The sequence below is a fragment of the Propionispora hippei DSM 15287 genome (genome assembly GCF_900141835.1).
Classification (GTDB): domain Bacteria; phylum Bacillota; class Negativicutes; order Propionisporales; family Propionisporaceae; genus Propionispora; species Propionispora hippei.
In genome coordinates this window covers 1-57,671 of sequence record NZ_FQZD01000024.1, presented here as the reverse complement: position 1 = coordinate 57,671, position 57,671 = coordinate 1, and the positions used below count along the sequence as shown (strand labels likewise).

The window sequence follows — 57,671 nt, the reverse complement described above, 5'->3', positions numbered from 1 at the left end:
AACGTCTGCGAAATGCAAGGCCAACGGTTTAAGATTTTTACGCTCAATGCCGGTATCATATTCAGTGCCTTCCAAGGTGGCAATCATACTTTCCGTACAAGGCTGGGACGTACCAAGAGCAAACGGAGACAAAGCACAGTCAATAATGTCTACGCCTGCCTCAATAGCTTTTAAATAAGCCATGGAGCCGAAGCCGCTGGTATAGTGGGTGTGCAATTCGATGGGAACCTTGATTTCCGATTTGAGAGCTTTTACCAGGTCATAAGCCACGTAAGGCTTCAATAAACCGGACATGTCTTTAATACAAATGGAGTTTACACCGCGATCAACCAATTCATGGGCTAACTTGATGTAACTTTCGTTTGTGTGGTAAGGGCTGATGGTGTACACACATACACCCTGCACATGAGCGCCTGACTCAATACCGGCTTTGATGGCCACTTCCAGGTTGCGGACGTCATTAAGGGCATCGAAAACGCGAATCACGCCAACGCCATATTCAACCATTTTCTTAACGAACAATTCAACCACATCATCGGCATAATGATTATAGCCTAAAATGTTTTGACCTCTGAGCAACATGGAAATAGGAGTTTTCTTCACGTGCTTCTTTAAAGTTTTCAGTCTTTCCCAGGGATCTTCATTCAAAAAGCGCAGGCAGCTGTCAAAGGTTGCGCCACCCCAAGCTTCCAAAGCGAAATAACCGACATTATCAAGTTGCTCTAATGAAGGCAGCATATCAGTGATACGCATGCGAGTAGCAGCTAGTGATTGATGTCCATCACGCAAAACTGTTTCCGTAATTTTTACAGGTCTTTTTGCAGACATATTTTTCCCCTCCGTTCAATGTTTATCAGAATAACTTCGATGATAGTAAAGAAAGTTATTTACTGAACAATCTTTTACACCCTTATTTTACCTCATTGCCTTTGGTTTTGCAAACCTATTGTGTCTTGTAGACTGTATACATTATAGTTTTTCTGAAAAGTTCATTTTTTATTTCATTTAAGTAACTGTCCATATCCAGGAAACAAAGTTATTTGTAATTGCCGGTATATTGATTGGGCACAATAAGATCAGTATGTATCTTGTTGTGTGAGGAATTTTGCCGGAAAAATGGGATCAAGGGAGAGAGAAGGCGTTTGGGTAATAAGCAACAACTGAAAAAAGAGCTTAATCTCGCTGCTGCTTTGGCGTTAGTCGTTGGCATGGTGATTGGCTCAGGGATTTTTATTAAAGCCGGCAAAGTGATGGAACTGGCAGGCAATTCTAATATGGCGCTTTTAGCCTGGGCGGCGGGAGGCATCATCACATTATGCGCTGGACTGACAATAGCCGAATTGGGGGCATGTATTCCCAAAACCGGCGGCGTGTATGCTTATTTGGAAAATATATATGGTAAATTTCCGGCATTTCTGTTTGGTTGGGTGCAAAGCGTTATATACGGACCGGCAACCATTGCGGCACTGGCCTTATATTTCGCCGCATTGTTCCTGCCGTTTTTTTCGCTTCCCGATACCTGGCAGAAGGGCGTGGCCATGGGTGTGGTTTTACTGTTGGGCAGCATAAATTGTCTGGGGGCAAAATATGGTGGTTATATTCAGTCGGCGGCTACGGTAGCTAAATTTGTTCCGATTTTGCTGATTGTTACCTTCGGCCTTCTGCAGGGGAAAAATCAGGTTTTAGGTGTGCCGGTCAGTGAAAAAGGCAGTATGGGGGCGGCGATTTTAGCTACATTATGGGCATACGATGGTTGGGTGGGGGTTAGTTATGTGGCCGGAGAAATGAAAGATCCCGGCAAGCAGCTTCCCAGGTCTATTTTTGTGGGGCTAAGCATTGTCATAACCGCCTATCTTGCCATGAATATCGCTCTTTTGCACATATTACCTGCCCAGGACATGGTGGCACTGGGCACGCAGGCGGCAGGAACAGCAGCCGGGTTGTTGTTTGGAGCTTTTGGGGGAAAACTGATTAACATCGGCATATTGATTTCCATTTTTGGAACATTAAATGGTTATATACTGACCAACTCCCGTGTTCCTTTCGCTATGGCTGAACGAGGTGTGATACCTTTGGCTGCAGTGTTCTCAAGAGTCCAACGTTCATGGGGGACTCCGGTATATGCAACCTTGCTGGAATTAGGCTTGGCCACTATACTGATTTTATTCTGGAAACCCGATAGCTTGACGGATATTGCCATGTTTATCATATGGGCTTTCTATATTCTGGCCTTTACAGCCGTTTTTATTTTGCGCCGGCGACAGCAGCCAGGAACGGCTCATTCTTACCGTGTTCCGCTATACCCCATCGTGCCGCTTATCGCGATAGGTGGTGCAGGCTATATTGTCATCAGTATGTTTTTTGATAAACCGTTGGATGCCTGTTGGGCGGTACTTTGGCTTGCTGCCGGGATACCATTGTTCTTTTTTAGAAAAGTGTGAAGAAACAACTGGAAAGGGATCAGGCGAAATTTGATAAGGTGTGGGTGAGGTTTATGGAAATCGTTTGCCCGGTATGCAACGGATTGACCCCGGTTGAAGCTTTTTGCCCGCAATGTGGAGAACCAATGCTGGACGGTGGCCCGGTAGAAGATTACCTGGGCTCATATAGTCCATATATGGAAAAAGGCACGTGCCAGGAACAGAACTATTGTATACATTTGCTATATTGCCCGGACTGCCACTATGATGTCCGGGCTGCCTGGGAAATGATTATTGTTTAGCCGGATAAAAAGAATGGGAAAGGCCATACTAATAAAAATAATAGGAGGTGTTCAGTATGGCTAATCCTACGGTAAAATGCACGGTTGATCAATGCACGCATTATATGCCGGGAGATCAGTGCATGGCTGCCAAAATCAGCGTATATAATAATGAGCAGGCGGGCTACTCTTCGGAAAACGGGGATACAGAGTGCAAATCATTTCATCAACGTAAAACAGTGGGCGATATGGTCGGCGCAGTTCATAACTCGAACATTGGCGGAATGATAACAGGCGCTTTCATGGATGGGAAACAAGTCACTCCGGAAGTGGAATGCTTTGTCAATCACTGTGCATATTGGCACCAAAGTAATGTTTGTCAGGCTTCTTCCATTGAAGTTGCAGGCTATAACGCGGCAAATTCGCAGGATACCGATTGTAAGACTTTTAAGAAAAAATAGACAGATAAAATATATGGCGAAAGTCCGCAAACTTATGCGGACTTTCGCCAGGTTTAGAGACTAGTACTTTGTCAATTCTAAAACTGTGGGAATAATGGCGAGGCTATTTTTTGCAAGACGAGGCGAAGGAAGGAGGCATACCGGAAGTATGCTGACTGACGACAACGAAGGCTTGCAGAAAATAGACCGTCAGTATTCACAGGATTAGGGTTGACAATGTACTAGTGTTTTGTGTGACAGCCGCAGCCGCAAGTCTCACTGTGGGGTACGACGGTTACGGAATCAAGCTGTGCTTTAACTTGTTTTTTTATATTGTCGATATAAAGACGTCGTAATTGGGCCTGCTCCGTTTTTTCTGAATCGTTAAGAACGCCGCTCTTTTGTTTTTGTGCCAGTTCGTTAATCCTGGCAATAACTTCCGGAGTTATCAATTAGGTCACTCCAATCTAAGAAATACTAAAATATTATCAAATCTTCATTAAAGTGTCAACTTTTCTCATAGCCGTTGAAGGATGTAACAAAGGATGATAAACTAAAAGTAAAAAATTGGCGATTTTTATTTAAAAAAATAATTTGTAAGGAATTGTTTGACGGTTCCTTCTATCCAAGATCGGTATAATCTAAAGTGATACTTTCTATGCCGGTATTGGTATTTGAATAGCATACAAAGGAGGATGGAGTACTCATATGTATGAGTTACTGATCATAGGTGGGGGACCGGCCGGGATGACGGCGGCCGTCTATGCCGCCAGGAAAAAAATGAATGCCTTGCTGATTACGAAAGAGTTTGGCGGTCAGCCCATGTGGACGATGGAAATTGAAAACTATATGGGGTATCAATTTATTACAGGCCCTGAGCTTATGGCAAAGTTTGAGGAACAGGTGCAACGGTTTGCCACTCCGATAAAATATGAGGAAATTGTGCAGCTCCGGCGCAATGACGATGGGTCTTTTACGCTGGTAAGTGACGAAGGAAATGAATATCAGGCAAAGTCAGTTATCATTGCATCCGGTAAACGCCCCAGGCGGCTGGAGGTTCCGGGGGAAGAGGAATTTACGGGAAAAGGGGTCAGCTATTGTGCGACTTGTGACGGTCCTCTGTTCGCCGGTAAAACCGTAGCCGTTATCGGCAGCGGCAATTCAGCGGTGCAGGCTGCTATTGAACTAGGCGGTGTGGCGGACAAGGTCTATTTGGTAGTACGTAAAAAGTATAGAGCTGATGCTATTTTGATGGATAAATTAAGAGTGTTGGACAATGTGGTTGAACTAGTAGGATATGTTGTCAAGGAAATTGTCGGTGAACAGGTAGTTGAAAAATTTATTATCAGTCAGACCGAAGGTAATGAAACTAAAGAACTTGCGGTTCAGGGAGTGTTTGTTGAAATTGGGCTAAAGCCTAATTCAGAGTTTGCTGAAAGCCTGGTGAATTTAAATGGTGAACGTGAAATCGCAGTGGACTGTGCAACCGGTACAGGAATTCCGGGGTTGTTCGCGGCTGGCGATGTGAATGACGGTCCGGACAAACAGATTGTTATTGCTGCCGGTGACGGTGCCAAGGCTGCGTTGATGGCTTATAACTATGTGCTTCGCCAAGCATAACCGAATCCCGGAAGGTTCTGGTTGTTTTGCTGCTCCTTAGTTCATGTTTACTTTTCAATGAGCCGTCAGTTTAAGTACTACTGTATGGCTCATATTGTTTTTTTATGCATAATAGTAGATTTTTTATTATAAATACTTGGCTTTTCTCAGAAATTGCGTATAATAAATATAATTCAATATCTATTACATATGTGTGAAATTATGAAATTAGTGAAAGCAAAAAAAATGTGGAGTGTGATACATGATGAAAGTAGTAGTAACAATAGTGGGAGAAGATCGTGTTGGAATCATCGCCATGGTGAGTGATATTTTAGCCAAAAGCCAAGTTAACATTTTGAATATCAACCAAAATATAGTAGATGGCTTTTTTAACATGGTCATGATTGTTGACATGGCCAATAGTACGATCCGTCTGACCGAATTGCAACAAGTATTGAAGAAAAAAGGGGAAGAAATCAACCTGGAAATCAAGGCGCAGCATGAAGATATTTTTAGAATTATGCATCGTGTATAAGGCGATTAGGGGGGAGCATTCATTGTGTTAACTATACAGGATATTTTCGAAACAAATCGCATGATTGAAGAAAACAATCTGGACGTCAGGACCATAACCATGGGAATTAGTCTTCGGGACTGTGCCCATCCGGATGTAAAGGTATTTTGCCGTAATGTTTATGATAAGGTAACCCGGCTGGCTGAAAATCTAGTCCGCACGGGCGAGGCTATTGAAGCTGAATATGGGATTCCTATTATTAATAAACGGATATCCGTAACGCCAATTGCTATTGCTGCAGAAAGCTGCCATACCGACAGTTTTGTACCTGTGGCTCAGGCGTTGGACGAAGCGGCAAAAATCGTCGGCGTTAACTTCATTGGCGGATTTTCCGCTTTAGTCGAAAAAGGCTATACCAAAGGAGACCGGATTCTTATTCAATCCATTCCCGAAGCGCTGGCATATACGGAACGGGTCTGTTCGTCGGTTAATGTGGCGTCTACCAAGGCGGGTATTAATATGGATGCGGTGCGTGAAATGGGGGAAGTTATCAAGCGGGCAGCCGAACTTACCAAGGATCGGGACGCTGTTGCGTGTTCTAAACTGGTTGTATTTGCTAATGTGCCTGAGGACAACCCTTTTATGGCCGGCGCCTTTCATGGTGTAGGGGAAGCGGAAAATATCATTAACGTAGGTGTAAGCGGCCCCGGCGTGGTAAAAAGGGCTTTGGAAGATGTAAAAGGAGAAGACTTTAGCGTAGTTGCCGAAACTATAAAACGGACAGCCTTTAAAATCACCAGGGTCGGCCAGCTTGTAGCCCAGGAAGCCTCTCGCCGTCTTAAAGTTCCTTTTGGGATTATTGATCTTTCGTTGGCACCGACTCCTGCCGTTGGTGACAGCGTTGCCCATATTCTTGAGGAAATGGGTTTGGAAAGCTGTGGCGCTCCCGGAACTACTGCCGCCTTAGCGTTGTTAAATGATGCAGTGAAGAAGGGGGGCCTTATGGCCTCATCGCATGTGGGTGGTTTGAGCGGCGCCTTTATTCCGGTCAGTGAAGATGCCGGTATGATTGCAGCGGCTGAGCGTGGCAGCTTAAGTCTGGAAAAGCTGGAAGCCATGACCTGCGTCTGCTCGGTCGGCCTGGATATGATTGCGATACCTGGTGATACATCGGCGTCTACTATTTCGGCTATTATTGCCGATGAATCGGCTATCGGCATGATTAATAATAAAACCACGGCTGTGCGTATTATTCCGGCACCGGGGAAAAAAGCCGGCGATAAAGTCGAGTATGGCGGTTTGTTTGGGTATTGTCCTATATTTCCGGTTAGTGCGTTTAAGTCGGATGATTTTATTGCGCGCGGTGGCAGGATTCCGGCTCCTGTCAGAAGTTTGACCAATTAAATTATGCGGGTTACCAAAGCCATAAAACAGCAGATGCTGGCACTGCTGGAAGAAACATACCAGGATACGACAACAGCCCTTACCTATACAACGCCCTTTGAATTATTAATTGCTGTTATTTTGTCAGCTCAATGTACCGATGTTCGGGTCAATATCATTACCGGAAGGATGTTCCCGAAATACAGTACCCCGGAAAAGATACTGGAATTAGGTCAGAGCGGTTTGGAAGAACAAATTCGTGACTGTGGATTATATCATAGCAAAGCTAAGAATATTATTGCTACCTGTACGATGTTGTGTGAGCAATATCAGGGGCAGGTTCCCGATAGCATAGAGGAATTAGTCAAATTGCCGGGGGTTGGCCGCAAAACTGCCAATGTGGTGGTCAGCCAGTTATTTCATATTCCGGCCATCGCTGTAGACACCCATGTGTTTAGAGTGGCAAATCGGTTACAGTTAGCTAAAGGTAAGACGCCGTTAGAAGTGGAGAAAGGACTAATGAAAGCGATTCCCCGTGACAAATGGAGTGATGCCCATCATTGGCTTATCTGGCATGGCAGGAAAGTTTGCAAAGCCCGCAAACCGGAATGTACGGTTTGCTGTTTGTGCGAACTGTGCCCCAGTGCTCTGCTGCAGGAGCAGCAGAAATAGAGAATAAATTAAGTCGGAAGGGATAAGTAGATGATTTATCGTAAGGCCACATTTAAAGATGTAGAGGCCATTCATAAATTGGTAAATGATTATGCCGAACAGGGTGTTATGCTGCCCCGTTCAAGAAACGTATTGTATGAAACCTTGCGGGATATGATTTTGGCTGAAGATGGAGGGAGTATTGTCGGTGTAGGCGCGCTCCACCTGGTCTGGGATGAGTTGGCGGAAATCAGGACGATGGCGATTGCACCTGATTATATGAAACAGGGGATTGGACGGGAGATTGTTCAATTATTGATTAAAGAAGCATATACGCTTGGTATCAAAACGCTGTTTACCTTAACATACCAGCCGGGTTTTTTCGCGAAATTAGGGTTTGCCGAAATTCCCAAAGAACAACTGCCCCACAAGGTGTGGAAAGAATGTATTAATTGTGCTAAATTTCCTAACTGTGATGAGATTGCCATGGTAAGAAAAATTTAGCAGAAAATCCGTATCCAAAGCCGGGATACGGATTTTCTTATGTGGCTACATTAAGGCTAGTGGTCCATCCACTTTGAAACTGGGAGAAGATGGCGTGGAAACATTTTGTCAGCCAAGGCGGAAGAGGAAGGCATATCGCCAGGCAACTGACGACAACGATGGATGACGAATTTTTGACTATCAGCAATCTTTGCTTAAAAGGTTGGTGGATCACTAATGGTCTGTTGTAAAAATAAATATATTGAAAAACTATGTAAGAAAAGTATAATGTATTATGGAAGCTGTATCGCGATATAAAAATGATACTTTACTATTCTTCATCAGTATTTAGATTTTTAGTATGGAGGAGAAGATGATGGAAATTAAGTCAATTAAAAAGCTTAAGCTCTATGGCTTTAATAATTTGACCAAGACATTAAGTTTCAATATGTATGATATCTGCTATGCTAAGACTCCTCAACACCGTCAAAAATACATTGAGTATGTCGATGAAGAATATAATGCGGAGCGTCTTACCGGAATTCTCACCGAAGTGGCCAACATTATCGGTGCCAATATTTTGAATATTGCTAAACAGGATTATGATCCTCAGGGAGCTAGTGTGACCATGCTCATTTCGGAAGGAAAGCTTTCTTCCGGACCAACTAAAAGCATAACAAACGGGCTTGACGATCCTTTGCCGGACGCAGTTGTAGCTCATCTGGATAAAAGCCATATCACGGTACATACCTATCCGGAAAGCCACCCTGACAAAGGGATTAGTACATTTCGTGCAGATATTGATGTATCTACCTGTGGTGAAATTTCGCCACTGAAAGCGTTGAATTATTTAATAAACAGCTTTAATTCGGATATTGCGATTATTGATTACCGGGTTCGCGGCTTTACCCGTGACGTAAACGGTAAAAAGTTTTATATTGATCACAAAATAAATTCGATTCAAAATTATATTTCCAAGGATACCCGTGAACTTTATCATATGATTGATGTCAATGTGTATCAGGAGAATATATTTCATACCAAGATGCTGCTCAAAGAATTTGACTTGGATAATTATTTATTCGGCACTGACCAAAAGGAATTAATTCCCGGCGAAAAGAAGAAAATTAAGCAGCGGCTAAAAAAAGAAATGGCCGAGATTTTTTATGGAAAAAACATCCCTAAAGTATAGGGATGTTTTTTTATGAAGCATAATAGCGGAAAAGAGCCTGCAATGATCTTCGCTACAGCCCGGACCAGCAACTACGTACCTGTACGCAATCTTTCGACTACGTACAAGCATTACACCGCCGGCCAAGACCTTTGCCCGACTACCAAAGATACCTGGGAAACCTACTGCAATCTCCCGACTACAATAGACCTCTGTGAATTTTCCGGGATAAAATTCCGGAACCCTTGGCAATCTTTGCTCGACCGGTATACACCGCTATCGACCATGCGATAACAGTTGGGCTACCGCACAGCCTTACACGGCCCATACCGATCTTCCCGCCGACCGATACTGAGCCCGCAGACCCAGCATAGATCTTTGGCCGACCGGCACCGAACCTCTGCGCGAGATCCGGTGCCAGTCTTGGCTCAACCATTACGGACCCTTTCCCTGTTATTGTGAGTCAAAATACAGGAGATATGCCTGGAAATTAGCGGTATAACTGAGTGAAAGATGCAGGATATTGAAACTATATGTAGAATTTTCTAACAAATAGTGGAAAAAGGAATCCTAACCAGCCCGATGGAGGAAGAGGCATGTTTATTTTACATAGAAAGATGGCAGCTATTTTAATATTGGTGCTGCTGCTGTCAGTTTCAACTGTCTATGCCGGTGAGGCCGGTTATCGGCAAGGTGAGCGGGCGCCGGAAATTAAAAATATACAACTTAGGCTGAAGCAGCTCGGCTATTACCGGGAGAGCAAAAACGAGAAGCTTGACGGGTATTTTTCAGCAGGAACGACGGTTGCCGTGAAAAAGTACCAGAGAAATAAGAAACTAAAAGAAACCGGTGTAGTGGATGCAGCAACCTATCGTCTGTTAATGGGCCGTGATATGCCCAAACTGGACAAGCCGGGAAATCTGCCGGAAAAAACAAAACCAATCATTGATACGGCCAGAAAACTTTTGGGGGTTCCCTATCGATTCGGAGGAGAAACGCCGACAGGTTTTGATTGCTCCGGTTTGGTTCAATATGTGTTTGGTAAGAATGGAAAACGTTTGCCGCGCATGGCGGATGAACAGTTTAAAACGGGCAGCGCAGTGGAATTGAAAAAGCTGGAACCTGGTGATTTAGTGTTTTTTTCTACCTATGAGCCTGGTGCTTCCCATTGCGGTATTTATTTAGGAGCACAACAGTTTATTCATGCCTCTTCCAGCCGGGGCGTTATGGTAAGTCGCCTGGATGACGTGTATTGGAAACCCCGTTACGTGGGGGCCCGGCGTGTTTTGTATTGAAGTGGGAAATTAAAGGAAAATAAAATATTTTCCAAAAAATTACATTCGGCAGGAATTTTTATAATTCCTGCCGAATAAACATGAGTAACTTATTAAAGTGTTTGTTATTTATGCCACAGCCATGAGTATATAGTAAACAAACTGATCTGGACTTAAGTATAGGGGAGTGTGTTGGGTTACATGGTAATAGAAGTAAGGTTATATGCCGGATTAAAAAAATATGCACCTTCAAGCAGCAGTGGCATATTGGCAGTAGATGTATCGGAAAGTATTCTGGTAGAGGAGCTCTTGGAGGAGTTGGAGATTGCAGCATCGGAAGTCGGCAGTATCAAAATCAATGGCAATGCCGGTAGCGCCAGGCAGACATTGCAAGACGGAGACAGAGTAGATTTATTACCTGCCAGTGGTTTGATCAGCTAAGCGTATTCCATAAGTTTTTCTTGACATTGTTAAACGGTTTTGTTATAGTAACTTTAACAAAAAAATGTAAATGCAATGAGTAGGAGAAGTAAATTAGATTTGTCTTGCAGAGAGCCGGGGGGTGGTGAGACCCGGTAGATAGTCTGATTGAAATACACCTAGGAGTAGCAGGTCGAAATGTGAGTAGACTATGCCGGAGCGCCACCGTTACCATAGGCTAGGGTATACAGACTTTGTCTCGTACCTGAGTTGAGCGGCTTGCAATGCAAGCAGGGTGGTACCGCGGGTTAATCCCGTCCCTGAGTAGGGGACGGGATTTTTTGCGTTTCTTTTTTGTAAAACATAAAATCAATAGGTGATAACGGAGGGATCGTTGTGATTATTGTCATGAATCAAAATGCCACGCAAGAGGAAATTAAAAAAGTGATCGACAAACTGACCAATACCGGCCTAAAGGCACATGTATCGGAAGGCTCGACCCGCACGATTATCGGTGTTATCGGCGACAAAAAGGTCATTGCGGAATTACCGGTAGAAGCCATGGCTGGCGTGGAGAAGACTGTGTCAGTGACCGAGTCTTACAAATTGGTTGGCCGTGACTTTAAGCAGGAAGACACAATCATTGATGTTGGTGGTGTACAAATCGGCGGACGACAGCTTACTGTTATGGCCGGTCCCTGCGCCGTGGAGAGTCGTGAACAGCTTTTGGAATCAGCCCATATTGTCAAAGCGGCGGGTGCTCAATTTTTAAGGGGCGGTGCTTACAAACCACGCACCTCACCCTATGCATTTCAGGGCTTGGAAAAACAGGGATTGGAATTTTTGGCAGAGGCCAGAGAAAAAACAGGCCTGAAAATTGTTACCGAAGTGGTGGATGTGGAATCAGTAGCTACCGTGAGCGCCTACGCGGATATGCTGCAGATTGGCGCAAGAAATATGCAAAACTTCCAATTGCTAAAAGCCGTGGGACGGACTAATAAGCCGGTACTCTTAAAACGGGGCCTGGCCGCTACGATTAATGAATGGCTTAATGCAGCGGAATATATCATGAGTGAAGGGAATTACAATGTAGCGCTTTGTGAACGGGGTATCCGGACGTTTGAAGATTATACCCGTAACACATTGGATTTAAGCGCGGTTGCTGCGGTAAAGAGTATCAGCCATTTACCGATTATTGTGGATCCAAGCCACGGAACGGGAAAATGGAAGCTGGTTCGTCCTATGTCTCGCGCCGCGATTGCCGGCGGTGCGGATGGCTTGATGATTGAAGTTCATCCCGATCCCAGCAGGGCTTTGTCCGACGGCAAGCAGTCGCTTACACCGGAGAACTTTTCGCTGGTGATGCAAGAGGTTGCTCAGATTGGGGCTGTGGTAGGTAAATCCTTGCTATGAAGAAATTAAATATCACCATCATTGGCATGGGCCTTATCGGCGGTTCAATAGGGCTGGCATTAAAAGAAGCTGATCCCGACCGGTTTTTCATTACAGCAGTGGCTACCCGTACCGCTACATTGGAGCTGGCTTTAGAACGTAAGGCTGCAGACCGGGCAATTGTCGATTTGACGGAAGGTGTAGTCGATGCCGATATTATTTTTATCTGTACACCGGTGCTGCAAATCGTGCCTATAGTGGAAAAAATAGCACCGTTTTTAAAACAGGGGACTATCATTACGGATGTTGGCAGTACTAAAGGTTATATAGCCGATCGGATCAACCATATTTTGCCGCCAGGTGTTTTCTATGTGAGCGGTCATCCCATGGCCGGTTTGGAGCAAAGTGGTATGCAGGCGGCTGATTCGCACTTGTTTATCAATAAATGGTATATCCTGGTGCCTGAAGTATCCACTTCGACCGAAGCGGTCAGTACAGTAGCCGAGCTTATTGCGCTTACCGGAGCGAAGATTACGACCATGAAGGTCGAAGATCATGATCGCTGTGCGGCGGTGATTAGTCACGTACCCCACGTGGCGGCGGCAGCGATGGTTCATTTGCTGGACTTCTCGCATGATATGGAAGAGAGTCTCAAGCTGGCTGGCGGAGGATTTCGTGATACCACGCGGATTGCTTCTTCCAATGCCGATATGTGGTCGGATATTTGCCTGACAAATCCTCGGGCGATTACGGATAGTCTGCAAAATTTACGGGCTATACTTTCACAGGTTATTGAGGATATTGAGGAAGGCGACAGGCAGGCATTGCATACATTTTTCAGCATTGCCAAGAAAAGACGGGATGCGCTTATTAACGCGTCACTATAGGGCTGGAAATAAGGAACCCTGTGGACCGGAGAAAAAAACTCCGGTCCACAGGGTTTTTAAAAGTATAAATCACGTGAACCTTCCGTGATTTCCTTCAGGCGTTTTATTGTCTGTTGGCGGATACTTTCCTGAGGAATGGTAGCGAGGGCGTTTTGAATCATCTTTTCACCGCTGGCCTTGGTCTGTTCATCTGTCGCGTAATCCAGTAAATATTCCTGGAAAGTCAGCAAGGCATTGGGCAAACAGACATTTTGTATTTCGCCGCTTTTGGCCAGACGCATGAAGCGGTCGCCGGTGCGTCCCTGGCGGTAGCAGGCCGTACAATAGCTCGGGATAAAGTCATGTTCGCATAACATCCGGATAATTTCCTCCGGTGAGCGATTGTCGGCCGGTTCAAATTGGGCTGCACTGGCCGGCACTGTATCGGGATGATAAGCTTCCTGATAACCGCCGACGCCGGTGCAGGAACCGGCACTGATTTGGGATACACCATAGTTAATTAATATGTCACGAAAAGCCGAGTCCTCTCTTGTAGAAAGAATGATGCCCGTGTAAGGGACTGCCAGACGTATTACAGCTATTATTTTTTGAAAGGCCGTGTCGTCGACCAGATAGGGGAATGTGGAAAGCGTAATGCCCGGTGCCGGACGCAGGCGCGGCACTGAAATCGTATGGGGGCCGACTCCGTAGGTAGCTTCCAGATGAGCCGCATGCAGAAGCATAGCAGTTACTTCGTATTTATAATCATATAAACCAAACAGCACGCCGATGCCGACATCGTCAATACCTGCCTGCATAGCACGGTCCATCGCCGTGGTGTGCCAATTGTAGTCGGTTTTCGGTCCACTGGCATGAAGCTTGGCGTACATTGGACGGTTGTAGGTTTCCTGAAAAAGAATATAGGTTCCGATGCCTGCGCTCTTAAGTTTTTTATATTCGTCAATGGTTGTTGCCGCAATGTTCACATTGGCCCGGCGAATCGCACCATTGCCGGACTTAACGCTATAAATGGCCTGTAATGCTTCAACCACATAATCAATCGAACAGTTGAGCGGATCTTCACCGGCTTCTACCGCCAGCCGTTTGTGTCCCATGGATTCTAAAACTTCCACTTCCCGCCTGATCTCATCCATTGTCAACCGGCGGCGATGCTGGTGATTTGCCTGGCGATAGCCACAGTAAGTACAGTTGTTTATACAGTAGTTGGCAATGTAAAGGGGAGCAAACAGAACAATCCGTTTTCCGTAAATTGCTTCTTTAATGGTCGAGGCAGCTGCAAATAATTCTTCCAGCAGGTCGGAATCGTTTACTTCAAGAAGGGTTGCGGCTTCGGCAGCGGATAAGCCCTGATAACCGAGCGCTTTGGCTAAAATCTGTTTTACGATGCCGGGATCTCTCGCTTTTACTTTAGCATCAGCTAAAAGCTGACAAATCAGTGAGTCGTCAATAAAGGCATCGCTTGTCCGTTCTTTTTCATCAATCATGCTTACTTCTCTCCCTTTTCAATAGTTTTTGCAGTAAGGGCAGATTTTACTGTTACGCCGGGAAGATTGCCAAGTTTTCCTGTCAGAGCGCCGACTTCGTCGGTATTTCCTTCGATAATAAGTGCGATGACCCCCACATTTTCCTTATGGTTTGGGATGCCCATGCGGCCGGTAATCAGGTGACTATATTGTGAGAGTATCGCATTAGCCCGGTGGGCTACATTTTTAGGGTCTTCAATAATGATGCCGACAACACCAATCCGTTTGGACATGTAGGCCGCCTCCTTAAATAGAAGAAATGATCGCTTTGCGGAGAGTAGTTGCTTCAAAAAGATGATAAAAAAGGCCTTCTTCACACAATAAGAAGGCCGGCCCGTAGAACATGGCAGGTAGATGGTCTTCCTATGCGCAGGCATACAGCCCTTGCTTGCAGAAAAAAATAGGTTTGTCCTCCGGAGTGTGACAGGCACCCTTCGTCAGATACTTTTATTATATAACAAAATGCTGAAAACCGATAATATAAATTTCCGGCAGACGGAACCGGGAGCTATTAAAGTAGCCTTGTTTTGTAACTTTATTGCTTACCACCGCGTAATATATAGTGGACCTGATAATGGCTAGTCTAAATCAATGATTAGGAGGAGGAAAAATGGCTGACGAAGGGCGGATTAATTCAGTGGATCAAGACGACAGGCATACGATCCATGTGCATACGTTCAATACCATAACTAATGTGGCTGACGATCATCAACATATTATGCAGGCTGTTACCGGCCCTGCCCGCGAAGCGGGGAATTCTCACGTACACCGCGTGAGAGGACGTACATCCTTTTTTGCAGGCAAGGGCGACGGACACTGGCACTGGTTTGATGTTGTATCAGGACCGGCAATCGATATGCCTGACGATACCCACACCCATTATTTTGAAGGAGACACCAGCCGCGATTGCGGGCATTGTCATAGTTTTGCCGCAGTTGCCGGCTTAGCGCCGGACTGTGATGATGATACTGATGACGATACCGATTGTGATGACAACCATCATAAGAGCAAGAATAAAAAGTATCGTGAGGATGGATTACCGGTAGAAGAATAAGCGATATATGTATCATTTTTAAGCTGCTACATGGGGTGGCAGCTTTTTTATTATGCTTTTTTGTAACTGTGTGTTTAAAAATACCTATGTTTTGTAGCAGGATATTGGATATAAATATGGAATATAGCAGAAAACCAAACAATAGCAGTCGGTTTTTCCGTTTCACATTGGAAAAAGCAATTGCTGATGTCGGGTGATTTTCCGGCAAACCGGGAAATATACCGCCATGACTGGCTGGATAAAAAATATAACAGGGTGGTTGAAGGATATGCGTAGTGATATTGTAAAAAAAGGGTCCACAAGAGCGGCTCACAGGTCGTTATTCTATGCCATGGGGTATACACCTGAAGATTTGAATAAACCACTGATTGGCGTTGTTAATGCATTTAATGAAATTATTCCGGGGCATATTCACCTGCGTTCCATCGCTGAAGCCGTAAAACTGGGCGTAGCGGCCGCAGGTGGGACTCCCTTGGAGTTTCCGGCTATTGGTATTTGCGATGGGATTGCCATGGGACATCAGGGAATGAAATATCCTTTGGCCAGCAGAGAACTGGTTGCTGATTCCATTGAGGCTGTCGCCATGGGACACGCCTTTGACGGCCTGGTACTTATTCCGAACTGTGATAAAATCGTGCCGGGTATGCTCATGGCTGCAGCACGGATTAATATTCCCTGTGTGGTAGTCAGCGGCGGTCCTATGATGGCCGGGCGCTATCAAGGAAAAGATGTCAGCGTAACGCAAATGTTTGAAGCTGCCGGACTATATGAGGCTGGAAAGATCAGTGCAGAGGAAATGGATGATATGGAAAAGTCTGCCTGTCCTGGCTGTGGCTCCTGTGCCGGCTTGTTTACAGCAAACACGATGAACTGTTTGACAGAAGTGCTGGGAATGGGACTGCCGGGCAATGGAACCATACCCGCCGCTCATTTTGGGGCGCGCAAGATGCTGGCTAAAAAAGCCGGGCAGGTCATCTTGGATTTGGTTAAGCGTGACGTGAAACCCCGTGATATTCTTACCAAAAAGGCTTTTGAAAACGCTATTGCCGTGGATATGGGAATTGGCGGTTCCTCCAATACGGTGCTCCATTTAACAGCCATTGCTCATGAGGCGGAAGTGGAATTGCCGTTGGATTTATTTAATGAGATTAGCTTGAAAACGCCTTATATTACCAAACTAAGCCCGGCCGGTATACATCATTTGCAGGATTTAAACGAAGCTGGGGGGATTCCGGCGGTTATGCGGGAATTATCTAAAACGGGAATCATTCATACCGATGCGTTGACGGTAGATGGAACGATTGGCTCAAGGATTGAACAGGCCGTGACTAGGCGGCCTGATGTCATTAAGACTATTGAGGAACCGTACCGCAAGCGAGGCGGCATTGCCATACTGCACGGTAACTTGGCGTTGGATGGTGCGGTGGTAAAAGAAAGTGCGGTAGCCGAAGATATGCTGGTGTTCAAAGGTCCGGCAAGAGTGTTTAATTCTGAGGATGAAGCCATTGAAGCAATTATCGGCAAACAGGTAAACAATGGGGAAGTGGTGGTAATCCGCTATGAAGGGCCTAAAGGCGGACCCGGGATGCGTGAGATGCTTAACCCCACTGCGGTTATTGCCGGTATGGGACTGCGGGTGGCCTTGCTAACTGACGGGCGTTTCAGCGGCGCAACCAGAGGCGCCTGTATTGGGCACATCTCTCCCGAAGCAGCCGAGGGAGGGGCGATTGCGTTGGTCAAAGAGGGCGATATAATCAGCATTGATATTCCGGAACGGAAACTGGAAGTCGTTATATTGGAAGAGGAACTGGCGCGGCGTCGGGATGAATGGTCGGCACCGGAGCCTAAGGTGAAGGGCGGCTATCTGGCAAGGTACATGAGAATGGTAACTTCGGCCAGCACCGGAGCCGTTGTAAAGTAGGGAGAAGTATGATACCTCCTGACAATGCGCACAATACCTGTATTGGCGGTTGTCGGGAGTTTTTTTATGCAAACGCGCAAGCTTGTAAAAAAAGATGTCTTAGGAGGGTTATTCTTAAAAATAGCGAATTTATGTTGTAAAAAAATAAATTGCATAGAGGTTAACCATGGATGATAAGATCGGTTTACTTGTAAAACAATATGCTGAGAAAGTTATTCTGCTGCGCCGCCATTTTCACAAATATCCGGAGGTCAGCGGAAAAGAGTTCAATACGCAGAAAAAAATTATGGAAGAATTGACGGCTATTGGTCTCCGGCCGCGTAAGGCCGCCGGTACGGGAGTGGTTGTTGAAATTGAAGGAACCAGGCCGGGGAAAACCGTGGCAGTACGGGCGGATATGGACGCTTTGAAAGTTCAGGACGAAGGAACCGCTGAATATCATTCGGTACATGATGGTGTTTGCCATGCCTGCGGCCATGACGGCCACACCGCTATGTTGCTGGGGGTGGCCCAAATTCTGTCGGAATATAAAGAGTTCAGCGGAACCGTACGGCTTTTGTTTCAGCCTACGGAAGAAGAGCCGCCTAGTGGTGCCATGTCTTTAATTAAAGAGGGAGCTCTTGACGGCGTTGTGTCGATTATTGGCGTTCACTTATGGCAGGCCTTGGCAGTCGGAACCATCGGAAGTACCTATGGTCCGATGATGGCATCACCCGATGAATTTATCATTACCGTTCAGGGCCGTGGCGGCCATGGGTCTATGCCGCATCAGACGGTTGATGCCTTATTAGCGGGAACACAGATTGTATTAGCGCTCAATACGGTGGTCAGCCGGAATGTTGACCCGATGGATTCAGCCGTACTTTCCGTATGTTCTTTCCAGTCCGGGAATGTATATAATGTCATTCCCGATACGGCTACGATCAGAGGAACGATACGTACCTTTAATTCGGAGCTGCGGCAGGCTATTCTTTTCCGGATAGAACAAATTGTTCAGGGCATAGGCGTGGCAACGGGAACTACCTGTACCTTTAAAAAAGGAACTGGGTGCCCGCCGGTAATCAACGCGCCGGAGATTGTCAAACAGGGGATGCTGGCTGGTGCCGAGATCGTAGGAGCGGATAAGGTGCTGGAAATACCGCCGGTGATGAGCGGTGAGGATTTTTCCTGTTATCAGGAGAAAATTCCGGGCGGTTTTTTCTTTATCGGGAGTGGGAATCCGGCTAAAGGCATTATTTATCCGCAGCATCATCCGAAATTTGATATTGATGAGGCAGCCTTGTCCTATGGAACGGAATTTTTGGTCAGGACTGCTTTGAAGCTGCTATGAAGAGGGGTAGCGGATTTTAAAACATTTTTTGCAGGAATGTTCGTTTAATGTTACAATCATACTCGGTATAGGTTTCGTCAGAATGGTAGGTGATAGAATATGCATATCGTTTTAGTTGAACCAGAAATTCCCGGCAATACGGGAAATGTTGCCCGGTTATGTGCAGCGACAAACAGTGAGCTTCATTTAGTAAAACCGCTTGGTTTCTCCATAGAAGACCGTTATTTAAAGCGTGCCGGTCTGGACTATTGGCACTTGGTCAAAGTACATATTCATGAGTCTTTTGCTGAGGTGGCTGCCGCCTATGCAGGGCATAATTTTTATTTTAATACAACAAAAGCGTCGAAGCACTATACGGAAATGACCTATCAGGCCGATGATTTCTTAGTATTTGGCAAAGAAACCGCTGGCCTGCCGGAAGCTTTGTTGACGGCAAATCACGAAAATTGCATTAGGATTCCTATGTTGAATGAGGCCCGTTCTTTAAATTTATCAAACGCGGTGGCTATTGTAGTATACGAGGGTTTGCGGCAGCAAAATTTTATTAATTTAAGGTGATTGGATGTCTTACGCATTATTTGGCTCGGCTGGCAATCCGGATGCATTCTATCATTCCGGGCATAAAGCCTCGGTGGAGATGCCGCCCTGGCTGGCAGAACACGGGCTTACCGCCTACGAATATCAGTGCAGCCGTGGTGCACGCGTAAAGGAAGCAACGGCCCGTGCCATAGGGCAAACAGCTATGGAACATGGCATACGGCTTAGTATACATGCCCCCTATTATATCAGTCTGGCCACTAATGATGCCCAAATTTCAGCCAATACGGTACAGCATTTTATCCGCTCCCTACGGGTGGCGCATTGGCTGGGGGCAGACCGGATTGTTTTTCATATGGGCGGTTGTGGTAAGGAATCGCGGGAGACAGCGCTGGAAAAAGCGAAAACCTCGTTTGCTGCGGTGTTGAATGAGGTAGAGAAGGAAGGGTTGAGCGGCATATATTTGGCCCCGGAAACCATGGGCAAACAGAACCAACTGGGAAATCTGGAGGAGGTTCTGGCTCTTTGCCGGATGTCGCCCTGGGTCATTCCGGCTGTTGATTTCGGACATCTTCATGCCGTCAGTGCCGGTGGATATACCCGCAAGGAAGAATACGCGGCGGTTTTTGACCGGATTAGCGAAGAATTAGGTGCTGAAATTGCTAAGCATCTGCATATTCATTTTAGCAAGATTGAATTTACCAAAGCGGGAGAAAAAAGACACTGGACCTTTGCCGATCCTTTCGGACCACCGCATGAGCCGCTATTGGAGCTATGCGCCGAGCGGGGTTATACACCGCGGATTATTTGTGAATCAGCCGGCACACAGGCGGCTGATGCCAGGCAAATGCAGGAAATGTATTTCCGGTTGTTGGGCCTAGGGAACCGCTGATGTAATGAGCCTGCCAGTCTGGCGAGAGATTTTTTCGGCTGGCAAGGAAGTAAAACCGCAGGAATAGCGGACCCTATTTCAAGGTTTTACTGACGCAGCTAGACGGGAAAAGATCCGCCAGGATGCGCGGTGTGAATAAATCAGTGGTTCCCTAGATAAAGAAGTGTCATCACAGCGCTAAGCGCTGCATGGAGTACTGTAAATAAGCATATCCTAATTGATGAGGATAAGATGGAGGATATAATGAGCATATATGATAAAGCCCATGATTTAGCCGATGCCTTGAAACATTCGACGGAATATCGTGAGTTTATGACGGTTAAACAAGCCATAGATACGGATGAACAGGCAAAGAAGATGATCCAGGAATTCATCGCCAAGCAGATGGAACTGGAATTTGAAATTATGTCGGGAAAACCGGAAGACAAAAATAAAACGGCTCAGTTGCATAAAATGTATGAAGTCCTGGCACTGAATACCAAGGCCCGTGACTTTTTACAGGCCTATATGCGGTTTCAGCGCATGATGGGAGATGTTTATAAAATTATTGGAGATGCAACTGCTGAAGGGCTGGATTTTATTGAAAAAAGATAACTGTAATGAGTTTTTAAAAAAATTACAAGAGGTTGTAAAAGAGGAACATTTGCTGTTGCAGGAGCCGATGGCCAATCATACGACTTTTCGTATTGGCGGACCGGCTGATTATCTTTTTCTGCCTGGTTCAGAGCAGGAAATTATGGCCGTGTTAAAGCTGACACAGCAATTCACAGTGCCGGTTACGGTGATTGGCAATGGTTCCAATATGTTAGTGCGGGACAAGGGGATTAGAGGCTTGGTGCTGAAACTGGGCGAAAATATGAGCTATGTAAGAAGGCAGGGAAGCTGTCTTATCGCCGGTGCCGGTACTATTTTGGGTGATGTATCCCGTTACGCGGAGAATCAGCATCTGGCAGGGATGGAATTTGCGGTGGGAATCCCGGGCAGCATTGGCGGCGCTGTGTTTATGAATGCCGGAGCGTATGATGGTGAAATGAGCCAAATTGTGGCGGCTGTGTCTGCCGTCTGCCCGGATGGGACAGCTAAACGCTTCACCCGTGATATGCTTGATTTTGGATACCGGCATAGTATTTTTCAGGATAATCATTGCATCATTTATGAAGTGGAAGTGCAACTTTTACTTGGACAACAGCGAAACATCAATCAAAGAATGTGTGATTTTACACAGCGCCGCGAAAGCAAGCAACCGATAGAATTGCCCAGTGCTGGCAGTACTTTTAAACGTCCGCCGGGATATTTTGCCGGTACCTTGATTGAGCAGGCGGGATTAAAAGGGCTGCGGGTAGGCGGAGCTCAGGTTTCCGAAAAACATGCCGGTTTTATTATTAATGCCGGCGGCGCCACAGCCCGTGATGTCCTGGCCTTGATCGAAGAAGTACAGCAACGGGTATATGAGTATGCGGGAGTTATGCTTCATCCGGAAGTGCGGATTATTGGGGAAGAATGAAATGATGAACAGGCTTGGCGGTTGCCAAGTCCTATTTATTGTCAAGGGAACCACCGATAATGAGCCTGGTCGCCTGGCGAGAGATTTTTCGGCGGGCAAGGAAGTAAAATCGCAGGAACACGATTCCTATTTCAAAGTTTGATGACTAGCCAGACAGAAAAAGATCCGCCAGCCTGCGCAGTGTGAATAAATCAGTGACGTCCTAGTATAATGCCAGGCTTATAAACTAAGGTTGCAGGTATAGCATAAAAATGGAATTTCGTATATACTGATAGTGAGAAGAAAAACAGGAAGCTGTAAAGGAGTTAATAGCTATGAGATTAACCTTTCTGGGTGCAGCTCGAATCGTAACAGGTTCATCGTATCTTTTAGAGGTAGCGGAGCGCAAGGTCCTGATTGATTGTGGCATGTTTCAGGGTTCGAAAGCCGTTCGGTCGTTAAATTATCGTCCGTTTCCTTATAACCCGGCGGAGATTGACTGTGTGTTATTAACCCATGCGCACATTGATCACAGTGGTTTAATTCCCCGACTGTGCAAGGATGGTTTTAAAGGCAAGATTCATGCAACCAAAGTTACGGCCGAACTATGTGGGATTATGCTGCCCGACAGCGGCCATATACAAGAGTTTGACGCGGAAATTGCCAATCGCAAAGGAAAACGTGCCGGCAAAAAACCGGTAGAAGTTCTTTACACGGTAGAAGATGCCTACGCCTGTTTAAAACAATTCTCTTATGTTGATTATAATACAGATCTTTTCCTTTCACCGGAGATTCGGGTCCGTTACCGGGAGGCCGGTCATATTTTAGGGTCTTCGCTTTTGGAAGTGTGGGTGACTGAAAATCAGAAAACTGTCAAGATCGTATTTTCCGGCGATTTAGGACAGCCGGATCAGCCGATTATCAAAGATCCCGTATATATAACGGAGGCCGATTATATTTTGACGGAAACAACCTATGGTAACCGGCTACATGAGACATATGACAAAGAGGAGGCGCTGGCTGCGGTAATCAACAGCACCTTTAATCGTGGCGGCAATGTCATCATTCCTTCTTTTGCTGTGGGCCGGACCCAGACGCTGCTCTATTATCTGCATAAACTGTTTAAAGCCAAGCGGATACCGGATATTCCGGTCATTATCGATAGCCCGCTGGCTATCTCTGCTACCGATGTGTTTATGAAAAATGTTCAGGAATATGATAGTGAGGCCTATGATTTACTTTTCAAAGAGCATGATGATCCTTTGCATATGCCACAGCTGACTTTTACGAAAACGGCGGAGGAATCGAAGGCACTTAACAACATGGAACAGCCCGCCATTATCATCTCAGCCAGCGGAATGGCCGATGCGGGGCGAATTTTACATCACCTGAAGCACAATTTGTGGCGGCCCGAGTCCAGCGTATTATTTGTGGGCTATCAAGCACAGGACAGTCTAGGTCGCCGGTTGATTGAAGGCGTGAAAAGAGTAAAAATTTTAGGTGAAGAGATCAGTGTCCGGGCGGAAATTCACAATATGGATGGTTTCTCAGCTCATGCCGACCGCAGTCAGTTATTAGATTGGCTGGAGCATTTTACCGGTAAACCGGCTAATATTTTCCTTGTCCATGGTGAATCGGATATGTCCGAACCTTTCGCTAAACTGGTGGAAGAGCAATTGGGGGTAAGCACCTATATACCTAGCTATGGTGAAACGGCTGTATTTGACGGGCGGCAATGGCAAATGGAACCGTCTACACTTGCCGGTATGGATCCGGCGGTTAAACAGTTGCAGGATTCGCTGCTTGTAATTGAGACTGAATTGGCAGAATACCGTAAAAAGCTGGAACAGCTCATGCTTACCGATACTGCTAAGGCTAAAGAGGCAATGAATCAATTCAAAAAACTGTCCGGTGATTTGAAAAAAGTGATCTCTGGACAATAGGTTTTTTCGCTGAATAGACTGTGAAATAATAAAAAAATTTCGGTTTAATATTGACAGGGAAAGAGCATTATAATATATTGAAGTGTACATGTTTACAGTTTCGTATCTAAACAGTGAGTTTACTAAGAAAGGGTGCATGAACATGCCATCCTTTCTTATTTTTATCAAGGTTTTTTAGTTTAAGGATTATCAGGGGGTAAATGAAAAATATGAAACGACAGGATTTACGGAATATAGCAATTATTGCACACGTTGACCATGGTAAAACTACGTTAGTGGATGCTATGCTTCGGCAAAGCGGTGTGTTTCGCTCCAACGAACAAGTGGTGGAAAGAGTTATGGACTCCAACGATCTGGAACGGGAGCGGGGCATCACTATATTAGCAAAAAATACATCGGTTATGTATGAAGGAGTTAAGATCAACATTGTGGATACGCCGGGCCATGCCGATTTTGGTGGTGAAGTGGAACGGGTTCTAAATATGGTAGATGGTGTTTTGCTTCTGGTGGATGCATTCGAGGGTCCTATGCCTCAGACAAAGTATGTTTTGCGCAAAGCCTTGGAACAAAAACTGAAGCCGATAGTGGTTATTAATAAAATAGACCGTCCTGATGAACGGGTGGCCGATGTTGTAGACGAAGTCCTGGAGCTGTTTATCGAATTGGATGCCGATGATGAGCAATTGGATTTCCCGGTTATTTACGCCGCAGCCCGCGACGGAATTGCCAAGACGACCATGGAGGATGAGAGCAGCAACTTAGAGCCTTTGTTTAAACTGCTGATTGAAGCCATTCCAGCTCCGGTTGGTGAAGCGGAAGGTCCTTTACAGATTATGGTTACCACGTTAGACTATGATGAGTATGTGGGCCGTGTCGCCATCGGCCGGGTTATGCGCGGCAGGGTAGTTAATGGACAAGCTGTAGCGGTACTTAACGGCGATACTGTGACTAAGGCGCGAATTGGCCGTTTATATACCTATGAAGGTTTAAAAAGGACGGAAGTAAAAGAAACAGGTTTGGGCGATATTGTAGCTATTACGGGTCTGGAAAGTGTTAACATTGGTGATACTATTGCGGATGCGGAAAATCCGGAAGCTTTGCCGACGATTAACATTGATGAACCTACCTTGGCGATGGTGTTTTCTGTAAATAACAGTCCGTTTGCCGGTCGCGAAGGACAATTTGTGACGTCGCGCCATTTAAGAGACCGTTTGTTCAAAGAAGTGGAAACCAACGTAAGCCTTAGAGTAAAAGAAACCGATACGCCTGATGCTTTTGAAGTGTCGGGACGGGGCGAGCTGCATCTTTCCATTTTGATTGAAACTATGCGCCGGGAAGGCTATGAGTTTCAGGTTGGTAAGCCAGAGGTTATTTTTAAGACGATTAACGGACAATCCTGTGAACCGATGGAATTTTTGACGATTGATGTCCCTCAAGAATATATGGGGGCCGTTATGGAATCGCTGGGAACCCGTAAAGCGGAGCTTGTTAATATGATTGAATTAGCCGGCTACTTGCGCATGGAGTTTATCATTCCGGCGCGGGGACTCATTGGTTTCCGTTCCGAGTTTTTAACCAATACCAAGGGCAATGGCATCATGCATCACATTTTTAACGGCTATGCTCCTTATAAAGGCGATATTCCGGGCCGTACGCGAGGCGCATTAGTAGCTTTTGAAAATGGTGAAACAACTGCTTACGGGATCCATAGCGTACAGGATCGCGGCGTTATGTTTGTCGTCCCCGGTCAGGCTGTTTATCAAGGCATGATTATTGGAGAAAACACCAGAGATATGGATATGGATGTAAATCCCTGCAAGAAAAAGCATGTTACCAATATGCGCTCGAGTGCTTCCGATGAAGCCTTGCGTTTGGTATCACCTCGCATATTAAGCCTGGAACAGGCCCTTGAATACATTAACAAAGATGAATTGGTAGAAGTAACACCGAAAAGCATTCGCTTAAGAAAGAGTGTTCTTGACAGGCAAATGCGAGGTCGCGATAGAAAAAACTCACAGGGCTAACAGCAAATAACAGCAGTTCTCAGGAACTGCTGTTATTTTTGAAAAAATTACTATATAACTGTATAATCCTAATAAATATTGAAGGATTTTTTATCCAACTGTCGAAATAAGATAATACATATAGTTATCATGGATAGTATCTTTAGCCTGGTATGGCAGGATTTGGTGGGGGAGGTTGGAAGAAGTGGCTCATAGTTTGATCGATAAAATAACAAACTTTTTGATGCCTGTAGATGAATTTCAACAGCCGGAAGAGTCAATTCCAGCAGGTAATAAAGTTGAATTTACCGTGCATAGTCCGGCCGAGTTAAAGGTACTAGTAACAATACCACGCCAATATCAGGATGCTTTAGTTTGCGCCGACCGGCTAAAGGCCAATCATGCGGTCATTGTGAATCTGCAACTGTTGGATGCCAGGCTGCAGCAGTCGATTAGTGATTTTTTAAATGGTGTTTGCTATGTGACTGGAGGGAGCGTTGAGAAAGTTTCCGACTTTATTTTGATATATGTTCCGGCGAAGGTCGGGGTTAGTAAAGAGCTATATGCCTATTCGGTTCCCACGTACATAAAGGCTCGAAATGATAAGGTTTTTAATTTATAAGGCAAAAAAACTCTCTCCCAGGCTTGGAAGAGAGTTTTTTTTATGCTGCCATTATGAAAGGCATAAGCACCGGGTAAGCAGCATAAGATGATGAAAGATGCATAGGGGATTAAAATGAAGCGAGGTAGGTAGAAGTATGAAAAGTTCGCTTAAGGAAAAAGCGCAGATTTTCAAAGCTTTATTTTGCCTGACAATCTTAATGGTCTTGTGGTGTGTGTTTTCCTTGGCTTTGCCACAATTTCTCGCATCTGACGCGGGACGCATATTTTCATTTACCTGGGCTGTGGCTGCGGCGATCATGGTTGCTGCCCATGTAAGGCGGCTGTTGGCCTCGCGCCGAAGACGCTATGAACTGCCGCCTGAACTTAGGTTGGAATATAACCATGGGAGCCGCAAAAGTTTTGGTTTTCAGCGAAAAATGACACGGAGCCTGCTAAAATAGATTGTTTAGTTACTGACAGTTTTAAGTGTACTTTCTAGATTTGTCAATAAATCGTCAATATTTTCCCGGGTGATGACCAGTGGCGGCTGGAAGGCGAGCACGTTACGATTAGGACCGTTTTTCCCGATCAGGAAGCCATTATCCTTTAATTTTTCCAAAATATAATCCACCTTCTGTGGTGCCGGTGATTTGTCGGCATGCACAATTTCCGCACCAAGCATAAGGCCCAAACCGCGGACATCGCCAATGACCGGATATTTTTCCTGCAGCTCCAGTAAGCCTGCTTTTAGCTGGTTGCCCAGTGTTTCGGCCCTGGTGACCAGCTTGTTTGTTGTAATATAGTCCAGCGTGGCCAGCGCGGCTGCCGAAGTGACCGGATTTCCACCCAACGTAGAGGCACCTGGCCGGGTGTAGGTATCGGCAATAGCCGGTGTGGCGATGAAGGCTCCCACCGGCGTACCGTTGCCTAATGCCTTGGCGACAGTCATAATATCCGGTTCCGTAGCATAATGCTCTATGGCAAACATTTTGCCTGTACGGCCAAAGCCGGTCTGGACTTCATCAACGATTAATAAAATTCCGTATTGCTGTAAGATTTCCTTTATACGCTTAAAATAGCCTGGCGGCGGTGTGATCATACCGCCGTTTCCTTGTATTGGTTCGGCAAACATGGCGGCTACTTGACCGGAAGTGGCTGTTTTTACGACAGCTTCCACCTCGTTGGCGCAAGCCAGGTCACATTCGGGATAGCATTTGTTCATGGGACAGCGGTAACAATAGGCATTTGGTGCGAAGCTGATACCGCCAACCGGTGCGGTATCGGTCCGCCAAAGGCTAAGTCCGGTCAGACTCATTCCCAGTTTGGTACGGCCGTGGAGTCCTTGCCGCAAACTGATAAATTCATGTTTGCCGGTATAAATGGAGGCAAGTAAGGCTGCTCCTTCATTTGCTTCACTGCCGCTGGCGCAGAAGAAGGATTTTTGCAGGCGGCCGGGAACAATTTGCGCCAGCTTTTCCGCTAAATTGACAATGGTTTCTGTCAGGTAGATGGTGCAGGTATGTTGTAGTGTGGTTACTTGTTTTACAATAGCATCGGTGATGGCCGGATTGCAATGACCGCAGTTCATAACCGATACGCCGGCAAAGCAGTCCAGGTACTGTTTCCCCTGTTCGTCGAACAGATACTGCATTTGGCCCCGTACTAATTGCATCGGATTTTCGTAAAAATGATATACACAGGGGATTAGATAGTCACGTTTTTTTCTGAGTACTTCTTGTACGCCGATAGGTTTATTCACCTTAATCACTCCTCAATGCCGCAAGGCTGTAGTTTGCCAGGGGTGTCTTTGTTTTGGCAGTTTGAAGACAAACCCTGGCTTATTAATGAAAGATCAGCGCGATTTACGATAACGGAAGGCGCCAATGCCCAATTCCCGGGGGCTTTGCGCGGCAAGCCGGGCTAAAACAGCTTCGTCATAACGATAATTTTCTTTTTGCTTTTGCAATTTATCCAGTTCTTGACGATAGATAGCGGTAATTTCGCCAAGCTGTTCCGGTTGGTAGTGCTGACCTTCAATTCGCAGACTGTGAAGCTGGGAGAGGCCCGGCAAATAGGGTAGCAGGCAAAGGTCCTTGGCAAATAAAATATGATGACGATTGTATTGATCACGGCGAATCAGGTGGCGTTCACCGGAACTGTCCAGCAATGCATAGCGGTCAGAAGCCTGCGCAAGGGTTGCCGACATGTCATGGTCCATAACCATCGCTTCCTGACTGCCGTGAACGATCAACTCCAACGGGAGAAAACTGGCGGCAGCCAACGTTGCTACCTGGGCATAGGCTGCTTCCGGGGAAATTGCTGCCTGGACTACTCGCTGCTCGTTGAGCAGCTTTGCAGTGTAATGATTAAAGAGATTAAGGGAAACATCCGCATAGAGTGGCAGCGAGGTTGTTTCTTTGGCCAGAAGGAGTGAGCCGGGATTGCTGACCATGATTCCCTGAGGCCGTAGTTTGTCCAGTTGGGTAAACAGATGGGAAAGCTCAGCGCATTCCCGTTCAGTAGTAATTCGTGGCGTTGTGACTACCAGTTGAGCACCATACTTAAGAGTAATGGCCAGCGCCTCTTCAAAATCGCTGAGTGTCCAGGGCTTGGCCGGGTAAAAGGCTTCACCGCCGGCATAAACGATATTGGCTCCTTGCTGGCAAGCCTTAGTCAGACCATCCAGATCGGCCACGCGTACGGTTAGCTGCGGAAGGGAAGACGTCGGCTGGTAGGTTATATTTTCTAGCAGCTTGGCGGCGGGGATGCCGGCTTCTTTTACGGCCTGGCTGAAAAAGCGCGGTTCCCGTTCGCCTGTATAGCCGATGGACTGGGGACCGGGATTGCCGAAGGCATAACAGGTCGAAAAATCACGGGCCCGGCTGTCATAAAGCTCCTGCCAATCTTCTTCATTGGTTACGTAACCGGTAGGATCAGACATATAGTTATCAATAGCACGGCGATAGATATTGACAATTTTGGTTACAAAATCGGCTGTGCGCATACGTCCTTCGATTTTAAAAGAACAAACGCCGGATTGGATAAGTTCGGGCAGATTGCGATACATGCACATGTCTTTCAGTGCCAGTTTATAGGGCCCTGGATTGTCGGCTCCCTGCAAAGCGGCAGAGGTGTCAGCATCGATAATTTGATAAGGCCAGCGGCAGGGTTTTAAACAACGGCCCCGGTTGGAGCTTTGGCCAAACAATACGCCGGAATGGGTGCATTGGCCGCTATGAGCTATGCACATATCGCCGTGAACAAAATATTCGACTTCAATGCCGGTCCGTTCTTTTAACAACGTAAGCTGGGGCAGTGACATCTCGCGATTGGCGACGACACGGCTAACACCGTACTGCTGCAGCAGACGGACGGCATATTCGTTGTGGGTGTTCATCATAACGGAAGCGTGCAACGGCACAGTCAGATTGACTTCTCGGGCCAGTGACAGAACAGCCAGATCTTGCACAATTAACGCGTCAGGTTGTATTTCATTTAAAAATTGGAGATAGGAACGCATGGCATCCACTTCATCGGTACTGATCAGGTTATTTACGGTAATGTGCAGGCGCACCTGATGTTTATGGGCATAGTCGACCGCTTTTCTCAACATATCGTCATCGAAGTTGGCATCGGTGCGATGCAGGCGCATATTAAAACGTTTGCCACCAAGATAGACGGCATCGGCGCCGGCGGCAATAGCGGCTTCCAGTACGTCCCAGGTACCTGCGGGGGCTAATACTTCTACACTGCTTGGTTGTAATAACATAGTTTCCTCCTGAGGGTTACTCAAATATTTCGACTGCTTCCTTTAGTAAGGAGGCGGGCAAATCAATCGATAGATTTTGTGCTGCGAAGGCGTTTAATAAAATCTCTGGCTGATCAGCTATTCCCACCGGAATGATGCTGACCGGTTTCCCGCTGAGAATTTCCGAGGCTTTTGCTGCGCAGGCCCGGCCTAATTGATAATGGTTGGCTACCAGCGCTGCCAAGGCGCCGGCGGATACATTGGGCGGATGGGAGGCTACGACCGGCAGGTTTAAGTTGTCCGTATAGTAGACAATGGAAGCGAAATTTTCTTCGATAATGCGTCCGATTGGCAAAAATAATGCATCCAAATCGGCCGGAAGCAGATCGGGCAGAGTGGACAAGTCCTCCGGCCGGTCAACGGGCAGTAAAACCAGTTCAAACGTCCCCTGGTTGGCGTCGGTAATATTTTTTACTTCCAGGAGGGCATTACTGTCGGCGGAGTGGTACAATACACCGAGCTTTTTAGCCTTTGGCAGCAGACGGTTGATAAAGTCCAGCTTGGCTTCCGCTTTTACCATGCCGGCGACGCCTGTCGCCTTCCCGCCGGGCTTTGCGAGACTTTGAACCAATTTAGCGCCCACTGGATCAAATACAGGCGTAAAAACAACAGGCACATGGCCCGGTAAATGCAGTGCGGCCAGCGCGGCCGGTGTTGAACAGGCAAAGCATAAGTCAAGGGGATGGGAGCCGAGCTTTTCAATTAAGCCATTCAGTGCCTGGATATTTCCATCTGCATTGTAATAATAAAATTGTGCGGTTATGTTGAGGCTTTCTAGGCCGGCTTTAAAACCGCGTACCGCATCATCAAGATTTTGGGTTAACTGAAGAATGCCAATGTGGAACAAAATAGTACACCTCTTTTTTACGTGTAGTAACCTATAAAAATTCCATATGGGATAGAATAATACCTGCAGGAATAGACAAAATTTGCGTGAATTTGTCAGGAAAAGATAATAGTTTTAAAGTTTAGAAGGATTTTGTAAGAAGACTATGGAAGTAACAATATTTCAAATATGTTATATACCTTGTTGCTAAAGTTGGTGCTTTTTTCAGGATCGGGTAAACCGGCAACAGTGTATTTATTACGTAATAAAAGGTGATATTCATGGATTTTGTTCATCTTCATGTACATACGGAATATAGCTTGCTGGACGGAGCCAGCCGGATCAGCGATTTGATCAAACGGGTAAAGGAACTTGGCATGACTTCTATTGCCATCACCGACCACGGTAGTATGTACGGCGTGGTTGATTTTTATAAAGCGGCAGTTAAGCAGGGGATTAAGCCGATTATTGGCTGCGAAGTGTATGTGGCGCCTCGCTCACGCTATGAGAAGACTGCTGTCGAGGGAGAAGCCTATTATCATTTGATTTTGCTGGCTGAAAATAATGAGGGCTATCGTAATTTGCTGGAGTTGGTATCCCGGGCAAATACGGAAGGCTTTTATTACAAGCCAAGAGTCGACCGGGAGCTTTTGCGCACCTATCATAAGGGGCTTATTTGTCTTAGTGCCTGTATCGCCGGCGAGATACCTGCCCTGCTGCTGCGGGGGGATGTGTCACGGGCCACGGACCTGGCAAAAGAGTACCGGGACATATTTGGATCGGATAATTTTTTCCTGGAATTGCAGGACCATGGTATACCGGAACAAAAACAGGTCAATCAGCAGTTGATTGATATGTCCCGTGAACTAGGGATTGAACTGGTTGCCACCAATGATCTTCACTATATAAATAAAGAAGACGCCGAGTTTCACGACGTGTTGCTTTGCATCCAAATGGGAAAAACTGTAGATGATACGGCGCGTATGCGTTTTCCTTCGCCGGAATTTTATCTGAAAAGTGCGCAGGAAATGGCCGACCTGTTTCCCGGCCGCCCGGAGGTACTGACCAACACTTGTAAGATTGCCGAGCGCTGCCAGGTCGATTTTGATTTTAATACTTTCCATCTGCCGGAATTTCCGGTGCCCGACGGGCTGACGGCCGATGCCTATTTGCGCCGGCTATGCCAGGAAAAATTGCCGCTTCGCTACGCGGATATTACGGGAGAAATTACTGAACGGCTGGTCTTTGAACTGGATGTCATTCAAAAAATGGGATATTCCAGCTACTTTTTAATTGTCTGGGATTTTATCAATTATGCCAGACAAAACAACATTCCAGTAGGGCCGGGCAGAGGTTCGGCGGCAGGCAGTATTGTCTCTTATCTTTTGGGGATAACGAATATTGATCCCCTGAAATACGGTCTGCTGTTTGAACGGTTTTTGAATCCTGAACGGGTAACCATGCCTGATATTGATATTGATTTTTGCTACGTTCAGCGCGGCAAGATTATTGAATATGTGTCGGCCCGTTATGGCGCGGACCGGGTAGCGCAGATCATTACCTTTGGTACCATGGCGGCTAAGGCTGCCATCCGGGACGTAGGGCGGGCGTTGAATATGTCCTATGGGGAAGTTGACCGGGTTGCCAAGCTGGTACCCAATGAGCTGGGCATTACGCTGAGTAAAGCGTTGCAAAGCAGTACGGAATTGAAAGAAGCTTATCAGCAGGAACCGGCAGTGACCAAGCTGGTTGATTTGGCTATGGCGGTAGAAGGTCTGCCGCGTCATGCCTCCACTCATGCGGCCGGGTTGGTTATTGCGAAAGAACCGTTGACTCATTATGTGCCGCTGCAGAATTCAACCGAAGGATTTCTTACCACGCAATATGACAAAGACCGGGTTGAGGAGATCGGGCTATTAAAGATGGATTTGCTGGGGCTGCGTACCTTGACTGTTATTGGTGATGCATTGACCCTTCTGCGTAAAAACCGGAATATTCACATTGATATAGACAACATTCCGCTTGTCGATCAGGCAGTCAATGAAATGCTGGCCAGTGGTGATACGGCCGGCGTGTTTCAGATGGAATCAGGCGGCATGACCAACCTGGTAAAAGACTTGAAACCGGAGAGCTTTGACGACCTGATCCCGCTGGTCGCCCTGTACCGTCCCGGTCCTTTGGGCAGTGGTATGGTTACCGACTTTATTGAGGGCCGCCATGGCAAAAAAAAGGTTACTTACCTGCATCCGCGGCTGGAGACGATATTGAAGGATACCTTCGGCGTTATTCTCTATCAGGAACAGGTTATGCAAATCGCCTCCGAACTGGCGGGATTTTCACTGGGACAGGCCGATTTGCTCCGGCGCGCCATGGGCAAGAAGAAGCATGAAGTGCTGGCTGCACAGCGCGAGAACTTTATGAAAGGCGCCCGTGAACGGGGAATTGACGATAAGCTGGCAACGGAGATTTTCGATCTGATGGCCCATTTCGCCGATTACGGATTCAACAAATCCCATAGCGCCGCCTATGCCTTGGTCGCCTATCAGACCGCTTATTTAAAGGCTCATTATCCTTGTGAGTTTATGGCGGCATTGTTATCCAGTGTCATGGGCACGAATGATAAGGTGGGCTTCTATATTGAAGAATGCCGACGGATGGGAATTCGCATTTTGCCGCCGGATATCAACGCCAGTCTGGCCGGTTTCAGCGTAGCTGACAAGGATATCCGCTTTGGTCTGGCGGGAGTAAAAAATGTAGGGGAAAACGCTATCAATAACTTATTATCTGCCCGTCAAAAGGGCGGAAAATTTATTTCGCTGGTTGACTTTTGCACCCGGGTGGATATGAGAGTGGTCAATAAACGGGTTATTGAAAGTCTGATTAAATGTGGTGCCTTTGATTCGTTAGGCGCCAAACGGTCCCAGCTTCTTCAGGTATTGGAAAAGGCGGTGGATGTTGCCGCAGGCCGTCAGAAGGATCAGGCCAGCGGCCAGTTGGGCTTATTTGGGGAAGAAACGCTTCAGCATGTCGATTCTGTCGCACTGCCGCCAATGGAGGAACTGGCTTTGGATCAATTGCTGGCCTATGAAAAAGAAATGATAGGTTTTTATGTTACGGGGCATCCTTTAGATAAATACCGCGATAAGATGAAATCCTTGGTGCCGATCAGCCAGCTTGCCGATTGCCCCGACGGTAAAGTATTAAAACTAGCCGGTCTTATTAGCAGCGCTAAGAGGATCAATACAAAAAGCGGTGACATGATGTGCTTTCTGACACTGGAGGACTTTACCGGCCAGGTAGAAGTGATTGTTTTTCCCCGTCTCTTTCAGCGAAAGGGAGCCGTTCTTGCCGTGGACATGCCTGTAGCGGTCATTGGCAAAATCAACAACAATGAAGAAAGCAGCAAAGTCATCGCGGAAGATGTCGTGCTGCTGGATCAATTCGGTCCCGAGGTGAGGATTAAAATCCGCAAAGAACAGGAAAATCCTGAAGTATTTGCTGACTTGAAAAAGGTGTTTGCCAATTTTCGCGGTTCGGCGGTTGTATATTTGCATTTAGTTGACAGCCGGCGAGTCATTAAAACCGAGCCGCAATATTGGATTGATCCTTCCCCGGATGCGACAAAGGCTATTGAAGCTGTCCTGGGCGATCAGGTTGTAAATGTTATTTGATAAAAAAATGTTTTATCGCGAAAATATAAGTAGATTTTTGTGGAATCATTTCAGTGAGTGATGATATAATTGACAATTGTAAAAGGGAAAGAGAACTATGAAAATCATAGTATGTGTCAAACAAGTACCTTTGACCGGTGATGTTGCTCTTCATCCAGAGAAGTATACGTTGCTGCGGCAAAGTGCCTTAGGAATGTTGAATCCTTATGATAAAGAAGCCATGGAAATGGCATTAGCGTTGCGGGAAAAACATGGCGGCCAGATATATGTTTTATCCATGGGGCCGGAACAGGCTCGAGAAATCCTTCGTGAATGCCTGGCCATGGGGGCCGATGAGGCTGTTTTGCTAAATGATCCTTGCTTTAGCGGCTCCGATACGCTGGCGACCAGCTATATCCTGGCCGCCGGTGTACGTAAACTTGGCGGAGCGAACCTGATTCTTTGCGGACAGTGCGCTCTGGATGGCAGCACGGCGCAGGTTGGCCCTGAACTGGCGGCGCAGTTGGATTTTGTGCAAATTACCAGGGGGATTAATATCGATATAGAAAGCGATATTCTTACCGTTCAACGTAAAACAGAGAATGGCTTGGAATGGCTTACCGCTTCACTGCCGGCCCTGGTTACCATCTTGCAGGCACCGCAAAGTTCCCGGCTGCCGACTGTTAAGGGAGCAATTAGGGCTAAAAACAAAGAGATCCCTGCCTGGAATGCAGTCGATTTGGCGGTTTCCAGAAATTCTATCGGTATCAGCGGGTCGCCAACCAGAGTACGTCGCATCGCAACCCCTTTCGTCAACACTGCCGTATCTTGCCAACTGATTACCGGACAGACGCCGGAACAGTCGGCCCGGGTGTTAATCGGAAAGTTGCGCGAAAATCTTATTCTTTAATGGATATTTGTGAATGAATTTGCTAAGATGTAGGTAGCTTGTGAGGAGTCAAGGCCAATGGACATAGATGGTATTAACAAAAACTGTTCTTCAGGCATTTGGGTCTTTATTGAACAAACCGACAATAAGCCGAAAGACGTCAGCTGCGAATTATTGGGACAAGCCCGCGTTCTTGCTGCCCAGATGAAGCTGGCGGTAACCGCCGTAGTTATTGGTCATGGTGTGAACCAGGTGGCCAGGGAGGCGATCGCTTTCGGTGCCGATAAAATTTTCTTAGTCGACGGACCGGAATATGAGCATTACTCCACAGATGCCTTTTCGACTGTTTGCACTAAGTTAATTTATACATATAAACCTGCAGTATTTCTCTTGGGGTCAACAGAGATTGGCCGTGATTTGGCGCCGCGTGTTGCCTGTCGGGTGAAAACCGGGCTGATAGCGGATTGTACCGGAATCTATTTTGCCGCCGATGATAAACAGCTTATCTGGACGCGTCCCGCCTATGGGGAGGCTGCCATAGCAGAGGTTGTTTGTCCGGAACGCCGCCCCCAGATGGGAACGGTCCGGCCGCAAGTCTTTGAGCTTCCGGTAAGAGACGCTTATCGGTCGGGTGAAATCATTCAAGTAGATAGTCCGGTTAGTTTTAACGAAATTCGTACATCGCTAGTAAAAACTCTGGAGAAACAGTCGAAAAATAATTCGTTAAAAGAAGCGGACATAGTCGTTGCAGGTGGACGAGGAGTTGGGAATGTAAAACAGTTTTTGTTGCTAGAGACGCTGGCTAAGAAATTAGGCGGTGTGGTGGGGGCCTCGCGGGCCGCCGTAGATGAAGGCTGGAGTGACCCGGCCTGTCAGATTGGACAAACGGGTCAGATTATAAAACCGAAATTATACATTGCCTGCGGAATTTCCGGCGCCGTGCATCATCTTGCCGGAATTGCAGCGGCAAGAACGGTTGTGGCGATCAACAAAGATCCTAAAGCGCCTATTTTTAAACGGGCTCATTATGGAATTGTCGGTGAGATCGAACAAATTATTCCTGCCTTAATTGAACAACTATCCTGATTTTGTCGATATGTTTGCAATATTTCCGGCAAAAAGGGGAATCAAGCAGGAATACTGTTTACTTTGGAGAAAAGCATTTTATATATTTAGTTATTCAGCTAGCAAAGCTGTAATGGTAGGAGGCGGCAATATGTGGATAGCCATATATATAGCAGCTAATCGCGCTCAGGCCGAGATGTTAAAAAATTTGTTGTGCAACGAAGGCATTCTTGCCAATGCCAGGCCCACCGGAGTGGCATCAGCCCTCGGTGATGGGATGTACGAAATATTAGTATTAGAATCGGAAGCGGATGAAGCTCATGCCGTTCTCTGTCAACATGCGGTGAAATAATTAAAGAATATTTTTAGTGCGAATAGTTTGGGATTTTTATGTTAAAGATTACTTGAGGAGAGTGTGTATATGTTAAAAAAGACAAAGATTATCTGTACAATGGGACCGAGTACAGAAAAAGCCGGTATTTTGGAAAATATGATGGAAGCGGGAATGAATGTCGCCAGATTCAATTTTTCTCATGGCAACCATCAGGAACATGCCGAACGTATTAAATATGTGCGTGCAACGGCAGCAAAAACCGGTAAGACGATTGCTTTGCTGTTAGATACAAAAGGGCCTGAAATGCGTCTGGGTATGTTTGCCGAAGGTAAAGTGAAATTAGTTGAAGGACAGACCTTTGTTCTGACAAGTGAGGAAGTTCGAGGGACTACAGAACGGGCTATGGTTAATCACAGTATGCTGCCGCAGGAAGTTTCCCCGGGCAACCAAATCCTTCTTGCCGACGGCCTGGTTTGCCTCAATGTGGAGGCTGTTAAAGGAAACGATATTATTACCACCGTACTAAATTCTGGTGAAATCGGCGACCGCAAAAGAGTGGCTGCTCCCGGCGTAAGCCTTAATCTGCCGTTCTTATCCGACAAGGATGTTTTGGACATTCAATTCGGTATTGAACAAAACATGGACTTTATCGCCGCTTCTTTTGTACAGCGGGCGGCTGATGTGCTGGCTATCCGCAAGGTGCTGGAAAATGCCAAAGCACAGATGGATATCATTGCGAAAATTGAAAATGCGGAAGGCGTAAAAAATATTGATGAAATATTGAAGGTTGCCGACGGCATCATGGTGGCTCGCGGCGATTTGGGCGTGGAAATTCCCGCCGAAGATGTTCCGGTAGTGCAAAAGCGCATTATTGAAAAGTGCAATAAAGCCGGAAAACCGGTTATTACGGCTACCCAAATGCTAGAGTCCATGATCAATAATCCGCGTCCTACCCGGGCGGAAGCCAGTGATATTGCCAATGCCATTATGGATGGCAGCGATTGCATTATGCTTAGCGGTGAAACTGCACAGGGCAAGTATCCGGTGGAAGCGGTAGAAACCATGGCCCGCATTGCACTCCGTATTGAGGCTGCTTTGAATTATTCCTCCATTTTGCTGGCCAAAGGAATTGTGCCACAGCGTACAACTACCGATGCAATCAGCCATGCAACCGTACAAATTGGTCATGAGCTGGGGGCGGCGGCCATCATTACCTCCACTCAGTTCGGCCATACGGCGCGGATGGTGTCCAAGTACCGGCCGTCAGCCAATATTGTTGCTGTAACCCCTTTTGAAAAGACCATGCGCCGGATTATGCTGTTGTGGGGCGTTATTCCGGTACTGGGGGTTACCTCTGAAAACAGTGATGAAATGGTAAATAATGCGGTGCAGTACGCACTGGCCGCCGGTGCGGTTAACGACGGTGATTTAGTAGTTTTGACCGCCGGCGTTCCAGCCGGTATGACCGGTACGACCAATATGATCAGGGTTCATATCGTGGGCAATATTCTGCTTCGCGGCACAGGCATCGGACAAAAGGCGGTTACAGGGAGAATTTGTATTGCCACCTCGATCAACGATGTTCAAAATAAATTGCAGCCCGGCGATATTCTGGTTGTTCATAGCGTTGATGAAGAAACCGCGCCTTATGCTTCGAAAGCTGCCGCCATTGTGGCTGTAGAGGGCGGACTTACCTCGCAAGCCGCTATTGTTGGCATTAGCTATGGTATACCGGTGATTGTCGGCGTAGACGGTGCTACCGACCGTTTGCACGACGGTTCTACCGTTACGGTAGATGCCGGCAGGGGACTGGTCTTCCAAGGAGAAATAAACGCACGATAAAAGTAAACTGAGCAATAGATTGTCAGCCCGGAATTTGGTTTCGGGCTGATTCTTTAGTAAAGAGAATCTGATGAGGGTGGGGGCGGTTATGTCGGCCGTATGGATAGTAGGATTGCTATGCAGCGTTTTTGCAGTTTGTCTTATCGCGCTCTTCTACATACGGTTTATGCGTTTGGAACGGCGCATAGAGCGTGTGGCAGCAGCGCTGTCTGGTAAAAAAACGAAACGGCAAGTCTCCCGAAGTTTGTCTAAAGTTTACGGTTTTATTAACGAGGGCATGAGCAGGGAGAATGATATTATTGTCTATAAGGCTGCGGAATTGCTCAAGACAGCCTATGCAGAAGGGATGCTACGCAGTGATGAGCCTATCCGCCTGATGGGGATTGTTGTCAAAGCAATTCAGGCCGGCCGGTATAATGCTGCTGCGGCTTTACTGAATACCTTCCGCCCCATGCTTTTGCAGTTGCCGGCGCAGCAGTTTCCGGTGATTGCGGAGCAGTTTGTGTTGATTGCAGTCGTTGCCTTTCGTGCTAGGCAACACTTTTTTATTTCCCGTATTGCGGATTATGTGTTTTTCATTTTGCAAAATAAAAGTCTTGTGAAGGCTAATGCCTCTCACATTTTTGATATTTTGAGAGTTTTGAAGGTGTTAGGGTTACTGGCTTTACGGCGAAAAGATTTTTCGTTATTCAGGGAAATTTGTAAATGCTGGCGTGAGAATCTGCTTACTTATGAAGAACATGAGGTTACACAGGCTGTTTTGCAGGTTTGGACAGCCTGGCTGCACCGGATTGTTAAGGTAGAAAACCAGGACATGTTTGATTTGATGGCAGAGGGAACCTGGCAACTTTTCCGGGCGGGGCGGCTAACCGATGAGGACATCAAATATTTGGTCTTGGAATGGCATAAGCAAGCGGGTATTGCTTGCCTAAATCCTTACAATCCGCTTGCTGTGGGAATTTTACGGTTCCTGTTACAACTGGCTGAAGCAAAAGCTGAATTGTCGCTTTGGACTTTAATCATCCGTCAGACGGCCCAGGTGATAAAAACAGCTATTGCCCAACGCAGTTTCCGGGATGCATTTTGTGTGTTTGTACCCTTATTAGACGCAGGGCGGAAACTTTTTATTATGGAAATAAAATTTGGCGAATATTCCGATGGGTTTCGTCAGCAGGTATTGTTCCAGATCCTGAAGGAATGCGTCATGTTGGTGGCTTATGTTGCGCGGCAGGATTACACCATTTTGCAAGGAGAGTGCATCAGGCAACTCAGAGCATGGTGGCTTGAGATTCCGGAGTATAGCGGGCGAAGAAAAACAATTTCTAAATTCTGCCAGCTTCTTTTTGCCTATTGGACTAAGACCCATCATAGACAGGCTAAAAAAGAGGGAACGGCAAACGGCTTTCTCCTGGAGCCGCAGTTCCTGACTGAACAGGAGAAGGAACTATTCTTTTTCCTAAAGAGCTACTGACTAATTAGCAATGCGCGTCCTGATGGAGTATTTCCTTCCGGCTTCTTCAACAAAACCTTGCAATAGCTCAACGGTTTTTGCGTTTTTGCTTCTTTGCCAGATGAAAAAATCTCTCGTCAGGTCGATAGGCTCATTAAATCAACAATTCTAACATATAAAAGCTTGGCCGACCGGCCAAGCTTTTATATGTTAGAATTGATAGTCATTTATCTGATAGTGGCTGTGATTGCTTTTTCACACGCGGGAAGAGATACTGCCTGTCAATAAGCGGCCTAGCCAGGGAAAACGAGTACTGAGTTTTTGGGTAGTTAGGCTGAGCAAAAGACTAAATAGCAGGGTAGCCAGATAAAAAAGAATAGTGGCCTTGGCCGTAAACAAGTAGCCGGCATGATTCATATAGTAGGAGAGGCAGTACATGACAAAAGGATGGACCAGGTAAATGAAATAGGAATGTTTTCCTAATGAATTCAGCAGGGCGGAAATAGCTGCCGGCCAGTGCTCTTTGCTAAAAACCATGAACCAGAAGAAAGTAGAGGAAACGGTATATAAAACACCAATAGGACCTAATTGATGATTGGTGCAGACCGCTTCTTCCGGTGTGTAGCCTTTGGCGAACAGCAGGTAGTAATAGTATAGCAGGATAGCTCCGAGGGTAATAGCAAAGAAAGCGGTTACGTACCGGCGCTGATAGGTCAATATCATTTTGAATGAGTCAAAGCGGAGTGCACAGACAGCTCCCAGAATGAAAATAAAGAAATAGTGGGCAATCCAATAATTCATCCGATAATCGACCAAATCGTGAAATAGCGTACCGGCGGGAGGCGGGACCAGCAAATAGCTGGAGTAATAATTAAATAGAATTTGCAAGGCCAATGCAATTAGTAAATTGGTAAGGGGATTCTTTAAAATATAACGCAGCAGAATCCGCCATAAAGGCATCAAGGCATAAAACCATAGTAATAAGACCAGAAAGTATAGTTGGTAAGAGGCTAGGCCGAAGAATAAATATTTAAGCAGCACAGGGATTGACCACACGGCAAGGTTGTGGCTGATGACTGAAATATAAACAAGATAAAGCAGTGACCAGATCAGGTAAGGGATACCGACGGTCTTAAGTCTTTTTTTCATGAAAGCCGTATAATTTAAAGGTGCAGTCAGATCTTTTTGGTGTAAAAACAGACCGAAAGCAGAAACAAAAAAGAAAATGGGGACACTAAACCGCGAGGCAATCTCCAATAAACCGAATAGATGGATGTTGACATGAGGATTGCTTAAAGAATAGGCTCCCGTGTGGATACCGATCACTCCGAGCATGGAAATGCCGCGAATATATTCAAGTGCGGGAATTCGTTGAGTGGACATATACAATACCTCCTATGCGGGCAGTCCTGTAACGATATATAATTTTAACAGATTTCTCTGTAAAATCAAAGAAGTAAAGAAATGTCTAATTTTATAGCAAGAAACGGGCCACTATTTTTGTATAATGTTACAAAAAGACAGGCGATATCTTAATATTGCGAATTTTAATCAAAGTATTGTCAAGGTTTTCGATATATGTTATAGTCTAATTAAATTAAAAATGGTTCAGAAAACTAAGCAAAGTGGCTTATAAACAGAAATGTTTATAAGCCTTTTTTTGTTAGTTTATGTATAGTTCTTGCCTATTTTATAAAATCATATGCTTTATGATGAACAAGCAAAGAGGCTTGTGGATATAGTGTTGTCCACGAGCCTCTTCTGTTTTTCGGCAAGATCGGTGACATGAGCCATAAACATTCTCTTTATTCAGGATTTCAATCAAAAAAGGAGTGGATGTCTATGAAAATTAGCGGAAGAAACAAATTGCCAGCAACGGTGAAGGAAATTATCAAAGGTTCTGTTATGGCTAAAGTGGTTATGGATTATCAGGGAGTCGAGTTAGTGGCTGCCATCACGGTTGATTCAGTTGAAGATTTGAAGCTGGTTGTTGGCGATAATGTGACCGCTTTGATTAAAGCAACTGAAATGATGGTTATTAAATAGATCTGATTCTTTTAAGGGGGTGAGTCCTAAAGATAAGGTAATAAAAAAGAAACCTTCATAAATATTTGCGGTATTTATGAAGGCAGAACAATCCGAGTCCATTGTGCATGGCTTCAGTTACTCTTTTAAATATTATAATGCACAATATTTTCTTTTTCAAGTCGAAAGTTGAAGTAAAAAATAATCGATTGATATGGAGGTAAAGATATATGAGACAGGTAGCGATTTACGGTAAAGGCGGTATTGGTAAATCTACGACTACACAGAATACGGTGGCTGCTTTAGCAGAGGCCGGGAAAAAGGTAATGGTTGTCGGCTGTGACCCGAAGGCTGACTCCACTCGGTTATTGCTTAACGGTTTGTGCCAAAAAACCGTTCTTGATACCTTGCGTGATGAAGGCGACGATATTGAATTGGACGATATCCTAAAACCGGGGTTTAGAAGTACCATGTGTGTCGAATCAGGTGGACCCGAACCGGGCGTTGGTTGTGCCGGACGTGGGATTATTACCTCGATTAACCTGTTGGAATCGCTCGGTGCCTATACGCCTGATTTGGACTATGTGTTCTACGATGTTCTGGGGGACGTTGTTTGCGGCGGGTTCGCCATGCCGATCCGGGAAGGTAAAGCCCAGGAAATTTACATTGTTGCCTCCGGTGAACTGATGGCTCTCTATGCAGCCAACAACATTTCCAAAGGTATTCAGAAATATGCGCAAACTGGCGGCGTGCGTTTGGGCGGTATTATCTGCAATAGCCGGAAGGTTGACCGAGAACTTGATTTATTACAGGCTTTTGCTACTGAGCTGGGTTCGCAGCTTATCCATTTTGTACCCCGTGACAATGTTGTGCAAAGAGCCGAGATCAATAAAAAGACGGTTATCGACTATGATCCTAAAGAAGGTCAGGCAGATGAATATAGAAAATTAGCTACTGCCATCAATCAAAATAAAATGTTTGTTGTGCCTAAGCCGATGACACAAGACCGTTTGGAAGAGTTGATGATGTCCTACGGGATTCTGGGGTAATGAAAGAAATAGCTTAATAGTAGAGGAGAAGATAATCTATGTTATTAGTTAGAGCTATCGTAAGACCGGAAAAAAAGGACGAAGTCTTGTATGAGCTTTCCACAGCCGGCTTCCATGCCGCTACGGTATTTGATGTTGTAGGTCGCGGCAAGCAAAAGGGAATTAAAGTTGGCGGTATCGTGTATGACGAAATTCCCAAGGTTATGATTATGACCGCCGTACGTGATGAGGATAGAGACGATGTGATCAGTGTCATCCTGCGAGTTGCTAAAACCGGTGAAAATGGAACTTTCGGCGATGGGAAAATATTCATATCTCCGATAGAGGAAGCCTATACGGTATCGACTGGCAAAAAAGGCTTATAGGAGGTATTGGGAATGAAAGAGATCATCGCAATTGTGCGCATGAATAAAACCAATGCGACGAAAAAAGCACTGATTGAAGCCGGTGCGGCAGGTTTCACTGCTACCAAGGTAGTTGGCCGCGGGAAAATGGTTGTGGATACCTCTACGATTGAAGATCGCAAAAGAGAACTGCTATCTATGACGAGTGAGGAAGACCGGGCAAATGCCGAAATATTAATTGAAAGTTTTTTGAACGGTGCCCGATTGTTCCCGCGACGGATGTTTAATATCATAGCCCATGATCAAGATGTAGCTAACATTGTAGAAGCCATTACGGTTGCCAATAGGACCGATAATCATGTTGGTGACGGGAAAATATTTATATTGCCTTTAGGTGATGTTGTTCGCGTGCGTACCGGCGAAACCGGAGACGAGGCTATTTAAGTAAGGTAAAAGGGGGGAGAAGCATGGCAGTTACCGAGAAAGATTTGCAAGAACTATTTGAAAAGATGCCGAGTAAAGTGCAAAAAAACCGGCGTAAACATATTTTGATTAAAAATGGTGAAATTGAAAATCCGGAAATTGAAGCGAATACCCGTACTATTCCTGGTATTATTACAAATCGCGGCTGTGCTTATGCCGGTTGTAAGGGCGTTGTTTTAGGACCTATTAAGGATATGGTTCATATTACCCATGGGCCGATTGGCTGTGCCTATTATACCTGGGGCACCCGCCGCAATAAAGCGAAACGGGAAGATAATATTAAAAATTTTATTAACTACTCTTTTTCTACCGATATGCAGGAAAGTGATATTGTGTTTGGCGGGGAGAAAAAATTGACCGCTATGATTGATGAAGTGGTAGAAATTTTGCAGCCTAAGGCCATTACCATTTCCGCCACCTGTCCGGTAGGGCTAATTGGTGACGATATCAATGCCGTAGCCAGAGAAGCGCAGAAACGTCATGGCATACAGGTCCTGGCTTTTAGCTGTGAAGGGTATAAAGGGGTCAGTCAGTCGGCGGGACATCATATCGCCAATAACAGCTTTGTGGAGCATGTTATCGGCAAAGGTGAGCAGGAGGAAGCACCGGCAAAGTTTTCAATAAACCTCTTAGGCGAATACAACATTGGCGGCGATGGCTGGGAAGTGGAACGTATCCTTAAAGATATCGGTTATCATGTTGTGTCGGTGATGACTGGCGACGGTTCCTGGGAACAGATGCGCAATGCTCATGTAGCAGAACTAAATCTGGTGCAATGCCATCGGTCCATTAACTACATTGCGGAAAAAATCGAGACTAAATATGGAACTCCCTGGCTTAAAGTAAACTTTGTAGGAATTGAGTCAACAATAAAGAGTCTTCGTGATATGGCGCTGTATTTTGATGATGCAGAACTCACTGCCAGGACGGAAGCCGTTATTGCCCGTGAAGTGGCTCGTGTACAGCCGATTATTGATCAATACGCCAAATTGTGTCAGAATAAAACCGCTTTTTGCTTTGTTGGCGGTTCGCGGGGGCATCACTTCCAAGGATTGTTCCGTGAATTAGGCATCGAAACCATCTTGGCCGGTTATGAATTCGCTCACCGTGACGACTATGAAGGCCGCGACATCATTCCTAGTATTAAACCCGATGCCGACAGCAAGAACATTCCGGATCTTCATGTAGAAGCAGATCCGAAGCGGTTTAGGCTGAAAATGTCGCCGGAGAAGCTGGCCGAGCTCAAGCAACGAATTCCTTTAAGCGATTACCCGGGAATGAATGTTGACATGAAAGAAGGCCATATCATTGTCGATGATTTGAATCATTTTGAAACAGAAGAATTTATCAAATTGCTGAAACCGGATATTTTTTCTTCCGGCATCAAGGATAAGTATGTAGTTCAAAAGATGGGTATACCGGCAAAACAACTGCATTCCTATGACTATAGCGGTCCTTATGCCGGATTTAACGGTGCGGTGAATTTTGCCCGTGACGTTAGCATGGGTTTTGCTTCACCGACTTGGAACTTTATCACTCCACCCTGGAAAAACAGTCCGGCTTTGTCGGGGGAAATGAATGAAGGAGGCGACAAATAAGATGCTTGATTATACACCGAAAGAAATAAAACAGCGTCCAAGCGGCGCCGTCATCAATCCCGCCAAGACCTGTCAACCTATTGGCGCTATGTACGCAGCGCTTGGCATAAAGGGCTGTTTGCCTCACAGCCATGGGTCACAAGGGTGCTGCTCCTTTCACCGGATGCATTTAACCAGGCATTTCCGTGATCCCATCATGGCGTCTACCAGTAGCTTTACCGAAGGGGCTTCTGTTTTTGGCGGCGGTGCCAACTTAAAAACAGCCATAAAAAATGTTTTCACCTTATATAATCCGGATGTCATGGCGGTCCATACTACCTGTCTGTCTGAAACGATTGGCGACGATATTCCTACGATTATCAAACAATCGGAAATTCCGGAGGGGAAAGTGGTATTCCATGCCAATACGCCAAGCTATCAGGGATCTCATATTACCGGCTTTTCCAATATGACGAAAGCCATGGTTACTTACTTTGCGCAAGCCTCGGAAGACCTTAAAAAGGAACAGATAAATATTATTCCCGGCTTTGTTAATCCCGGTGATATGCGTGAGATTAAAAGGATCGTAAAAGCTATGCAGCTTAAATTCATTATGTTTCCTGATACATCAGGTGTAGTAGATTCACCGATGACGGGTAAATTTGAAATGTACCCCAAGGGCGGTGTTACCCTGGAAGAATTGAAAGATGCCGGAAACTCAAAAGCAACCCTGGCGCTAGGCCGGTTTGCTTCTCAGGATGCGGCGGATCAACTGGAAAAGAAATGTAAAGTACCGGCAATTTCTTTAAAAACCCCAATTGGTGTAAAAGCTATGGATGATTTTCTTATGGCATTACGGTCTGCTTTTGCTGCGGAAATTCCTTATGAGCTGGAAGAAGAACGCGGGCAGCTCGTTGATATTATGACCGATACGCATTTCCATTTCCATGGTAAAAAGGTTGCTGTTTTTGGTGATCCTGATATTGTTACAGGTCTAACCGAATTCCTGCTGAGTCTGGGTATGCTGCCTGTGCATGTGTTGACCGGTACGCCGGCCGGCGCCTTAGGTTCCGGATTGGCCGGTTTTGAAAATGAAATTCAGGGTATGCTGAAAGCAGCAGGGGTGAAGGCTAATGTGAAAGCACCAGGTGATTTGTTTGAACTCCATCAATGGATTAAGAATGAACCTGTCGATTTGCTCATTGGCAATACCTATGGCAAGTATATTGCCCGCGCTGAGGATATTCCTTTTGTACGTATTGGTTTTCCCATTTTAGACCGCAGTGTTCATTCCTACCTGCCGATTGTCGGCTATCGCGGGGCCATGCGAATTGTGGAAATGATCAGCGGCGCTTTATTGGACCGAGCCGACCGGGATGCGGCTGACGAGGATTTTGAATTGGTTATGTAATAGCTGTAATCTATGGGTACAGGGGAAACTTGCTTTTCTGTACTCATAGACTATCAGGCGAATAGCAACGGAAAGGATGTGACAGATGGTGAGTGAGGCGGCCGTTATACGCGACAGGGAAGATTTTATAACAATTAAAGGAAAACAAAAAAAGCAGCTTGCTTGTGATGCCGACAGTATCGCGGGCTGTGTCAGTCAGCGGGCCTGTGTATATTGCGGAGCCAGAGTAGTCCTTAATCCGATTACTGATGCAATCCATCTGGTGCATGGTCCGATTGGCTGTGCCAGTTATACCTGGGATATCCGTGGCAGTCTTAGTAGTGGCGAGGATTTGTATCGCAATAGCTTTTCCACTGATTTAAAAGAACAGGACGTTATCTTTGGCGGTGAAAAAAAGCTCGCAGCCGCGATTGATGAGCTGGTTGCTAAGCATAAGTCGGCCAAACTGGTTATAGTATACTCCACTTGTATCGTAGGCGTCATTGGTGACGATTTGGAGGCTGTGTGCAAAGCGGCAGCCCAAAGGCATAATATTGAAGTTATTCCCGTGCAGTCCAGTGGTTTTATCGGCAACAAAGCGGCAGGTTACCGTGCCGCCGGAGAAGCTCTGCTGCGTTTAATTCATCCTGGTGATGTCAAACTGGCAAAACAGGAAAAAACGATTAATTATCTGGGTGACTTTAATTTGGCCGGTGAAGCCTGGATTATTAGAAAGTACCTGGAGGAAATTGGTGTTAAATTAAATGTGGTATTTACCGGTGATTCGAACTATGAAGATCTGAAAAAGGCAACTGGTGCTTCGCTAAATATCATTCAATGTGCCGGTTCGATGCATTATCTGGCCGCTAAGATCGAAGAACTCTACCAAATTCCTTATCTGAACGTTTCGTTTTTAGGATTGGAGGATACGGCAGATTCACTACGCCGGATTGCCCAAGCATTTCATGATCCCGCTATGCTGGAAAGGGCCGAACGCTTAATTGCCAGAGAACTGGCAGTGGTTAAACCTCAGATAGACAGTTATCGAGGCAAACTGGCTGGAAAGAAGGCGGCAGTCTATGTAGGCGGCGGTTTCAAGGCGATTTCATTAATTAAACAGTTTCGTGAAATCGGCATGGAAGTAGTCATGATCGGGACACAGACAGGGCGAAAAGAAGAGTATGAAACAATTGACAAGCTGGTTCAACAAGGTACGGTTATTTTAGATGATGCAAATCCTGCCGAACTGGAACGGTTTATGGTTGAGCAGGAAGCAGACTTATTGGTTGGCGGTGTGAAGGAAAGGCCGTTGGCCTATAAGCTAGGTAAGGCTTTTGTTGATCATAATCATGACCGTAAGCATCCGTTAAGCGGTTTTGTCGGAGCCGTGAATTTTGCTGCGGAAGTTTATTCCACTGTATGTTCGCCGGTCTGGAAATACATTAAAGCGTAGCAAGGAGGGAAACAGATGACAATTGCACGAAATGTAAATGAGAATCCGTGCAATATGTGTATGCCCATGGGTGGTATTATTCCGTTTAAGGGAATAGAAAACGCCATGGTTATTATACATGGCTCTCAAGGGTGCAGTACCTATATGCGCCGGCATATTGCCGAACATTTTAATGAACCGGTGGACGTAGGCTCTTCCTCGCTAAATGAAAAGGGTACGGTATACGGTGGCGAAAAAAACTTAAAACAGGCTTTGGATAATATTATCCGCGTATATCAGCCTAAACTTATCGGTGTGCTTACTACCTGCTTGTCCGAAACGATTGGTGAAGATATTGAGCGAATTACAGCCGAATACCGACTGACAAAAGACCGGGAGGAACTGGCCATTGTTGCCGTGCCCACACCGGGTTATGGCGGATCGCATACGGAAGGTTACCTTCTTGCCTTAAAGAAAATCGTTATGAAGCTGGCGAAAAAGACGGCCAGAAAACATAATAAGGTTAATGTTATCGTCCCGCATATCAGTAGTGCCGATGTCCGGGAGATAAAAAGGATTTTGCAAATGGTGGGTATTGAGTACACTCTGTTTCCTGATGTTTCCGATACACTGGACAGACCATTAGCCAAACCGTATACGAAAATACCGGTAGGTGGAACTCCCCTGGCTGAGATAGAAGCAATGCCGGGAGCTATTGCAACCATACAACTTGGCATTACGATGGATGATGAGCTATCACCGGGAAAATATCTGGAAGAAGAGTTTGGTGTCCCCCTGTATAATGTGCCGATTCCAATTGGTCTAAAGAATACAGACCGGTTTATGACAGCTTTAGGTCAAATCACCAATCAGTCCTGCTTACCGCCAGGCATAGAAGCGGAACGGGGACGATTGCTGGACGCTATGGTGGATTCCCATAAATATAATTTTCAGGGGCGCAGCGTAATTTTTGGTGAACCGGAGTTAGTATACGCTGTAAGTAAAATTTGTTTTGAAAATGGAGTATTTCCTGTTGTAATTGGCACAGGCAGTCCTAATAGTAGATTTGCGGAACTAATAGAAATGGACAGGGCAGAAGTCGATGCACCGCCAGTTATTGTACTGCCTGCCACTGATTTCGTAACACTTCGCCGTGAGGCTAAGAACGCAGGAGCCAACATTGCCATTGGGCACTCAGATGGAAGATATATTGAAGAACATGAAAAAATTCCGTTGGTACGATTAGGCTTTCCCATTCATGACCGTGTAGGGGGGCAACGACTTTTGTCAGTTGGTTATACGGGAACGGCCATGTTCTTAGACCGGATCACCAATACCCTGCTGGCAGAAAAACGCCGTTCTTATAGAAAGTCCATGTATGAAAACTTTTATCAGGGTTTGGAGCAGCCACCGGCCTGCGATATGAATTGAGGTGAGAAAGATGTCTTGCAAATGTTCAGACGAAAATAGTAACCCCGAAATCTTACAGCAAAAAACACAACAACATCCCTGCTATTCTGCCGGTGCACATCATAAATACGCCCGTATGCATCTACCGGTAGCTCCGGCCTGTAATATCAGCTGTAATTACTGTAACCGGAAGTTTGATTGTGTTAATGAGAGCCGGCCGGGAGTGACAAGCGAGATTCTTTCTCCGGAAGCCGCAAAAGAGAAATTCTTAATGGTAAAAGAAAAAATTGAGAACTTAACGGTTGTCGGGATTGCCGGACCGGGGGATGCTCTGGCCAACTGGCCGGCAGTAAAAAAGAGCATTGCACTGATCAAAGCAGTTTCGCCGGAAACTACCTTTTGCTTGTCGACCAATGGCTTGATGCTGCCCGAGTACGCTGAAGAAATAGTAAGCAGTGGTGTTCGTCATGTAACGGTAACGGTTAACTGTTTGGAGCCTGAAATTGGTGCTAAAATTTATAAATCGGTAACTTATCAAGGTGAAACGTACAGCGGAGAAACCGGTGCAAAGTTATTAATCGGCAACCAATTGTCAGGCGTGGAATACTTGGCGAAGCAAGGTGTGCTGGTCAAGATCAATATTGTCATGATCAAAGGGATAAACGATCAGCATATTCCCCTGATAGTGAAAAAAGTAAAAGAATTAGGCGCTTTTATTACCAATATTATGCCCTTGATTCCAGCGCCAGGTAGTGTTTTTGAAACCTACTCGCAAACAAGCATGAAAGACATTAATGAAATGCGTAATCTGTGTCAGTTGGATATTCAGCAGATGAGACACTGTCAGCAATGTCGGGCTGACGCGATTGGCCTTCTCAAAGAAGACCGGTCTACGGAATTCCGCACCTGTCAATCGGAAGTCCGTTCCGAGGTAAATGAGCTTGTTCCTGAAACTAAACTGTTCAAAATTGCCGTGACCTCCAAGCACGGCAAACTAGTCGATCTTCACTTTGGCCATGCCACGGAGTTTTTAATTTTTGAAGGTGACGGTTCTGTTTTTAAACAGACTGAGGTTAGAAAGTCAGCTAAATATTGTTTAGGCATGGAAGAATGTGACGAAGAAATGGCAAGACGGAAAATGATTATTCAAGCCATTGCCGACTGTGATGCGGTATTGACTATGCGTATTGGCTATAATGCGCAAGCGATGTTGAAAGAGCATGGAATTGACAGCATTGAATATTGCTATACGGTGGAAAGCGGTTTGAAATTTGCGGTTGAACAACTTACCTTAAAAAAAGTGATATAAATCAATAATGGAGGATGAACATGAACAAACCTAAACGCCATATATTTGTCTGTACCAGCTCGCGGATGACTGGACAGGCAAAAGGGTTTTGCCTGACAAAGGATGCGGTTGGTGTAGTAGAAGCCTTTATGGAAGAAATCAGGGACCGGGATCTTAGTGGTGAAGTGTTTATTTCCAATACGGGTTGTTTTGGTATCTGCGAACAGGGACCGATTGTCGTTGTCTATCCTGACAATGTATGGTATGGTTCGGTTACGCCTGACGATGTAGAGGAAATTATGGATGAGCATATTGAGGGCGACTCGATTGTGCAGCGTTTGGCGCTATAAGGAAGTTAGTTTAAGGAGGCGAATTTGATGGCTAAGGAAATTGCCGTACTGGTCAATGAGCGGCAGGTAACGGCAGGAATTAATGAACCGGGAATTTTAGTAGTTTATGCCAAAGAAAATACAGTATGGACTCCCGTCCGTCAAATGTCGGTCTCCTTTGATTACGGGCAAGGGTTAGTTGGGCTGCGAAAAAAAATGACAGAACTGATTGCCTTTTTGCAGCAATGTAAAACTTTTATTGCCTTAGCCGTACAGGGTGTTCCTTACTTTGAATTGGAAAAGGCTCAGGTTAATGTGTGGGAGATTGAGGGAAAACCGGAAAGCTTCCTGGATGAAGTCTGGGAGCGGGAACGGGAGCTGGCCACGCAAAAAATTACGGTAGTTAAGCCCAGTGTGGAGTCCTTCATTGAAGAACCTTCCTGCGGACATTATTTTGTAAACTTAACAAAAGTCCAGCAGAATAATGCCGGCGTTACGTCCAAACAAGTACTATTGCCGCTGTTGCGTAAAGGAAAGTTTGAGACTATTGGTATACAGTGTAAGCATATTCCCCCCTGGCTGGAAGCCGAACTGATGGAAAAAAAGCTGAATTATGCGGTGGAACGTATTAATGCCAATGAGGTGAAAGTAAATATTAGCAGCAGAGGCTGATTTTGAATTTTATCAGGGTATTGTCAAGAGTTTCGATATATGTTATAGTCTAATTAAATTGAAAATTATTTGGGGAAACTAAGCAAAGTGGCTTATAAACATCAACGTTTGTAAGTCTTTTTCTGTTAATTTATGTATAATGCCTGTATGGTTATAAAGTCATATGCTTTATATAACAAGCAAAGAGGCTTGTGGATAATGTATTATCCATGAGTCTCTTTTGCTTTTTGGTAGCCATCGTTACAAACAGATGCTGCCCCTGGTACTCCCACCGATCTTGAAACTAGAAATTGCTGACGATCAACATTCCGCATCCTTCGTTGTCGTCAGTCGGCATACTGGCGATATGTCTTTTGCCTCCGTCCCGGCTGACAAAATTTTGCCTCGCGATCAGCTTCTTATTTCAAAGTTGGTAAAGTACTAGCTTATAAGCCAGGGCTGAAATTCTAATCCAATTAAGTGAAAATTTAATTGTCAGGATTTTCGGTAATTGGAGTGATAGTTGTGAATAAACCTGTCATTTACATGGACCAAACAGTTAATGAGGGGCTGAGAAGAAATATACGATCTGCTAACTTGCAATTGATGCTTAAAGCGATAAAAGAGTTGCAGGTTGGTTATATTGATGTTGTCGTTTCCGATTGGGAGAAAAGCGGGCTTCGCTCTTGCAACATGGAAAGCTATTTTTTTCGTGGCAATATAAGACCTAATATGCATGAATTATATAAAGCCTATCACTTGGGGTTTGATAAAATTAGTATTTTTTGCCCCCATGTGTCGCGAAAAAGCAACAGTAAAAAATTGTATCCCTTATTAGAGGCCGCCACACGGCTTAATCTGGATATTTTTCTGCACATTGAAAATGCGGCGCAGATTTCTGCGGTTGATATAGATTTTTATCTTAAATTATTGGTTAAATTCAATATAAAGTCGTTCATTTATGGTGATAAAGAAGGCCGGCTTGATCCTTTTCAGATTTATGAGGCCTTGGCCTATATGGCAAAAGTTATTCCCTGCTCTTTGGAGTTTCATGGGCATAATATGTATGGCATGGCTACTGCGAATGCTTTAGCGGCAATCAGAGCCGGTGTTGGAAGGATTGCCACAGCGATTGGCGGAGTAGGGGAACGTGGGCACGCTGCGATGGAAGAAGTGCTTCTGGGCAGCAGGCATTTACTAAAAAAGACTGTCCATATTGATGCGTCCTTAGCAAGCAATTGTGCTCACATTCTGGCTTGCATGGGGCTTAAAGTCCCGGTTAATAAAGCGATTATCGGCACTGGCATTTTTACCCATGAATCCGGCTTGCATGTCGATGGTGTTGTGAAAGATCCTTCCTTATATGAAGCATTTTCGCCGGAGGAAGTTGGCTTGATACGAAAACTGGTTATTGGCAAACACTCAGGTTCCGTATCATTACGAGTCAAACTCCAGCAGATGAATATTCAGGCGACTGACGAAGAAATCAGGGCATTGCTGCCTAAAATACGAAAACTTGCCGTGCTGCAAAAAGGAAATTTGGGGGAAGAGCAAATCAGAAAAATCTACGATACGGAACTCGCGCGAGATTAGTGAAGGGAGAGGTGAGAAACTAATGACGCAGACAGTGGAATTTGTGGACACAACACTTAGAGATGGAGAGCAGGCAGCAGGCGTTGCATTTTCCATAAAGGAGAAAGTTCTGATTGCGCGGGCACTGGATCAGGCCGGCATTAGCTGGATTGAGGCCGGAACTCCGGCCATGGGAGAAGAAGAGCAAGAGGCAATGCGGGCCATTTTATCTGCTCGTTTGAAAGCAACAGTGTTTTCTTGGAACAGGGCAAGAAGAGAAGATATATTAGCATCGGTTCAATGCGGTTTTTCTTTTGTCCATATTTCAGTACCTGTATCGGATTTTCATATTTACAACAAATTGAAAAAAAACCGGGATTGGGTTATACTGCAATTAAAAGATATGATTCGTTTTGCCAGGAGCTTTGGTTGTACGGTATTTGTCGGAGCCGAAGATGCTTCCAGGGCTGACCGGGAATTTTTTTTACAAGTTGCTCATACGGCGGCAAAATGGGGAGCTAAGCGGATTCGGTTTGCCGATACAGTCGGATGTCTGGAACCTTTTACTACTTTTTCTATACTAAAGGAATTGAATGCTTCCTGTCCCTTGCCGATAGAATTTCATGCCCATAATGATTTTGGGCTGGCAACGGCAAATACGGTAGCCGCCTGCAAAGCAGGGGTGCAATATGCTAGCACTACTATCGCCGGTATCGGTGAACGGGCTGGTAATGCGGCACTGGAAGAAATAGTTGCCGCTTTGGCCGTGTTTGGAAACACGGCTCCTTTTATCAGGACTAAAGCCAGTAACCGCCTGGCAATGATGGTTTCACCTTATAGTTTTCCCTATAAGCCGGTCATTGGCAGCCAAATGAAGGGTTTGAAATATGAGAAATATGTAAGTAAAAAAAGAGATGCCGGATAATAAGACAGAAGAGGCGGGAAGAGTGATGGAGTTATTAACCCCAGGAAGCGTTGCGCCGGACTTTTCTTTATTGGCTTCAAATGGTCAGCAGGTAAGTTTACGGCAATGGCTGGGAAAAAGTGTTGTTTTGTACTTTTATCCCAAAGATAATACGCCGGGATGTACGCAGGAAGCTTGTGAGTTTCGGGATGCACAGAGTCAATTTGAAGCAAAACAGGCGATTATTTTAGGTGTTAGCCGTGATCCTATAACAGCTCATACTAAGTTTATCGGTAAATTCAATTTGCCTTTTTTGCTATTGAGCGATCCGGATGGCGCTGTTGCAGGGCAGTACGGCGTGTGGAAGGAAAAAAACATGTATGGCAAAAAGGTTATGGGCATAGAGCGCTCAACGTTCATTATTGACCCGCAAGGCGTTATTTCTCATGTGTTTCGCAAAGTTAAGGTAGCTGGACATATTGAACAGGTGTTAAAGTTGCTTTGAGTGTAAAATAAAAAGTAGGGGCGCGATGTGCACCCCTACTTTTTACAGTTTAATTCCTATAAAATCGCCGGAAGCGAAAGGATTGTTTTCTATTAATTGCTCAGGCAAAATATCAAAATGCTTAAAAAATTTCTTTGCACCGACATAAGCGCCTTTGGTTGCATAACGGATAGGAAAAGAATTGACGTTTTGTTCGCCTAGGGGGAGCAAGCCCACCGTACGAGTTTCCTGATCATACCCTATCATGCAGAATGGACTGTTGTTTAACAGTTCCGTTGCAAGTTTATTAAAAACAATGCGGCCATTGGGCCTTAATTCAATTCTAGGCTCGATTAATTTTGACGATCGTTCTTTATGCGGTTCAAACAGGGTAAATGAATATTCCATAATGACACTCCTTACTTTTATTAATATGTATTTAATAAAAGTATGCTCAAAATATTAATTTTATAAACAATCTTTTAAATTAATTTTATGTTTTTTTATAAGTAGGCTATAATACAAATATAGAAAAAAGAAAAATATTAACTGGTCACAGGAGGTTATAAAATGAATCAGCAGCTCTGGTTATATTTTCTGGTAGTTATCCTTGGTGGAGCGATTGCCAAAGAATTGTTTGTAAATCCGTTTATGCTTGTTGTCATTGATTTGGCAATTTTATTGATTCTTTATTTGATATTATCCCGTTATCCGTTTGTGGATATAAAAAAGAGCATGTATTTCTTATCTTTTTTGACGTTTATCACCATATTGGTGGATGTCAATATTGTACCGGGGATTCTTGGCTATATCATTATTTTAGGATTGCTGCTATGGATGATTTTCAGGCGAGATAGTGGAAATGGACCGAAACGGCCGCCATTGCGCCATAAATGGCATAAATAATCATGGCTGCACGATGAGTGTAGCCATGATTATTTATGCAAAACTGAAGGGAAAGGAGCCGGGATTTTGAAAAATCACCGATTAACCCGAGCGGCCTTATTATTGGCTTTAACGTTGTTATTTCAATCTTTGCGGCTATTGATTCCCATTCCTGCGGTTGCCACCACATTTATTATCGGCAGTCTGGTCAATGCCTGTCTTTTACTTGCCGCATATTTTTCAGGCTTCGGGCCTGCGTTCGCGATTGCGGTCCTGGCCCCTGTTGTCGCTTATTTTCAGCAAATGTTGTTTGTGCCGATCTTCATTATTCCTGTTGCTTTAGGAAATATAATCTATATCACTCTGTCTTTGCTTTTAATTAAGAGGAAAAACGGCGGAATAGGTATTGTGGTTGCCGCGTTTGCTAAAGCCGTTTTTATGTTTGGTTCATGTACCTGGCTGGCTGCGTGGCTGATCTTACCGGAGAAAGTTGCCGCAGGGCTGCTTTTTGTAATGAGCTGGCCGCAAGCGGTCACCGGGATTACCGGTGGGTGGATCGCATATAGTGCGGGGAAAAGACTAGGGGCATTTAGGCGTTCGGAAATATAAATCCGCTCCTTAGAGAATTCTGCTTAATAGTGGGCCGTTTTTCTTCAGCCAATTTCTTTCTTGACGGTAAGTTGGCGAGAACTTTTCCACCAGGGACCAGAACTTACGGGAATGATTAGGCTCGAGGAAATGGCATAGCTCATGAATGACCAAGTAATCCATTACACTGGGAGGTGCCATTATAATCCGCCAGTTATAACTGACCGTGCCGGAGGAAGAACAACTGCCCCAGCGGGTTTTTTGATCTTTGATGGAAATACGTTTGGGGCAGACTTTAAGTTTGGCGGACCAATAAGATGTTTTGTGAGCCAACTGCCGGGCGGCGGCATGTCCATACCATTTACTTAGTTGAGTGGCTATGTATTTTGGTGAGACTGACTGATCCGGCAAAGCAATTACCAAGTCCTGGCCGCTAATATAAACTGGTGGAGTCGTATTGTTGTAAAGAAACCGGAGCTGAAAAATTTCGCCCTCATAGAGGATGGCAGCGCCGTCCTGGATCTGCCGGTTAACCGGAATAGCGGATAATGCGGTTAATTGTGCGATACGGGATAAGACCCATTTGCTTTTTTGCGCCACTATTTTTTCGATGGTAGCCAATTGGCAGCCTAAAGGAGCTACTATATCTAAGGAGTTGCTATTTGTCAGTTTAAGCTGTACCGTTTTGCGGTTTTTTTGATAGGTGATATGGCAAAGGATTGGCATGTCTTTAAGCGTGATTGTTTTGTCCATTAATATCTCCTGTGTTTTTATCGTAGGGTGCCGAGTCTGATAAGCTTTTATAATAGAGTTTTGCGTTAATGTGTTAAATCCTGCTGGCGATGATTAATAAGTTGGACGCTGGTGCAGGGGATTTTTCTGACAAGTTGAATATAAACACCATGATTCTAGATAATAAGTTATAAATGGGGAAGGTTATTGTGAAAACTAAAATTAACGAAACAGGAAAAAGGGAAACCCAAATAACCCTATCCCAATAGATAAAAAAGAATAGGTGTAAAAGACCGGATATATTTGAAAAATAAAGACGTACGTAATATAGTTAAGATAAGCTATTATGTCGTGGTGGCGATGAGCATGCCTGCAAGGCAATATTTGAGTCATAAAACTCGCCAGATTCCAACAGCTTGTAGATAAGCGTTAGAATCTTTCTCGCCACTGCAATAATAGC

57 protein-coding genes and 1 other annotated feature (1 of these 58 running past the window's edge) are annotated in these 57,671 nt (G+C 45.4%); of the genes, 47 read left to right on the top strand and 10 right to left on the bottom strand.

Going from position 1 to position 57,671, the window contains the following annotated elements; all coding sequences use genetic code 11:
- A protein-coding gene (locus F3H20_RS13355) for a pyruvate carboxylase subunit B (protein ID WP_149735407.1) crosses the window boundary here: on the bottom strand, positions 1-828 show its 5' portion. Its footprint begins 525 nt before the window's first position; only the first 828 of its 1,353 coding nucleotides appear in the window; the start codon lies at positions 826-828; the stop codon falls past the left edge of the window.
- Positions 829-1,142: 314 nt separating this feature from the next.
- On the opposite strand from F3H20_RS13355, the gene F3H20_RS13350 reads away from it, so the two are divergent.
- Positions 1,143-2,441: an APC family permease gene (locus tag F3H20_RS13350; RefSeq protein WP_149735406.1), complete on the top strand. Its 1,299-nt coding sequence runs from the start codon at positions 1,143-1,145 to the stop codon at positions 2,439-2,441.
- Between the two features lie 337 nt (positions 2,442-2,778).
- Positions 2,779-3,162: a DUF1540 domain-containing protein gene (locus F3H20_RS13340; protein WP_149735404.1), complete on the top strand. Its 384-nt coding sequence runs from the start codon at positions 2,779-2,781 to the stop codon at positions 3,160-3,162.
- A gap of 221 nt (positions 3,163-3,383) precedes the next feature.
- On the opposite strand, the gene F3H20_RS13335 is transcribed toward F3H20_RS13340, so the two are convergent.
- A complete protein-coding gene (locus F3H20_RS13335; protein ID WP_149735403.1) occupies positions 3,384-3,593 on the bottom strand; it encodes a DUF896 domain-containing protein in 210 nt (69 codons plus the stop codon).
- A gap of 256 nt (positions 3,594-3,849) precedes the next feature.
- On the opposite strand from F3H20_RS13335, the gene F3H20_RS13330 reads away from it, so the two are divergent.
- The 11 genes from F3H20_RS13330 (at position 3,850) to F3H20_RS13280 (ending at position 12,915) form a co-directional block, all read left to right on the top strand.
- Entirely contained in the window at positions 3,850-4,761 is a 912-nt protein-coding gene (locus F3H20_RS13330; protein WP_149735402.1) for an NAD(P)/FAD-dependent oxidoreductase, read from the top strand.
- A 244-nt stretch (positions 4,762-5,005) separates the two neighbouring features.
- A complete protein-coding gene (locus F3H20_RS13325) occupies positions 5,006-5,275 on the top strand; it encodes an ACT domain-containing protein (protein ID WP_091751195.1) in 270 nt (89 codons plus the stop codon).
- Positions 5,276-5,299: 24 nt separating this feature from the next.
- The gene (locus F3H20_RS13320) at positions 5,300-6,658 is read left to right on the top strand and encodes a PFL family protein (RefSeq protein WP_149735401.1); all 1,359 of its coding nucleotides are present in this window, start codon (positions 5,300-5,302) and stop codon (positions 6,656-6,658) included.
- A 3-nt stretch (positions 6,659-6,661) separates the two neighbouring features.
- Positions 6,662-7,309: an endonuclease III gene (gene nth, locus F3H20_RS13315; protein WP_149735400.1), complete on the top strand. Its 648-nt coding sequence runs from the start codon at positions 6,662-6,664 to the stop codon at positions 7,307-7,309.
- A 30-nt stretch (positions 7,310-7,339) separates the two neighbouring features.
- Positions 7,340-7,792: an N-acetyltransferase gene (locus tag F3H20_RS13310; RefSeq protein WP_149735399.1), complete on the top strand. Its 453-nt coding sequence runs from the start codon at positions 7,340-7,342 to the stop codon at positions 7,790-7,792.
- 355 nt (positions 7,793-8,147) lie between these two features.
- Positions 8,148-8,963, top strand: a complete 816-nt coding sequence (speD, locus tag F3H20_RS13305) for an adenosylmethionine decarboxylase (RefSeq protein ID WP_091751121.1) — start codon at positions 8,148-8,150, stop codon at positions 8,961-8,963.
- A 12-nt stretch (positions 8,964-8,975) separates the two neighbouring features.
- Positions 8,976-9,236, top strand: coding sequence for a hypothetical protein (locus F3H20_RS19970; protein WP_188128329.1), 261 nt, complete (start codon positions 8,976-8,978; stop codon positions 9,234-9,236).
- Between the two features lie 302 nt (positions 9,237-9,538).
- Positions 9,539-10,237 carry a C40 family peptidase gene (locus F3H20_RS13295; RefSeq protein WP_223191762.1) on the top strand — a complete coding sequence of 233 codons (699 nt, stop codon included), beginning with the start codon at positions 9,539-9,541 and terminating at the stop codon, positions 10,235-10,237.
- Positions 10,238-10,417: 180 nt separating this feature from the next.
- Positions 10,418-10,657 carry a MoaD/ThiS family protein gene (locus F3H20_RS13290; protein ID WP_091751127.1) on the top strand — a complete coding sequence of 80 codons (240 nt, stop codon included), beginning with the start codon at positions 10,418-10,420 and terminating at the stop codon, positions 10,655-10,657.
- Between the two features lie 66 nt (positions 10,658-10,723).
- Positions 10,724-10,961 (top strand) — a binding site (T-box leader).
- Positions 10,962-11,032: 71 nt separating this feature from the next.
- Positions 11,033-12,049 (top strand): 3-deoxy-7-phosphoheptulonate synthase, encoded by a 1,017-nt coding sequence (gene aroF, locus F3H20_RS13285; RefSeq protein ID WP_149735398.1) that lies wholly within the window; start codon positions 11,033-11,035, stop codon positions 12,047-12,049.
- On the top strand, positions 12,046-12,915 hold the full coding sequence (locus F3H20_RS13280; RefSeq protein WP_149735397.1) for a prephenate dehydrogenase: 870 nt from the start codon (positions 12,046-12,048) through the stop codon (positions 12,913-12,915). Before aroF ends, F3H20_RS13280 begins: the two co-directional genes overlap by 4 nt.
- Before the next feature lie 56 nt (positions 12,916-12,971).
- On the opposite strand, the gene hydG is transcribed toward F3H20_RS13280, so the two are convergent.
- Both hydG and F3H20_RS13270 read right to left on the bottom strand, forming a co-directional pair.
- Complete coding sequence (gene hydG / locus F3H20_RS13275) at positions 12,972-14,399, bottom strand: [FeFe] hydrogenase H-cluster radical SAM maturase HydG (protein WP_149735396.1); 1,428 nt, start codon at positions 14,397-14,399, stop codon at positions 12,972-12,974.
- Positions 14,400-14,401: 2 nt separating this feature from the next.
- Positions 14,402-14,671 carry a TM1266 family iron-only hydrogenase system putative regulator gene (locus F3H20_RS13270; protein ID WP_149735395.1) on the bottom strand — a complete coding sequence of 90 codons (270 nt, stop codon included), beginning with the start codon at positions 14,669-14,671 and terminating at the stop codon, positions 14,402-14,404.
- A gap of 377 nt (positions 14,672-15,048) precedes the next feature.
- Here F3H20_RS13270 and F3H20_RS13265 point away from each other — a divergent pair, with 377 nt between their 5' ends.
- From F3H20_RS13265 to F3H20_RS13215, 12 genes are all read left to right on the top strand, one after another.
- Positions 15,049-15,492: a YmaF family protein gene (locus F3H20_RS13265; protein ID WP_091751141.1), complete on the top strand. Its 444-nt coding sequence runs from the start codon at positions 15,049-15,051 to the stop codon at positions 15,490-15,492.
- Between the two features lie 268 nt (positions 15,493-15,760).
- Entirely contained in the window at positions 15,761-17,413 is a 1,653-nt protein-coding gene (gene ilvD, locus F3H20_RS13260) for a dihydroxy-acid dehydratase (RefSeq protein ID WP_149735394.1), read from the top strand.
- Positions 17,414-17,579: 166 nt separating this feature from the next.
- Positions 17,580-18,743, top strand: a complete 1,164-nt coding sequence (locus F3H20_RS13255) for a M20 metallopeptidase family protein (protein ID WP_149735393.1) — start codon at positions 17,580-17,582, stop codon at positions 18,741-18,743.
- A 99-nt stretch (positions 18,744-18,842) separates the two neighbouring features.
- Positions 18,843-19,301, top strand: coding sequence for a tRNA (uridine(34)/cytosine(34)/5-carboxymethylaminomethyluridine(34)-2'-O)-methyltransferase TrmL (gene trmL / locus F3H20_RS13250; RefSeq protein WP_149735392.1), 459 nt, complete (start codon positions 18,843-18,845; stop codon positions 19,299-19,301).
- A 4-nt stretch (positions 19,302-19,305) separates the two neighbouring features.
- Positions 19,306-20,172: a TIM barrel protein gene (locus tag F3H20_RS13245; RefSeq protein ID WP_149735391.1), complete on the top strand. Its 867-nt coding sequence runs from the start codon at positions 19,306-19,308 to the stop codon at positions 20,170-20,172.
- Positions 20,173-20,415: 243 nt separating this feature from the next.
- Complete coding sequence (locus F3H20_RS13240; RefSeq protein ID WP_149735390.1) at positions 20,416-20,766, top strand: YlbF family regulator; 351 nt, start codon at positions 20,416-20,418, stop codon at positions 20,764-20,766.
- Positions 20,753-21,676: a UDP-N-acetylmuramate dehydrogenase gene (gene murB, locus F3H20_RS13235; RefSeq protein WP_149735389.1), complete on the top strand. Its 924-nt coding sequence runs from the start codon at positions 20,753-20,755 to the stop codon at positions 21,674-21,676. The genes F3H20_RS13240 and murB overlap by 14 nt, the downstream gene beginning before the upstream one ends.
- Before the next feature lies 1 nt (position 21,677).
- Entirely contained in the window at positions 21,678-21,818 is a 141-nt protein-coding gene (locus F3H20_RS19965; protein WP_188128328.1) for a hypothetical protein, read from the top strand.
- A 172-nt stretch (positions 21,819-21,990) separates the two neighbouring features.
- Entirely contained in the window at positions 21,991-23,598 is a 1,608-nt protein-coding gene (locus F3H20_RS13230; protein WP_149735388.1) for an MBL fold metallo-hydrolase RNA specificity domain-containing protein, read from the top strand.
- 209 nt (positions 23,599-23,807) lie between these two features.
- Positions 23,808-25,622, top strand: a complete 1,815-nt coding sequence (gene typA / locus F3H20_RS13225) for a translational GTPase TypA (protein WP_149735387.1) — start codon at positions 23,808-23,810, stop codon at positions 25,620-25,622.
- A gap of 184 nt (positions 25,623-25,806) precedes the next feature.
- Positions 25,807-26,223, top strand: coding sequence for a cell division protein SepF (locus F3H20_RS13220; protein WP_149735386.1), 417 nt, complete (start codon positions 25,807-25,809; stop codon positions 26,221-26,223).
- Between the two features lie 136 nt (positions 26,224-26,359).
- The gene (locus F3H20_RS13215) at positions 26,360-26,665 is read left to right on the top strand and encodes a hypothetical protein (RefSeq protein WP_149735385.1); all 306 of its coding nucleotides are present in this window, start codon (positions 26,360-26,362) and stop codon (positions 26,663-26,665) included.
- Positions 26,666-26,670: 5 nt separating this feature from the next.
- Here the strand turns inward: F3H20_RS13215 and F3H20_RS13210 are convergent, their stop codons facing one another.
- The 3 genes from F3H20_RS13210 to F3H20_RS13200 all read right to left on the bottom strand — a co-directional run bounded on the left by F3H20_RS13210 (position 26,671) and on the right by F3H20_RS13200 (position 30,859).
- On the bottom strand, positions 26,671-27,963 hold the full coding sequence (locus tag F3H20_RS13210) for an aspartate aminotransferase family protein (protein WP_149735384.1): 1,293 nt from the start codon (positions 27,961-27,963) through the stop codon (positions 26,671-26,673).
- A gap of 93 nt (positions 27,964-28,056) precedes the next feature.
- Positions 28,057-29,973 (bottom strand): peptidase U32 family protein, encoded by a 1,917-nt coding sequence (locus F3H20_RS13205; RefSeq protein WP_149735383.1) that lies wholly within the window; start codon positions 29,971-29,973, stop codon positions 28,057-28,059.
- Positions 29,974-29,989: 16 nt separating this feature from the next.
- Positions 29,990-30,859, bottom strand: coding sequence for an ABC transporter substrate-binding protein (locus F3H20_RS13200; RefSeq protein ID WP_149735382.1), 870 nt, complete (start codon positions 30,857-30,859; stop codon positions 29,990-29,992).
- Positions 30,860-31,119: 260 nt separating this feature from the next.
- Here F3H20_RS13200 and F3H20_RS13195 point away from each other — a divergent pair, with 260 nt between their 5' ends.
- The 6 genes from F3H20_RS13195 to F3H20_RS13170 all read left to right on the top strand — a co-directional run bounded on the left by F3H20_RS13195 (position 31,120) and on the right by F3H20_RS13170 (position 40,089).
- Complete coding sequence (locus F3H20_RS13195) at positions 31,120-34,509, top strand: DNA polymerase III subunit alpha (RefSeq protein ID WP_149735381.1); 3,390 nt, start codon at positions 31,120-31,122, stop codon at positions 34,507-34,509.
- Positions 34,510-34,606: 97 nt separating this feature from the next.
- On the top strand, positions 34,607-35,398 hold the full coding sequence (locus tag F3H20_RS13190) for an electron transfer flavoprotein subunit beta/FixA family protein (RefSeq protein WP_149735380.1): 792 nt from the start codon (positions 34,607-34,609) through the stop codon (positions 35,396-35,398).
- Positions 35,399-35,455: 57 nt separating this feature from the next.
- Complete coding sequence (locus F3H20_RS13185; protein ID WP_149735379.1) at positions 35,456-36,463, top strand: electron transfer flavoprotein subunit alpha/FixB family protein; 1,008 nt, start codon at positions 35,456-35,458, stop codon at positions 36,461-36,463.
- Between the two features lie 130 nt (positions 36,464-36,593).
- On the top strand, positions 36,594-36,794 hold the full coding sequence (locus tag F3H20_RS13180) for a putative signal transducing protein (RefSeq protein ID WP_091751185.1): 201 nt from the start codon (positions 36,594-36,596) through the stop codon (positions 36,792-36,794).
- A 69-nt stretch (positions 36,795-36,863) separates the two neighbouring features.
- Positions 36,864-38,618: a pyruvate kinase gene (gene pyk / locus F3H20_RS13175; protein ID WP_188128327.1), complete on the top strand. Its 1,755-nt coding sequence runs from the start codon at positions 36,864-36,866 to the stop codon at positions 38,616-38,618.
- A gap of 88 nt (positions 38,619-38,706) precedes the next feature.
- Positions 38,707-40,089, top strand: coding sequence for a hypothetical protein (locus F3H20_RS13170; protein ID WP_149735377.1), 1,383 nt, complete (start codon positions 38,707-38,709; stop codon positions 40,087-40,089).
- 234 nt (positions 40,090-40,323) lie between these two features.
- Here the strand turns inward: F3H20_RS13170 and F3H20_RS13165 are convergent, their stop codons facing one another.
- A complete protein-coding gene (locus tag F3H20_RS13165; RefSeq protein WP_149735376.1) occupies positions 40,324-41,451 on the bottom strand; it encodes an acyltransferase in 1,128 nt (375 codons plus the stop codon).
- A gap of 459 nt (positions 41,452-41,910) precedes the next feature.
- Between F3H20_RS13165 and F3H20_RS13160 the strand changes: the two genes are divergently transcribed.
- The 14 genes from F3H20_RS13160 to bcp all read left to right on the top strand — a co-directional run bounded on the left by F3H20_RS13160 (position 41,911) and on the right by bcp (position 55,027).
- Positions 41,911-42,114 carry a TOBE domain-containing protein gene (locus F3H20_RS13160; protein ID WP_091748863.1) on the top strand — a complete coding sequence of 68 codons (204 nt, stop codon included), beginning with the start codon at positions 41,911-41,913 and terminating at the stop codon, positions 42,112-42,114.
- Positions 42,115-42,323: 209 nt separating this feature from the next.
- A complete protein-coding gene (nifH, locus tag F3H20_RS13155; protein ID WP_091748866.1) occupies positions 42,324-43,142 on the top strand; it encodes a nitrogenase iron protein in 819 nt (272 codons plus the stop codon).
- 38 nt (positions 43,143-43,180) lie between these two features.
- Positions 43,181-43,507 carry a P-II family nitrogen regulator gene (locus F3H20_RS13150; protein WP_091748869.1) on the top strand — a complete coding sequence of 109 codons (327 nt, stop codon included), beginning with the start codon at positions 43,181-43,183 and terminating at the stop codon, positions 43,505-43,507.
- A gap of 12 nt (positions 43,508-43,519) precedes the next feature.
- Entirely contained in the window at positions 43,520-43,930 is a 411-nt protein-coding gene (locus F3H20_RS13145; protein ID WP_149735375.1) for a P-II family nitrogen regulator, read from the top strand.
- Between the two features lie 23 nt (positions 43,931-43,953).
- Complete coding sequence (nifD, locus tag F3H20_RS13140; protein ID WP_149735374.1) at positions 43,954-45,567, top strand: nitrogenase molybdenum-iron protein alpha chain; 1,614 nt, start codon at positions 43,954-43,956, stop codon at positions 45,565-45,567.
- Complete coding sequence (nifK, locus tag F3H20_RS13135) at positions 45,548-46,957, top strand: nitrogenase molybdenum-iron protein subunit beta (RefSeq protein ID WP_223191761.1); 1,410 nt, start codon at positions 45,548-45,550, stop codon at positions 46,955-46,957. The genes nifD and nifK overlap by 20 nt, the downstream gene beginning before the upstream one ends.
- 85 nt (positions 46,958-47,042) lie before the next feature.
- Positions 47,043-48,389, top strand: coding sequence for a nitrogenase iron-molybdenum cofactor biosynthesis protein NifE (gene nifE, locus F3H20_RS13130; RefSeq protein ID WP_149735373.1), 1,347 nt, complete (start codon positions 47,043-47,045; stop codon positions 48,387-48,389).
- Positions 48,390-48,404: 15 nt separating this feature from the next.
- Positions 48,405-49,799 (top strand): nitrogenase component 1, encoded by a 1,395-nt coding sequence (locus F3H20_RS13125; protein WP_149735372.1) that lies wholly within the window; start codon positions 48,405-48,407, stop codon positions 49,797-49,799.
- 10 nt (positions 49,800-49,809) lie between these two features.
- Entirely contained in the window at positions 49,810-51,087 is a 1,278-nt protein-coding gene (gene nifB / locus F3H20_RS13120) for a nitrogenase cofactor biosynthesis protein NifB (protein WP_149735371.1), read from the top strand.
- 20 nt (positions 51,088-51,107) lie between these two features.
- A complete protein-coding gene (locus tag F3H20_RS13115) occupies positions 51,108-51,416 on the top strand; it encodes a 2Fe-2S ferredoxin (protein ID WP_149735370.1) in 309 nt (102 codons plus the stop codon).
- 27 nt (positions 51,417-51,443) lie between these two features.
- Positions 51,444-52,067 carry a Fe-only nitrogenase accessory AnfO family protein gene (locus F3H20_RS13110; RefSeq protein ID WP_149735369.1) on the top strand — a complete coding sequence of 208 codons (624 nt, stop codon included), beginning with the start codon at positions 51,444-51,446 and terminating at the stop codon, positions 52,065-52,067.
- Positions 52,068-52,571: 504 nt separating this feature from the next.
- A complete protein-coding gene (locus tag F3H20_RS13105; protein WP_149735368.1) occupies positions 52,572-53,639 on the top strand; it encodes a homocitrate synthase/isopropylmalate synthase family protein in 1,068 nt (355 codons plus the stop codon).
- 22 nt (positions 53,640-53,661) lie between these two features.
- On the top strand, positions 53,662-54,543 hold the full coding sequence (locus tag F3H20_RS13100; protein WP_149735367.1) for a beta/alpha barrel domain-containing protein: 882 nt from the start codon (positions 53,662-53,664) through the stop codon (positions 54,541-54,543).
- Between the two features lie 25 nt (positions 54,544-54,568).
- On the top strand, positions 54,569-55,027 hold the full coding sequence (gene bcp, locus F3H20_RS13095) for a thioredoxin-dependent thiol peroxidase (protein ID WP_149735409.1): 459 nt from the start codon (positions 54,569-54,571) through the stop codon (positions 55,025-55,027).
- Positions 55,028-55,069: 42 nt separating this feature from the next.
- Here bcp and F3H20_RS13090 read toward each other — a convergent pair whose 3' ends face one another.
- The gene (locus F3H20_RS13090; protein WP_091748906.1) at positions 55,070-55,414 is read right to left on the bottom strand and encodes a hypothetical protein; all 345 of its coding nucleotides are present in this window, start codon (positions 55,412-55,414) and stop codon (positions 55,070-55,072) included.
- A gap of 162 nt (positions 55,415-55,576) precedes the next feature.
- Between F3H20_RS13090 and F3H20_RS13085 the strand changes: the two genes are divergently transcribed.
- Together F3H20_RS13085 and F3H20_RS13080 are read left to right on the top strand one after the other, a co-directional pair.
- A complete protein-coding gene (locus F3H20_RS13085; RefSeq protein ID WP_149735366.1) occupies positions 55,577-55,912 on the top strand; it encodes a hypothetical protein in 336 nt (111 codons plus the stop codon).
- A 66-nt stretch (positions 55,913-55,978) separates the two neighbouring features.
- On the top strand, positions 55,979-56,500 hold the full coding sequence (locus F3H20_RS13080) for a hypothetical protein (protein WP_223191760.1): 522 nt from the start codon (positions 55,979-55,981) through the stop codon (positions 56,498-56,500).
- A gap of 9 nt (positions 56,501-56,509) precedes the next feature.
- Here the strand turns inward: F3H20_RS13080 and F3H20_RS13075 are convergent, their stop codons facing one another.
- On the bottom strand, positions 56,510-57,232 hold the full coding sequence (locus F3H20_RS13075) for a M48 family metallopeptidase (protein WP_149735364.1): 723 nt from the start codon (positions 57,230-57,232) through the stop codon (positions 56,510-56,512).
- Between the last annotated feature and the right edge of the window lie 439 nt (positions 57,233-57,671).

Excerpts from the sequence above, each read along its gene's own strand:
- F3H20_RS13340 (WP_149735404.1), top strand. The coding sequence starts at position 2,779 with ATGGCTAATCCTACGGTAAAATGCACGGTTGATCAATGCACGCATTAT.
- F3H20_RS13330 (WP_149735402.1), top strand. The coding sequence starts at position 3,850 with ATGTATGAGTTACTGATCATAGGTGGGGGACCGGCCGGGATGACGGCG.
- F3H20_RS13325 (WP_091751195.1), top strand. The coding sequence starts at position 5,006 with ATGAAAGTAGTAGTAACAATAGTGGGAGAAGATCGTGTTGGAATCATC.
- nth (WP_149735400.1), top strand. The coding sequence starts at position 6,662 with ATGCGGGTTACCAAAGCCATAAAACAGCAGATGCTGGCACTGCTGGAA.
- F3H20_RS13310 (WP_149735399.1), top strand. The coding sequence starts at position 7,340 with ATGATTTATCGTAAGGCCACATTTAAAGATGTAGAGGCCATTCATAAA.
- speD (WP_091751121.1), top strand. The coding sequence starts at position 8,148 with ATGGAAATTAAGTCAATTAAAAAGCTTAAGCTCTATGGCTTTAATAAT.
- F3H20_RS19970 (WP_188128329.1), top strand. The coding sequence starts at position 8,976 with ATGAAGCATAATAGCGGAAAAGAGCCTGCAATGATCTTCGCTACAGCC.
- F3H20_RS13295 (WP_223191762.1), top strand. The coding sequence starts at position 9,539 with ATGTTTATTTTACATAGAAAGATGGCAGCTATTTTAATATTGGTGCTG.
- F3H20_RS13290 (WP_091751127.1), top strand. The coding sequence starts at position 10,418 with ATGGTAATAGAAGTAAGGTTATATGCCGGATTAAAAAAATATGCACCT.
- F3H20_RS13280 (WP_149735397.1), top strand. The coding sequence starts at position 12,046 with ATGAAGAAATTAAATATCACCATCATTGGCATGGGCCTTATCGGCGGT.
- hydG (WP_149735396.1), bottom strand. The coding sequence starts at position 14,399 with ATGATTGATGAAAAAGAACGGACAAGCGATGCCTTTATTGACGACTCA.
- F3H20_RS13270 (WP_149735395.1), bottom strand. The coding sequence starts at position 14,671 with ATGTCCAAACGGATTGGTGTTGTCGGCATCATTATTGAAGACCCTAAA.
- F3H20_RS13265 (WP_091751141.1), top strand. The coding sequence starts at position 15,049 with ATGGCTGACGAAGGGCGGATTAATTCAGTGGATCAAGACGACAGGCAT.
- ilvD (WP_149735394.1), top strand. The coding sequence starts at position 15,761 with ATGCGTAGTGATATTGTAAAAAAAGGGTCCACAAGAGCGGCTCACAGG.
- F3H20_RS13255 (WP_149735393.1), top strand. The coding sequence starts at position 17,580 with ATGGATGATAAGATCGGTTTACTTGTAAAACAATATGCTGAGAAAGTT.
- trmL (WP_149735392.1), top strand. The coding sequence starts at position 18,843 with ATGCATATCGTTTTAGTTGAACCAGAAATTCCCGGCAATACGGGAAAT.
- F3H20_RS13245 (WP_149735391.1), top strand. The coding sequence starts at position 19,306 with ATGTCTTACGCATTATTTGGCTCGGCTGGCAATCCGGATGCATTCTAT.
- F3H20_RS13240 (WP_149735390.1), top strand. The coding sequence starts at position 20,416 with ATGAGCATATATGATAAAGCCCATGATTTAGCCGATGCCTTGAAACAT.
- F3H20_RS19965 (WP_188128328.1), top strand. The coding sequence starts at position 21,678 with ATGATGAACAGGCTTGGCGGTTGCCAAGTCCTATTTATTGTCAAGGGA.
- F3H20_RS13230 (WP_149735388.1), top strand. The coding sequence starts at position 21,991 with ATGAGATTAACCTTTCTGGGTGCAGCTCGAATCGTAACAGGTTCATCG.
- typA (WP_149735387.1), top strand. The coding sequence starts at position 23,808 with ATGAAACGACAGGATTTACGGAATATAGCAATTATTGCACACGTTGAC.
- F3H20_RS13215 (WP_149735385.1), top strand. The coding sequence starts at position 26,360 with ATGAAAAGTTCGCTTAAGGAAAAAGCGCAGATTTTCAAAGCTTTATTT.
- F3H20_RS13205 (WP_149735383.1), bottom strand. The coding sequence starts at position 29,973 with ATGTTATTACAACCAAGCAGTGTAGAAGTATTAGCCCCCGCAGGTACC.
- F3H20_RS13195 (WP_149735381.1), top strand. The coding sequence starts at position 31,120 with ATGGATTTTGTTCATCTTCATGTACATACGGAATATAGCTTGCTGGAC.
- F3H20_RS13190 (WP_149735380.1), top strand. The coding sequence starts at position 34,607 with ATGAAAATCATAGTATGTGTCAAACAAGTACCTTTGACCGGTGATGTT.
- F3H20_RS13185 (WP_149735379.1), top strand. The coding sequence starts at position 35,456 with ATGGACATAGATGGTATTAACAAAAACTGTTCTTCAGGCATTTGGGTC.
- F3H20_RS13180 (WP_091751185.1), top strand. The coding sequence starts at position 36,594 with ATGTGGATAGCCATATATATAGCAGCTAATCGCGCTCAGGCCGAGATG.
- pyk (WP_188128327.1), top strand. The coding sequence starts at position 36,864 with ATGTTAAAAAAGACAAAGATTATCTGTACAATGGGACCGAGTACAGAA.
- F3H20_RS13170 (WP_149735377.1), top strand. The coding sequence starts at position 38,707 with ATGTCGGCCGTATGGATAGTAGGATTGCTATGCAGCGTTTTTGCAGTT.
- F3H20_RS13165 (WP_149735376.1), bottom strand. The coding sequence starts at position 41,451 with ATGTCCACTCAACGAATTCCCGCACTTGAATATATTCGCGGCATTTCC.
- F3H20_RS13160 (WP_091748863.1), top strand. The coding sequence starts at position 41,911 with ATGAAAATTAGCGGAAGAAACAAATTGCCAGCAACGGTGAAGGAAATT.
- nifH (WP_091748866.1), top strand. The coding sequence starts at position 42,324 with ATGAGACAGGTAGCGATTTACGGTAAAGGCGGTATTGGTAAATCTACG.
- F3H20_RS13150 (WP_091748869.1), top strand. The coding sequence starts at position 43,181 with ATGTTATTAGTTAGAGCTATCGTAAGACCGGAAAAAAAGGACGAAGTC.
- F3H20_RS13145 (WP_149735375.1), top strand. The coding sequence starts at position 43,520 with ATGAAAGAGATCATCGCAATTGTGCGCATGAATAAAACCAATGCGACG.
- nifD (WP_149735374.1), top strand. The coding sequence starts at position 43,954 with ATGGCAGTTACCGAGAAAGATTTGCAAGAACTATTTGAAAAGATGCCG.
- nifK (WP_223191761.1), top strand. The coding sequence starts at position 45,548 with ATGAAGGAGGCGACAAATAAGATGCTTGATTATACACCGAAAGAAATA.
- nifE (WP_149735373.1), top strand. The coding sequence starts at position 47,043 with ATGGTGAGTGAGGCGGCCGTTATACGCGACAGGGAAGATTTTATAACA.
- F3H20_RS13125 (WP_149735372.1), top strand. The coding sequence starts at position 48,405 with ATGACAATTGCACGAAATGTAAATGAGAATCCGTGCAATATGTGTATG.
- nifB (WP_149735371.1), top strand. The coding sequence starts at position 49,810 with ATGTCTTGCAAATGTTCAGACGAAAATAGTAACCCCGAAATCTTACAG.
- F3H20_RS13115 (WP_149735370.1), top strand. The coding sequence starts at position 51,108 with ATGAACAAACCTAAACGCCATATATTTGTCTGTACCAGCTCGCGGATG.
- F3H20_RS13110 (WP_149735369.1), top strand. The coding sequence starts at position 51,444 with ATGGCTAAGGAAATTGCCGTACTGGTCAATGAGCGGCAGGTAACGGCA.
- F3H20_RS13100 (WP_149735367.1), top strand. The coding sequence starts at position 53,662 with ATGACGCAGACAGTGGAATTTGTGGACACAACACTTAGAGATGGAGAG.
- bcp (WP_149735409.1), top strand. The coding sequence starts at position 54,569 with ATGGAGTTATTAACCCCAGGAAGCGTTGCGCCGGACTTTTCTTTATTG.
- F3H20_RS13090 (WP_091748906.1), bottom strand. The coding sequence starts at position 55,414 with ATGGAATATTCATTTACCCTGTTTGAACCGCATAAAGAACGATCGTCA.
- F3H20_RS13085 (WP_149735366.1), top strand. The coding sequence starts at position 55,577 with ATGAATCAGCAGCTCTGGTTATATTTTCTGGTAGTTATCCTTGGTGGA.
- F3H20_RS13075 (WP_149735364.1), bottom strand. The coding sequence starts at position 57,232 with ATGGACAAAACAATCACGCTTAAAGACATGCCAATCCTTTGCCATATC.